Source organism: Faecalibacterium sp. An122 (genome assembly GCF_002160895.1).
Taxonomy (GTDB): Bacteria; Bacillota; Clostridia; order Oscillospirales; family Ruminococcaceae; genus Faecalibacterium.
In genome coordinates this window covers 55654-103732 of record NZ_NFLL01000008.1, presented here as the reverse complement: position 1 = coordinate 103732, position 48079 = coordinate 55654, and the positions used below count along the sequence as shown (strand labels likewise).

Here is a 48079-nt window from a genome sequence, read left to right as displayed (position 1 = left end):
GGGTGGGCGGGTTTGCAAATCATTCCACCGTGACGCTCTTGGCCAGATTCCGGGGTTTATCCACGTCGCAGCCTCGCAGCACGGCCATATAATAGGCAAACAGCTGCAGCGGCACAATCAGCTGAAGGGGCATGAAGATATCCTCGTATTCATCCAGACGGACGATATAGTCGGCAATCCCCTCCGGCACCACCGCATCCTTTGTGGTAAACAGCAGCACCTTGGCGCCGCGGCTCTTGGTCTCCTTGGCGTTGGAGAGGGTCTTTTCGTAGACGTTGTGCTGGGTGGCCAGGGCGATCACCGGTACCCCATCGGTCACCAGGCTGATGGTGCCGTGCTTGAGTTCTCCCGCCGCATAGGCGTCGGAATGAACATAGCTGATTTCCTTCAGCTTGAGGCTGCCCTCCAGGGACAGGGAGTAGTCAAACCCCCGGCCAATGAAAAAGCAGCTCTGAGTATTTACAAACAGGCTAGCCAGATATTTGATATACTCACAGTCATCCAGTCGGGGCTTGACGACTTCCGGCACCCGCTGAAGCTCGGCGGTGTAGCGGCGGGTTTCGGCCTCGTCCAGGGTGCCGCGGGCATAGGCCAGCCGCAGGGCGAACAGGTACAGCACGCACATCTGTACCATATAAGCCTTGGTGGAGGCCACCGCAATTTCCGGCCCCGCATAGGTGTACATAACGTAATCCGCCGCCCGTGCAATGGAGCTGCCCACCACATTGACGATGGCCAGCACCGGCACGCCGCGGCTCTTGGCCAGCTTGAGGGCCGCCAGGGTGTCGCTGGTCTCTCCCGACTGGCTGATGATGACCACCAGGTCCTCGGGGTTGAGGATGGGGTCCCGATAGCGGAACTCGCTGGCGATGTCCACCTCCGCCGGCAGGCGGGCCAGCTTTTCGATGGCGGCCTTGCCCACCATGCCGGCATGCATGGCGGTGCCGCAGGCCACCAGATGAACCCGCCGGATGGCGGCCAGCCGCGCGTCGGTCAGGTCCGGGATGCGCAGGTCCGGCATTCCCTGCTCCACCCGGGGTCCCACGGTTGCAGCAATGGCGGCGGGCTGCTCGTTGATTTCCTTGAGCATAAAGTGGGGGTATCCGCCCTTTTCGGCGGCCTCCACGTCCCAGTCGGCGGTGAGGCGTTCCCGCTGAACCGGCTGCCCCAGCTCGTCATAGAAGGCCACGCCGTCCGCCTTGCAGACCACCATGTCCCCTTCTTCCAGGACGCTGTAGCTGCGGGTGTATTTCAGGATGGCGGGGATATCCGACGCCAGGAAGTTCTCCCCTTCCCCGTAGCCCACAATCAGGGGGCTTTCCCGCCGGACGGCGAACAGGGTATCGGGGAAATCCCGGAACAGCACCGCCAGGGCGTAGCTGCCCCGGACCCGGGCCAGGGCCTCGGTCAGGGCTTTCAGGGGCTCGCCCTGGTAGCAGCTGTCAATCAGTTTGACCAGGACCTCGGTGTCGGTCTCGCTGACAAACGTATAGTTTTTGGCCTCCAGCATCTCTTTCAGGGCGCCATAGTTCTCGATGATGCCGTTGTGGACGATGCTCACATAGGGGGTGGAATGGGGATGGCTGTTGACGTCGCTGGGTTCCCCGTGGGTGGCCCAGCGGGTATGGCCGATGCCGCAGTGGCTCACCGGCAATCCTGCGGCGGTTTCCTGGGCCAGTTTGGCCCGGAGCGCGGTCAAACGTCCCTTGGTCTTGACCACCCGAATGGCGTCGGGGGTTTCCAGAGCCACCCCGGCCGAATCATAGCCGCGGTACTCCAGTTTGGTCAGACCATCCAGCAATACATCCTGGGCGCAGCGGGCGCCCACATAGCCTACAATGCCACACATAAGCAAAACACCTCCATGGCCGGCAGGCCCCCTGTTTTCAGGACCTGCTCAGCCTCCCAGGGGGGCCAGAGGCCGCCCCTACGATTGTATTCACGGTATGGCTTGCTTTGAAGAGATCTGTTGCGGTATTGCTGCCGTTTTTTGCTCTTCTCTCTCGGCTGGTACAGCCATCAGCCGGAAGAACATCCGCCGAATCTTTCGATGATCCTTCCCCTCGTCACCCTCACGGCTGTCACCCGCGTGGCCCGGCGCTTTTTGTCAACTAAAAGTACACATTCCTTCTTTCCATCCTGTTTGTATTTTATCGTTTTCCCAGCATCTTATGAAGCCGGGGCTGCCACACCAGCCGGTACAGCCGCAGCAGATTGGCCAGGGCCCGGTCGAACAGCAAAAAGGCCACGTTTCCGATCAGCAGGGTCACCGCCGCCATCACCAGGGCCGCGGCCTGCAGTTCATCGGCCATCTGCCCCCCGGGGAAAAACACCAGCAGCACCCCGTACAGCACAAGGACCGAACCGTTGCAGAGCAGCAGTTTGGCCCCCACCCGCACCACGGCGGGCCGCAGGCGGTCCAGCCGGGATTTCACCAGCGGGTAATACCCCAGCAGCGCCACAAAGAACAGGGCCGTCTCCTTGTCGGGGACAAAGAACAGCCCCAACAGGCTGGCGGCCCCGTAGGTGGTCCAGGCGTAGCGCGAACCGCATTCCTCGTTCACCACCCCTATGAAAATGCCCCCGGCAGCGGGGGCAATGAACATGGCGACGGGAATGATGGCCCCCAGGAGCATCAGCACCACCGAGAAGGCCACAGCCATCCCGCACAGTGCAATCGACCAGCTCGGATTTTTGCGTTGTTTCATGAAGGAAGCTCCCAATTCAGATCCCAGGAGCCGTGCTCCAGGGGGTCCACGGTATCCCGCAGGCCCAGGACCATGATGTTGTCCAAGAGGGTACGGTTCAGTTTCACGTCCATCAGGGTGTACACCCGGGACAGATCGTTGATGGCGGCAATGGCCTGGCGGCGGGCGTTTTCCTTGGCGGCTTCGCCGCTGAGGCCGTTGGCCAGAAAGACATTGTACCGGTCCTCTTTCTGGTCCAGGTGATGGCGGGCGGCCTTATCCAGCAGATAAAAGGCCTTGCCGATGCAGCTGCCAATGTACCGCATATTTTTGCGCTGGACGGCGTCGTCGGGGGCCAGCACCGAAAACAGGGCCCCGTAGACGTTGCTCATGGGTTCCGAGGCCACTGCATAGTTCTGGCCCCGCAGCTGATGCTGGGCCACCGCCTGGGCCCGCTGCTGATAGAAAATCCGTTCCAGGGCGGGTTCCTCCTGTACAGCCTTGCGGTAGGCCCGGTAGAGGGCCATACGCTGGATCAGCCGCTGCACCTTCAGACGGAGGGGCAGTTCGGCAGGGCGGCGGTCCTGGAGGCGGTGCCAGCTCATCAGCACCTCAATCTGGGCGGCCAGCCGGATGCCCCGGGTCTGGCACATCACCGGCACCCGTTCCAGGCTGCCGGGGAGGCGGATTTCCTGACAGGTGGCCTGGCGGCCCGCCAGGCTGTCGGACAGCAGGGCCAGGGCCGCCCCGGCCCCCTTGCACCGCAGCAGGCTGAACGCAAACAGGCCGTACTCGAGATACAGCTGGTACTTCACGCCGCGCCGATAGCGCAGATAGGTATTATAATCCCGAATGGTAAGCTCCGGCAGATAAGGGTGGAGTCTGCCTGTCATCATGGCCCACTGCCTCCGTTATACTGTGCCCGCAAACGCGGGTTCATCACCAATCCACGCGCAGGGTGCGCCGCCGGTTCCCGCCCCTCGGCCGCGAGGAAGCCGCACCTGCGCAGCGCACCGCTGGATTCAAGAATGGGTCCCGGTTCTGCCTGCCCTGCCCCGGCCCGCGGCGCCCTCCAGGGCGCCTGGGGCCCGGTTTTTGCCGCCTGCAGGGCAGCCCGGGTCGTAACTTTCTATTAGTATAATCGATTTTGTGTCCAGATGCAATTCCTATTTCAAAACTCTTTGCATTTGTCCCGGAAAAGATCCGGTTTCAGCCGTTCCACCCGATGGTTTTTAACCAAAATCCGTTCTTTTTTGCTGTCTCAATTTCTTGATTTATTTTTCCCTGTTTTGAGCAGTCATTTGTCCCGGGATTGCCTTGTTTCAACAGGTTTTTCGGCTCAGCGGCCGCCGTTGGAGCTGTGGGGATGAGCCCGCCGGCCGTCAAACCCTTCCTTGGCCATGGGGCGGGCGGCCTTGGCGCCGGGGGCGCTGTAATACATATAGACCTGACAGGGAATCATGCCGTTGTACATCTTGCGGCGCTTGGTGGCGCGGTGGCCGTAGTGGGCCTCAAACTCCATATCGGCGGTGATGACATAGACGCCGGCGCAGGGATGGGCCTCCATCTGGCGGCCAAAGGTCTGGGCCAGACGGGCAGCCCCCTCGATGGTGCTCATCCGCTCGCCATAGGGAGGGTTGGTCAGGACGATGGCCTCGGACTGGGGCGCAAACGCCGCCACGTCCGCCACCTCAAAGTGGCAGCGCTTGTCCACGCCGGCCAGGCGGGCATTGGCCCGGGCCAGCTCCACGGCGGCGGGGTCCAGGTCATAGCCGAAGCCCTCAAAGGCGGCGTCCTGCTTGATTTCCTCCAGGGCCTTCCGGCGCTGCTCGGCCCACACCGACGCCGGCACAAAGCTGTAGCGCTCGGCGGCGAACCGGCGCTGGAGGCCGGGGGCAATATTCATGGCCTTCTGGGCCGCCTCAATGATGAGGGTGCCGCTGCCGCAGAAGGGATCTTCCACCCGGCTGTCCCGGCGCACCCGGCCCAGGTCTGCAATGGTGGCGGCCAGGGTCTCCCGCAGGGGGGCCTCCATGGCGTTGCGGCGGTAGCCCCGCTTGTGCAGGCCCTCGCCGCTGGTGTCCAGCATGATCTCGCACTGGTCCTTCCGCAGCAGGAACTGTACCCGGTACTCGCTGCCGGTCTCGGGCAGGACGGTGGTCTTGTGGCCCTTCATCAGGCGCTTGACGATGGCCTTTTTGATGATGCTCTGGCAGGCGGGCACACTGGACAGCTTGCTGTTCAGGGAGGAACCCTTCACCGGGAAAGCCGCGTCGGCGGGCAGCAGCTCCTCCCAGGGAATGGCGTAGACCCCGTCGAACAGGTCGTCGAAGGTATCGGCCCGGTAGCTGGCCAGCAGGAGCATCACCCGCTCCACCGTGCGCAGGTTCAGGTTGGCGGCGGCGATCAGGTCCGCGCCGCCCCGGAAGGTCAGACGGCCGTCGGTGACCCGCAGGTCCTCGGCGCCCAGACGCTTGAGCTCAAAGCTGGCGGTGGACTCGCAGCCGAAAAAGCAGGGTGCAATCAGTTCAAACTTTGCAGACATGGAGACTTCCTTTCTTTGCAGCAAAACGGGCCCGCCCCGCAGGGGTGCGCGGCAAAGGTTGCCTTGCACAGTTCCCGCTGGGGGCAGGCCCGGATGGTTCTGGTCTGTGGAACAGATCAGCGGCCGCCGCCCCGGCGTCCCCGGGAGGCATAGCCGCCCCGGCGTCCGCCCGACTCGTGGTCGAGATCTGCCATTTTTTCTTCGCTCTGGCTCTTGAATCGGCTCATCATGTCCTCAAAGGACAGGTTGTCGCTCTTGGCCGGCGGGCGGGGCTGCCACACCCGGGGCCCGTCGTCCCGGGGGGGACGCTTGCCGCCCCGCGGGCCGCCGCGGCCATCCCTCGGGCCGGAGGAACGCGCACCGCCGCGGCCGCCGTCCCGTGCCGGACGCTCCGGCGGGGGCAGCAGCTGCTTGATGGACAGGGCGATCTTGCCCTCCGGCGAGATGCTGATGACCTTCACCTTGACCGTCTCGCCCTCATGGAGCACCGCCGCAATGTCCTGCACATAGGCGTTGGACACCTCCGAGATGTGGACCATGCCCACACGCCCCTCAGGCAGCGCCACAAACGCGCCAAAGGGTTTGATGCCGGTGATCCGGCCTTCAAAAATATTACCAACCTCTATCAAAGCTCTATACCCTTTCTTCAGCCCAGAGAGTTCCCGGGCTGCCCGCAAAAGCAGCCCGCCGCAAACAGACGACTTCAGTTGCCCGAGATGTCCACAATGATCCGCTCATTGGGAGCCGCATAACCATAGGAGTCCCGCGCAATCCACTCGACGATTTCGTCGGGGTTGCCGTCCAGAATCCGCTCCAGCTCCTCGTTTTCCGACTTCTGCTGGGCGATCTGCTCGTTCAGGGCGTCCAGCTCCGCCTGTTTGGAGCTGATGGTCACCTGGTTCGAGACATACGCCGCCAGCATGCTGATGAGCAGCAGCACGAAAAACAGGCGGGTGATGCCCCACCAGAGGGTTTTGGTTTTTTTGCGGTTCCGCGCCATCCTGGCTGCCTCCATCCTATGGATTCTCTGTCCACAACCGAATCGTTATACATTCGAATTATACAACAGATGCTCCTCTTTTGGCAAGCTCTTTTTTTGCTTTTCTGCCGCGGTTTTTGCCGCTTTGGCGGCGCGGCGCGCCTCCCGCCGGGCCCGCAGGGCCGCAAAGGCCGGCTGCAGCGCCCGCCGGCCCACCAGGCGGGCCATGGCCAGTCCCGGCCAGAGGGCCAGACGCCAGACCTGCGCCGTCACCGGGGCCAGCAGCCCATGGGCGGCCAGCGCCCCCAGAAATCCCGATGCCACCATGTACCAACGCAGGTTCCCGGCGTCGCTGTAGCCGGCGGCGTAGCTCTGGAGAAAGAGCAGCAGCATCCCCACCAGGGCCATGTCGGGCAGAAACGCTCCCCGGCCCTTCCGGGGTCCCACCGCCCGCAGCGCCCCCACCAGGGTGCCCAGATACAGGCAGCAGAGCATCTCCCGCCCCGCCTGCCAGGGGGCCAGAACCGGCGCCATCAGCGAATCAGGCGGCGCAGCAGGCCGCCCGGGGTCCTGGCCTCGGTGTATTCCAGCGCGTCCACCCGGCCCGACAGTTTGGCCTCGCCCCGCTCCAGGTCCAGAGCGGTGACGCTCAGCTGAGCCCCCGTCAGGTTGAGGACGCAGTCCGCCGTCTCAATCACCGCGTTGTCCGGGTCGCACCGGACCACCCGGCGCACCCCGGTGACCGTCAGGCGGCTACGCTCCTCCAGGATCAGGTTGTGAGGCACCGTCTCGGCCGGTTTGCCGGTCTGTTTTTCCATTGCATCGCCCCCCGCCGCGCATTTCCTGTGATGCAGTCTATGCAGCAGGGGTCCGGGGTTATTCCTCGATGACCTCGTACATCTCCCGGGCCACGTCCTTGGTGCGGGGCTCGGCGTCCGACAGGACCCTCACCTTCACCGGCCGGTTGCCAAAGGTGATTTCGATGACGTCCCCGGGGTTGACGGCGGCGCTGGCCTTGGCCACCTTGCCGTTGATGAGGATGCGGCCGGCGTCGGCCACCTCGTTGGCCACCGTCCGCCGCTTGATGAGGCGGGAAACCTTCAGATATTTATCCAGGCGCATGGTAATTTTCTCCTTTGTCCAAACATACAAAAAGCTGCCGGCTGTCCGCACGGGGCGGACCCTTCCGGCAGCGGGTTCATCGCAGGAACGCAGAGGTCCCGGCCCGTCTTTTCTTACAGGGAGTCCTTCAGAGCCTTGCCCTGCTTGAAGACGATGCTGCGGGATGCAGCGATGGTGATGGGCTCCTGGGTGCGGGGATTGATGCCCTGGCGCTCGGCGCGCTCGCGCACCTCAAAGGTGCCAAAGCCCGAGATGGTGACCTTCTCGCCGCTGGCCAGAGCGCGGCTCAGGGCCTCAAACACAGCGTTCACAGCCTTGTCGGCGTCCTTCTTGGTCATATCGGTGTTTGCTGCAACCTGTGCAGTCAGATCAGCCTTGGTCATAGTTGTACCTCCAAAATCAATTCAATGTTCGGTTCGATCAGCGCCCTGCCCGCCTTCCAGCGTCCGGCAGAATGCCTTGGATGCAAATGTGAGAGCTTCTTCCGCGTCGAGCCCCGCCAGCCGGATGGAATCCACTGCCGCGAACAGCAGTTCCCCGGCCGCCCGGGCCGCCTGATCGGATGGGACATCCCCCTGTGCAGCCGCGCACCAGCGGTCTGCGGCCTGCCGGAGGGTATCCAGGGCCTGTTCCTCGCCGGCGGGACCGATGCCGTGGCCGGCCGCCCGCTTCTGGAGTTTCTGGGCCCGCATGAGGGCCGGCAGGGTGGCGGGAACGGTGTCCAGCTCATCGGCAAGGGTTTGGCGGCCCTTTTCCTTATTTTTGAGCGCATCCCAGCCGTTTATACCGGCATTCTGCGCCGCCGACGACGCGAAAAGGTGCGGATGGCGAAAGACCAGCTTTTCGCACACCTCCCGGCAGATATCCGAGAAGGTGCTGCGGCCCTGTTCTTCCTCCAGCACCGCATGGAACGCCACCTGCATCAGCACATCGCCCAGCTCTTCCCGCAGCATCTGCGGGTCGTCTGCGTCGATGGCCTCCAGGGCCTCGCAGGTCTCTTCGAGGAAGTTTTTGCGGATCGACTGATGGGTCTGGACCTTGTCCCAGGGGCAGCCCTCCTGCGGGTCCCGCAGGATGCGGATGATCTGGACCAGGTCCTCCGCGGTATAGTGCTCCTTTTCAGGCCAGTCGATCATGCAGCGCTCTCCCTTTCTGCCGGAAATACCGGCACAAATCCTAGTTTATTCTACCCTATACTGCGCCAATTTTCAAGCGTTTCGGCCCATTTATCCTAATTTTTCCACATGCAAAAAGCGCTCCCCGGCGGGGAGCGCCTCTGTAGGACTGGTTTTTACAGCTGTGCGCCGCACTTGGTGCAGAACAGGGCGTCGGGCGCCACTTCTGCACCGCACTGGGGGCAGTACTTCTTGGCGGAGGCATCCGCGGGCGCCGCCTCGGCAGCGGGCTCCTCGGGGGCGGGCTCCTCCTGGACGGGGTCGGCCATGACGTCGGCCAGGTCGGCCTCCACGTCGGCGGCTGCGTGCTCCACCTCGCTGGCCTCAGCGGGGGTCAGCTTGGCTTTCAGCTGACGGTTCTCCTGCTCGATCGAATCAATCATGTCGATGTAGCGGTCCACCAGCGGCTGGTTTTCTTCGTTGCCCTTGGCCAGGCTGTACACCAGGGCGCCCAGCTGACGCTGAGCCTTGCTGATTTTGGCCTGGTTGGACAGGATCTTGGCCTGGGTCTTGCCTTTTTCGGTCAGGTCGTTGGCGACGCTGACACCCAGCTCCACATATTCACGGCTCTTGGCCAGAATGGTATCCTTCCACTTTTCTGCATCCATTTTCAAAGACACCTCGCTTCTCGGTAATCTGCCGGCGGTCCGGGGTGTCGCACCCGGAACGCGGCCTGGTACAGCATCAGTATACCGCACTTTGGACCGGGATGCAACACGTTGCCCGACGCTTTTACAGTTTTGCGGCCTTCCGCCCGCTCACAGAACGCTGGTATAAAATTCCCGCAGCATGGCCCCTTCGGGGATCAGTTCCCGGCTGATGGGGTCCACGTGTTCAAAGCGGCGGGCGGTCTCATCCCACATCTCGGTGTAGCGGCTGTCGGGGGACATCTGGCGCCCCACCTCGGGCAGCAGTCCGGCGATGATAGACAGCTCATAGGTGAAGGCGGTGTCCAGCAAAAAGTCCGCCGTGTTCTTGAAGCCCTTGATATACCGGGTCTCCCCGTCCAGCACCCGGTCCCACATGGCCAGGGTCTTTTCGGGGCTGCGGCCCCGGGCCGCGGCGTCCCGCAGGACCCGGCGGCACAGCCGGATGTCCTGGGTGCTGATGAGCCGCCGGCCCTCCTGGCAGTACTCCTCCCGCAGGCCGGCATAAATCCGGTAGATATGCCCCGAGGGCACCAGGCTGGTAAGGACGGGGTTGAGGGCGTGGATGCCCTCCACAATGCAGACGCCCCCCTGCAGGTCGATGGCCTCGGTCACATCCGAGCGCTGTTCGCGGACAAAGTCGTAGGTGGGCAGGACGGTCTTGTCGGTCTGGCTCAGCTCCTGGAGGCACTGGCGGATCAGGGGCATATCCAGGGTGTCGGGGTGCTCGTAATCCAGGGAGCCGTCCGGCATTTTGGGGTAGTACTCCGACCCGCGGAAGAAATTGTCCAGGCTGATGACCTGGGCGGGGGTGCCCCCGTCCCGCAGGGTGGCGGCCAGTTTGTGGGCGGTGGTGGTTTTGCCGCTGGCGGAGGGGCCGGTGAGCATGATGATCTTGGCCCCCGACTGCCGGATTTTCTTGGCGGCATAGCGCAGGCGGCGGCAGTAGCTGGCCTCGCTGATTTCCACCAGCTGGGCCGGGCTGCGGGCTGCCACGTTGCACAGATCAATCTCCACCAGGCGTTTCGGTACCCAAATCGTAATCATAAAACGCAGACACTCCTTTTTTGCGCTCCAGAACCTCGTCGAAGCGCTGAATGTATTCGTTGGGATACTTGAAGTTGAAGATGCGCTGCATTCGGTGGCCTGCGGTGTCCACCAGTTTGGTGCTGCCGCCGGCCCCCGCCGACAGAATGGTCTGCACTTCCTCCATGATATAGATGTTGTAGTAGCCCTCGCTGCCCGGCTTGCTCCAGCCGACATTTTCGAGGTTCTGGAGGGTGTTTTTCTGGCGGTAGAGGTAATAGGGGCGGTAGCCGGCGGCGGGCAGCAGGCTGCATTTTTCCAGCATGGCGGCCACGTCGGCGTAGGTGTTGTCCTCCTGATCTTCCATCACGATCCGGGAGGCCCGTTTCAGGGTCAGGGTGTGGACGGTGATATTCTCGGGGTCGAGGGCGATGGCGGTTTTCAGGCTGTGCTCAAAGCCCTCCACCGTATCCCCCGGCAAGCCGGCGATCAGGTCCATATTGATATCGGTGTGGCCCGCGGCCCGGGCTGCCGCATAGCAGTCCAGAATATCCTGGGCCGAGTGGCGCCGGCCGATTCGGGCCAGCACCTCATCCGAGAAGGTCTGGGGGTTGATGGAAATGCGGGTGGCGCCGTATTCCTTGATGACCGCCAGCTTTTCGTCGTCGGTGCAGTCGGGGCGGCCCGCCTCCACGGTGTATTCGGCCAGGCCCTCCAGCGGGAACTGGTCCCGCACCGTACCCATCAGCTGGCGCAGCTGGTCCGCCGACAGACTGGTGGGGGTGCCTCCGCCGATGTAGATGCTCTGCAGATGCAGGTCGGCCTTGTCTGCCTCCGCGCGGATGGCCTCCAGCTCCCGGCACAGGCAGTCCACATAGGGCTGGACCAGTTTGCGGTCTCGGTCCAGGTTGCAGCTGACAAAGCTGCAATAGCTGCACCGGGAGGGGCAGAAGGGAATCCCGATGTAGAGGCTGTAGGCTTTGGGCTCCGACCCGCGGCGGAGAATGGGCTCCTGCAGGTCGGCGATGGCCTTGGCCATCCGGTATTTCTCCTCCGAACAGTCGAACCGGCCCAGGAACCACTGGTCGATCTGGGCCTCGGTCCAGCCGGCAGCCCGCTTGTCGTGGATCAGGCGCACCGGGCGGACTCCGGTCATCTTGCCCCAGGGGGGACGCAGGCCGGTCCAGCTGCGGAGCAGGTCATAGGTCAGGCTGGCCAGGGCAAACTCGGGGGTATCCTCCTGGGGCAGCGGGGCGGACGCCCTGCGGCTGGCCCCCTTTTCCCGCACCAGCACCGAGAGGCCCGTGTCGTCCCGGCTGGCCCAGACACAGTCTTCGTCCTCAGCGGGCGGGGTCAGGGTCAGGGGCGCCATGGGGTAAAACAGCCGGACCAGATGTTCCACGTCGTACCCCGACGGCAGGCCGGTAATATAAATCTTCATATTTCAATTCCTTATGAAAGGGCTCCCTTGCAGGCGCTCTTGATATACCAGTTGTTTTTCAGTTCCTGGCCGAAGGTGGACAGTTCCCCGTGGCCCGGCAGGACCTGGGCCTCAGCGGGGATGGGCAGGGCGGCCAGCTTGCGCAGGGAGTCGTTGATCTGGCGGCTGCTGCCGCCGGGCAGGTCGGTGCGGCCGATGCTCCCTGCAAAGAGGGTGTCCCCGGTAAAGAGGTAGTTCTCGCACAGCAGGCAGACGCTGCCGGGGGTATGGCCGGGGGTGTGCCAGACGGTGAAGGACATCTCATCCACCTGGATGACCTCCCCCTCCTCATAGCCGCTGTCCGCCTCCTTCAGGGGGAAGAACTGGCTGTTCTCCACATCGGCGGCCTCGCACCAGAGTTTGGCGCCCCATTTGGCTTTCAGTTCCTCGGCGGCCCCCACATGGTCAAAGTGGCCGTGGGTGCAGAAGATATGGGTCAGGCTGGCGCCCTCTTTCTCCAGAATCTCGTTGTAGTCCGAAGCGGCCGCCGCCGGGTCGATGACCACGCCGTGGCCTGCGTCCGAGATCAGCAGGAAGGTATTGGTGTACATGGGGGCCTGCCCCACTACATGGTATGCCTTCATCTTATTCTCCCTTCTTCCACTCGTCGGTATCCATCACGATGGTGCAGGGGCCCTCGTTCACCAGGGATACCTGCATATCGGCGCCGAATTCCCCGTGCTGGACCTCCTTGAGGCCCTGTTTGCCCATTTCTTCCAGAAACAGCTCATAGGCCTCCACCGACAGGGGCGGCTTGGCGGCCCGGATGAAGCTGGGCCGCATCCCCTTTTTGGTGTCCCCGTACAGGGTGAACTGGGACACCACCAGGGCCGAATATCCATTGTCTTTGGCGCTGCGGTTCAGCTTGCCGTTCTCGTCGTGGAAAATCCGCAGGCCGGCGCACTTTTCCGCAAAGCGGGGCACCATGTCCAGGGTGTCGGCGTCCTTGACCCCGAACAAAATCACCAGCCCGGGGCCGATGGCCCGGGGCTCGCCGCCGTTCACCCGCACGCTGGCGGAGGACACGGCCTGTATCACAGCTCTCATGAACTTTGTTTAACTCCTTGTCACCTTGAGCACGTCCCGGATCTTGGCCAGACGGGCCACCACCCGGTCCAGGTGCTCGGTATTGTTGATGCCGACGGTCAAATTGATGACGCCGCAGTTGTCGGCCTGGCGGGCGTTCATGGTATAGATGGGCACCCGCATATCCGACAGGGCGTTCAGCACGTCTTTCAGCAGGTCGGTGCGGTCCAGGGCCACAATTTCCAGCCCGGCCTTATAGCTCTCCTTGACGCTGTCGGCCCAGTAGGCCTTGACCCAGCGGGGCGCGTTGGAGGGGTCCCGCATGCTGGCCTGGGCGTTGGTGCAGCTGGCCTTGTGGATGGAGACGCCGAAACCACGGGTGATGAAGCCCACAATGGGGTCCCCGGGCAGGGGGCTGCAGCACTTGGCAAATTTGATGGGGGTGTTGTCGAAGCCCTCCACCACCACGCCGTCGGTGGAATGCACCTTGCGCAGGTCCACCTTGGGCAGCTCCATGGGGGGATTTTCCGCCGCCCGCAGCTTCTGGTACTCCTCCTTGAACTTGGGGATGCAGTTGGCGATGGTGATGCCGCCGTAACCGATGGCTGCGTACAGGTCCTCGGCGCTGTTCTGGCGCATCCGGCGGCAGCAGCTGCCCACGAATTCGTCCAGCTTGTCGTCGGGGACCAGAATGCCCTCCCGGCGCAGCTCCTTGGCCAGGGCGTCCCGGCCCTCCGCGATGTTTTCATCCCGGCGCATCTTCTTGAACCAGTTGCGGATTTTGCTCTTGGCCTCACTGGTCTTGACGATCTTGAGCCAGTCGCGGCTGGGGCCCTTGTCGGCGGGTCCCAGAATCACCTCGATGATCTCGCCGGTGACCACCACATGGTCGATGGGGACCATCCGGTTGTTCACCTTGCAGCCGATCATCCGGTTGCCCACCGCCGAATGGATGGCGTAGGCAAAATCAATGCAGGTGGCCCCGGCGGGCAGATTGATGACGTCGCCCTTGGGGGTAAAGGCAAAGACCTCCTCGGGCAGCAGGTCGCTCTTGAGGTCGTGAAGCAGGTTGCCGGAATCCTCCGACACCCGCTGGTTTTCCAGCAGCTGGCGGACCCAGGCCAGACGGTCATCCAGCTTGTTGTGGCCGCCGATGCCCTCCTTGTACTTCCAGTGGGCGGCGACGCCGTACTCAGCCTGTTCGTCCATCTGGCGGGTGCGGATCTGCACCTCAAAGGGAATCCCCTCGTGGCCGATGACGGTGGTGTGCAGGCTCTGGTAGCCGTTGGGCTTGGGGGTGGAGATATAATCCTTGAACCGGTTGGGCAGCGGATGATACATATCGTGGATCAGGCCCAGGGCGCTGTAGCACTCGGTGATGGTATCCAGGATGATGCGGACCGCATACACGTCGTAAATCTCATCGAAGGCCTTGTTCTGGACGAACATCTTGCGGTAGATGCCGTAGATGCTCTTGACCCGGCGCTTCATGGTGGCGCCCTTGATGCCGCTCTCCTCCAGCCGCTTTTCGATGAGGCTGGAGACGTTGGCCAGGAACTCCTCGCCCGAGCGCTCGTTCAGCAGCTTGCTGATCTCCTCGTAGCCGATGGGGTCCAGATAGTGGAGGCTGCGGTCTTCCAGCTCCTCTTTGATGTTCAGGATGCCCAGACGGTTGGCGATGGGGGCATAGACCTCCATGGTCTCCCGGGCCTTGTCCCGGCGCTTCTGCTCGGGCCAGGCGTCGCCGGTGCGCATATTGTGGAGCCGGTCGCACAGCTTGATGATCATGACCCGCACGTCCTGGCTCATGGCCAGCAGCATCTTGCGCAGGTTTTCGGCCTGCTGCTCCTCGATGCTGGAGAACTGGATCTTGGTCAGCTTGGTGACGCCGTCCACCAGCAGGGCCACGTCGGCCCCAAAGGTGGATTTCACCTCGTCCACCGTGGTGGGGGTGTCCTCCACCACGTCGTGGAGCAGGGCCGCCGCAATGCTCTCGCTGTCCATGCCCAGGTCCAGCACCAGCCGGGCCACCGCCAGCGGATGGCAGATATAGGGCTCGCCGCTGCGGCGGCGGACATCCTTGTGGGCGTCGTCGGCCATGCGGTAGGCCTTCTCGATCATCTCCATGTTGTAGGGCCGGCCGCTGGCCTGAATGGCCTCCAGCAGCTTGTCGTAGGTGATGATCTCGGGCCGCGCCTCCGAGGGGACCATATAGTCCACCGCCTCGGCGGGGGACGCGGTGGCCACCACGGTGCCCACCTCTCTCACCTGATGCTGCAGATGGCTCTTGGCGGTATAGGAATCCTGCTCAGGGGCAGGCGCAGCTGTCTTTTTTCCCTCTGGCATATTACTTTTCCTCCAAACACTTCAGGATGGGTGCATCGGCCAGGTTTTTCTTCCCGGACACCCGCACCAGCTCCAGATAGGGCACGCCGTCCCTCTCTGCCTCCTCCACCAGGCCCACCTGTTTCAGGGCAGTCACCGCCACCAGGGTTTTGCCGGTGCTGGCGGTGCCCATCCGGGCGCACAGGGGCTGCAGATCATCGGCGTGCCAACGCCGGGCTTTCAGTTCGCGGTAGACGGCGGCCACTTCCTCGCGGGAGGGGCAGATGAGCTGCCGTTCCTCCGCCGAGAGGCTGGCCCCCCGCCGCAGCGCATCCACCAGCGCCGCCTGCCGGGGTGCGTCGGGCCCCAGGCCCGCCGGGTGCAGATCCAGGATGCGGCCCGAAATCTGGGCGCCCCGGGCTCCCTCATACACCGACAGGCTGAGGGCGGCGTCCACTGCGTCGCCGGTCTGGTAGGGCACCCGCTCGGGGGCCATGCCGAACCAGACGGCGTACAGGCCCGCGCCTCCCTGATGGAGCCGCAGGCGGCTGTGTTTGCCCTCCGACACCGGGTAGATCCCCTCCACCACGGCGTTTTCCAGCAGAAAGACGGGGGCCGGGTTGTCGGCCCCAAAGGGGGCCATCCGCTCCACCGCCCGGATCTCTTCCACCGTCACCCGGGCCAGCCGCAGGGACAGGTCGCACACCAGGGGCGGCGCCTGGATGACAGGACACTCCCGGGCGGCCCACTCGTTCATCCGGCGGCGCAGCTCGGGCAGGTTTTCTTCCCGCACCAGCAGGCCGGCGGCCATGGCGTGGCCGCCAAAGCGGATCAGCAGGTCGGAACAGGCGGTGATGCATCTGTGGAGGTTGAACCCCGGCACGCTACGGCCGCTGCCCTTGGCCTCGCCGTTCTCGGCGATGGACACCACCATCACCGGGCGGCCGTATTTTTCCACCAGGCGGGAGGCCACAATCCCGATAACGCCCTGATGCCAGCCGCTGCCCCACAGGAGCATCACCCGGTCCTCGGTGCGGTCGGGCTCGGCGGCCAGCATTTCTTCCACGGCCCGCTCGATCTTCTGTTCGGTCTCCTGGCGCTGGGCGTTGATTTCGTTCAGATGATGGGCCAGGCAGGACGCCCGGTCCGGGTCCTCACACAGGACCAGCTGCAGGGCGGTGGCGGCGCTGTCCATCCGGCCGGCGGCGTTGAGCCGGGGGGCGATGCCGAAACTGACGTTGTCGGCGGTGACGTTCTTCCCCGCCAGGCCCACTTCTTCCAGCAAAGCCGCCAGACCGGGCCGCTCGGTGTGCTGCAGAATCTGGAGGCCGGCTTTCACGATGGTTCGGTTTTCGCCGTTCAGGGGCATGACGTCGGCCACCGTGCCGATGGCCGCCAGGTCGCTGCAGAATTCCAGCAGCTCCTCGGGCATGCAGTCCTCCAGGGCGGCGCAGAGCTTAAAGGCCACGCCGGCGCCGCACAAGTCCTTGAAGGGGCTGTGGTCGTCCTCCCGCCGGGGGTCCACCACCGCCACCGCCTCGGGCAGGGTGCTGGGGGGCAGATGATGGTCGGTGATGACCAGGTCAATCCCCAGCGAGGCCGCATAGGCCGCCTCCTCCACTGCCGAGATGCCGTTGTCCACCGTGACGATCAGGGTATAGCCCTTTTCGTGGATCCGGTCGATGGCCCGCTTGGACAGGCCATAGCCGTCCCCTTCCCGGCTGGGCAGCATGCATTTTACCACGCCGCCCAAACCCTTGAGCTGTTCGTACAGCAGGGAGGTGGCCGTCACGCCGTCCACGTCGTAGTCGCCGTAGACCACGATGGTCTCCCCCTGCTCCAAGGCCTGCCGGATGCGGGCACAGGCCTTATCCATATCTTTCATCAAAAAGGGGTCGCTGAGGCTGTCCTCCCCCGCCAGGAAAGACAGAGCCTCCTCCGGCTGGGTGAACCCCCGGGCGGCCAGCAGGCCCGCCAGCAGGCTGGCTTCCTTCATCTGCTGGGCAAAGACCGAGGCCTGTTTGGCGTCGTCCCACTCCTCCCCCGCAAAGGCGGCCTCCTGTTCCAGCTGTTCGGTCCGCTCCTCGGCAATGGCCTCCTGCAGGCCGGCCACTGCCTCCCGGTCCAGGGTGCGGAGCTCCCACGGGCGGCCGGTCATCGCAGACCCTCCCCCGTGAGGCCGTCGCTGGCCAGCATCCCCTCCAGGGCTGCAATCTCGCTGGACACGTCCAGCGCTGCGTCGGACAACAGGGTGTCATAGAGATTTTCGTACGCCGTATTCAGTGTATGCAGGATTCCGCCAATGTCCCGGCGGATGGCTTCGGCGTTGTCCCCCTTCTGGCCCTGCACGTCGTTGTAGGTGTGCAGCAGCTTGAGGGTGGTGGGGATATAATATTCCGCAAACCGCCGGGCCTTGGGCGCGCTCTCGGGATGGCTCTCCAGCCAGGCGCAGATGGACTCGGTGGTCTGCTGCATTTTTTCCAGTTCGTCGGCGGCGGTGGGGTCGGTCATCAGCCGGCGCTCCTCGGCCAGCACATGGGCAAACCGCCGTGCGGTGTCCAGGTGAAGGGTCTTGGGGCCCTGGGCCGGCTCCTCCGCCGGCTTTTCGGGTTCGGGCTGCTTTTCCGCCGCCGGGGCGGGCGGAATGTTATGGGCTGCCCGGTAATCGGCGGCGCTCAGATAGAGGCAGTCGTCCTTTTCATCCAGCCAGCCCGCAAGCCAGCCCTTTTCGATCAGCTCCCGCAGCCGCTTGCGGAGCTTGCGCTTTTTCATCTGGAGCAGACCCGCCAGGTCGTCCAGATACACCCCCTGGGACACGTCCATGGCCGCAAAGGCGTCGGCACAGCGGTTCAGCAGCTTGGAAGCTTCCAGGTTCTCGCTGCCCACCACGGTTCCCACGATGGAACCGATGCCGATGCCCATCAGGCCGAAGCCGGTGGCCAGGACCACGGTATATTCCAGGGTCCCCTCCCACAGCATATCGGTGGCCATGAAACAGCCCAGGCTGCCCAGAAAACCCGCAAAAATCAGGACGCCGAAGCAGATGACCATGGCCAGACCAATGCCAAAGCGCTTGCGGGCGTTCCAGCGGATGGTCTTTTCGTAGTCCGGGATGGGGTCGGAGGTCTCCGGGCGGGCATAGCTGTCCCACCGGGTCCGGGCGCGGCCCGGCTGGCCCCCAAAGTCGGCGCTATAATCGTAGGGCTCCGCCTCAAAGGCCGAACCATTCCGGGCCGCTTCCCGACGGCGGCGGCGCTCCTCCCGGTGCTGGCGGCGGGCATTCCCCCGCTCCAGGTTGAAGGCGTCCCGCAGGGCGTCATCCACCTCCCCCACCACGTCGTTCATCAGGTGGGTGAAGCTGCGGCCCACTTCGGCGGCCTGGCGGCCGATCTCATCGCCGTAGTCCTGAAACCCCTGGCGGAATGCGTCCGAAACCGTCACGCCCAGGTCCCGCAGCTGCCGTTCCAGCTCCTGCTGGATGGCATCCTCGTCCTGTTTTCTTTTCCGTTCCTTCTCGTCCATGCGTTCTCCCTCAATCTCCCGCCGGGTGATACCGGCTCACCAGAGCCGAAGCCACCCGCAGGCCATCCACCGCGGCGCTCATAATGCCGCCGGCATATCCTGCGCCCTCGCCGCAGGGGTACAGCCCTGCCAGCTGGGTGCACTCATAGGTTTCGCCCCGTACCAGCCGCACCGGGCTGGAAGTCCGGGTCTCGAGGCCGGTGAGAATGGCCTCGGGGGCGGTATAGCCCGCCAGCTTGCGGTCAAAGGCCCGCAGACCGGCCCGCAATGCCCCGGTCAGCTCCGCCGGCAGCAGGCTGCCCAGATCCGCCGGCACCACGCCACGATTGTAGGTGGGCTGGACCCGGGTGATTTTCAGCTCGCCCCGGCCCTCTAAAAAACTGACCACGTTTTCCGCCGGGGCCGCATAGGGTCCGCCGGCCCGGCCGGCCGCATAGGCCCGGGCCTCCAGCTCCCGCTGGAAGGCGATGGCCCGCCGGGGATCGTCCCCGAAGTCGGCGGGGCCCACCCCCGCCACCACCGCGGCGTTGGCGTTCCGGCCCGCCCGGGCATGGAAGCTCATGCCGTTGGTGACCACACGGCCGCTCTCGCTGGCCGCCGCCACCACCTGGCCACCGGGGCACATACAAAACGTATAAACACCCCGTCCATTTACCTGCTGGGATAGCTGATACTCTCCGCGGGGCAGGGCTGGATGGCCTGCGGCGTCGTGGTAGAGGCTCTTTTCGATTTCGCTCTGCAGGTGCTCGGCCCGGAAGCCCACGCTGAAGGGCTTGCAGGTGAAGGTCAGGCCTCCGTCCATCAGGGCCTCGAAGGTATCCCGGGCGGAATGTCCCACCGCCAGCACCAGCGCCTCACAGGGCAGAGGCCCTACGGTGGTGTCGATGCCGGTCAGGACACCGTTGCGGGTGTGCAGGCCGGTGAGGGCGGTATTGAACCGCACTTCGCCCCCCAGGGCCTCAATCTCCTTGCGGATGGAGGTGATGACGCCCCGCAGCAGGTCGGTGCCCACATGGGGCTTCTGCTGCCAGGCGATTTCCACCGGCGCACCGTGGGCCAGAAAGACCCGGGTGACGTAATCGCACAGGGGGTCCCCGATGCGGGTGGTGAGCTTGCCGTCCGAAAAGGTGCCGGCGCCGCCCTCGCCAAACTGAATGTTGGCGTTTTCGTCCAGCTCACCGGTGGCGGAGAAGTGTTCCACCGCCCGGACCCGGTCTTCCAGAGCGGGGCCCCGCTCCAGGACAATGGGGGCAAACCCCTGCTGGGCCAGGGCCAGGGCTGCAAACAGCCCCGCAGGCCCCAGGCCGCAGACCACCGGCCGGGTTTTCAGGGTCTGGGCGCCGGGAGTCAGCACCAGCTGCGCCTCCTGGCGCAAAGCAACGCAGGGCAAGGCCCCTGCATAGGCAGGTTCCTCACCCTCATCTTTGAGCGTTACTGCAATGGTATAGACGAGCTTGGGCCGGCCGTGGCGGGCGTCCACCGACAGGCGGGCCACCCCCATCTGCCGGACCTTGCTCTGGGGCAGGCGCAGCAGGTGCAGCGCCTGGGCACGGGCCTGCTCCTCTCCGGCGGAGAGGGGCAGGCGGATATCTCGAACCAGGATCATGTGCTTGTGTTTCCGTTTCTCTTATAGTGTTGGACTGTTCAGTTGCTCTGAATCCGGCACTGGACGGTATAGCTGCCCAGGGCAAAGACCCGTCCGTCCGCCGGGACGTAGATGCTGCAGGCGATGTTCTGCTGTCCCAGGGACACCGCGAAGTCGTCGGCGTCGATCTGCGCCACCACCTGGTCGGCGGTGAGGCCTTCCAGCACCGAGGCCGGGCCGCAGAGAGTCACATTCATCAGCCGCTCGGTCTCCACCGTCAGCTGATAGGTGGAGGGCAGGTTGACCACCTCAATGTTGTCGGCCGGGATGTTCAAAGTCTTGGTGGCCATGGCGCTGCAGTTGAAGCTGACGGTGACGGTGTCCACGTTGTCCAGAGAGACAAGGCCCGAGGGCAGGGTGATGGGCATTTCGTAGACCTTGTCCAGCGCAAAGGTGGACAGGTCGATGGTGCCCACTGCCAGCTCGGAGAGGTTCTCCACCGTGTCGGCCGGGCCCGCCACCCGCAGCTCGGTCTGGCTGAGGGAATAAATCAGCACCGAGTCGTCAAAGTTGGGGGGCGTATTCACAAACCGCACATTGATGGGCAGGGTCGCCGTCTTGTACACCGTCAGGGTGACGTCCACCGTCTCATGGTCGGCGGTGACGTAGTTGAACTCCAGCTCGTGGCCGTTCTCGTTGTAGAAACGAAGGTTGGTGTTCACCGTGACGCTGTCGCTGAGGATGTCGCTGTAGCTGACCTCGGCGGTGCAGGATGCCACGTCCGCCAGCTCGCTGGACGGACCGGTCAGGGTCACCGTCTCATTGGAGGCGGCGGTGCTGTAGAGGATGTAGCCATCCTCAATGGTCAGGTAGCGGGTATTCACCTGGATGGGGAGGGTCTTTTCCTCCACCACGTCGAACACCACGTCCACCGTATTGTCGGCGTCGGCGATGGACACCGAAATGTTGCTGGCCACAGCGGTATTGACGCACCGGACCCGCAGCTGGAGGTTCTTGGTGCCGCTGGAGCGGACCGAGGAGTAGTCGGGATAGACCACAAAGTCCTCCTGGGTCAGGTCGCCGATGGTGTAGCCGTCGCCCGAGATGGTCAGGTCCACGGTGCGCTCGGGTGCCTCCACAATGCTGAGGCCCCGGGAGGTATAGACGCTGGACTCATAGGTATAGTCCACCGGCACGCCTTTTTTCACGATGGTGGTGTTGGGCTTGACCACGGTGGTGACGGCCACCCACATGAGGAGCGCCACCAGAAAGGCAATGCCCAGCCGGACCCGGCGGTCCTCCAGAAGGGAACGGTTCTGCCCTCCGTCGGCGCGGAACGGCTTTTTGATCGGATTCATTTCCCCTCTCCCTCCTTCTTTCTCCAGTCCATCAGGGACAGAACCTGTCCCTTGAAGGTATCAAACCCCTTGCTGCGGTCGGCAGCGGCTTCCTTGGGGATCATCTCGTCCACCAGACGGGTGTAGAGGGTCTGGCGGTCAAAGTGGCGGATCAGGACGCCGTTTTTGGCCATCGAGATGATGCCGGTCTCCTCGCTCACCACAATGGCGATGGCGTCGGAGTTTTCGGCAATGCCCAGGCAGGCCCGGTGCCGGGTGCCCATATCCTTGCCCAGATCCAGGTTGTTGGACAGGGGCAGCACGCAGCCCGCCGCCTTGATGCGGCCATCCTCAATGATGGCGGCGCCGTCGTGGAGGGGGGTGCCCTCGTAGAAGATGGTGCCCAGGATCTCGGGGTTGACCTCACAGTCCACCGGGGTGCCGGTGCGCTCGATTTCCGCCAGGTCGGTGCGGCGCTCCAGCACGATCAGGGCGCCGGTCTTGGTCTCGGAAAACCGCTCGGCGGCGTCGCAGATGGCAATGATGGCGCTGCGCCAGCTGCCGCGGGTGGCGGGGTCCATATGGCGGACCCGGAAGAACTTCAAAAACCACTGGTCGGTCTGGCCCATCCGCTCCAGAGCGCGGCGGATCTCAGGCTGAAAGACCACCACCAGGGTCAGCAGACCGACCTGGAGCAGCGAATTCATAATCCAGGTGACGGTGCGCATGTTGGCGGTGGTGGCCACCACATAGATCACGCCCACCACCAGAGCGCCCCGGGCCAGCTGGCCGGCGCGGGTGCGGCTGACGATGCCCAGAATCTGATAGATCACAAAGGTGACGATCAGCACATCCAGCAGGTCGGCCAGATTAAAGGTTTGAAAGTTTGCGATGATGGAACTCCAGTTCATTGGTTATCACTCCTGTCAGCGGGGCTGAATCAAGGCGACGGCGTGGGCGGCAATGCCCAGCCCCTCCCCGGTAAAGCCGAGATGTTCCTCGGTGGTGGCCTTGACGCTCACCGCATCCACCGGCAGGCCAAAGGCTGCCGCCAGATTCTGGCGCATGGCGGGGATATGGGGGGCCAGCTTGGGCCGCTGGCAGAGGATGGTGGCGTCGATGTTGCCCACCTTCCAGCCGGCCTTTTCCACCAGGGCGGCCACCGCCCGTGCCAGCGCCAGGCTGTCGGCCCCGGCATAGGCGGGGTCATTGTCGGGGAAGTGCTGGCCGATGTCCCCCAGCGCCGCCGCGCCCAGCACCGCATCCATGACGGCGTGGGTCAGGACGTCGGCGTCCGAATGGCCCAGCAGGCCCTTTTCAAAGGGCACGTTGACGCCGCCCAGAATCAGGGGGCGGTCCTCCACCAGGCGGTGCACGTCATAACCATGTCCAATACGCATCTTGGTCTCTCCTTGCATCGGGGCGCCGGGCAGGTCCTCCCGGGTTGTAATCTTGTAGTTGGCGTAGTCTCCCTGGGTCAGCCGCACCGGCAGCCCCGACAGCTCAAACAGGCTGGCGTCGTCGGTGACCAGACGGGCTTTCTGGGGGTCCAGCTGTTCGGTGACCCGCAGGTATGTATCCCGGTCAAAGCACTGGGGAGTCTGGATGGCGTACAGGCTGGACCGGTCGGGGGTCAGGCTCACCAGGCACTGGGCCGGGACGGTTCGTCCATCCCCGGGGGTGCCGCACTTGATGGTGTCCTTCACCGGCACTGCGGGCGCCGCGGCGCCCCAGCCTTCGGCGCCGTTCAGGGCCGCCTCGATGACCTGCTGGCTCACAAAGGGCCGGGCCGCGTCATGGATGGCCACCAGCTCCTTCACCGCCGCCAGCACGCCGTTGCGGGCGCTCTCGGCCCGGGTGGACCCGCCCGACACCAGCCGCACCGGCTTGTGACAGCGGGCGGCCTCCTGTTTGGCCAGAGTCGGGTCGGCCCCGGTCACAAGGATGATCTCGCTGATTTGGGGACACGCATCAAACGCCCGGAGGCTGCGGCCCAAAACCGTCTCGCCCCCCAGGTCAAAAGCAAGTTTATCAAAGCCCATCCGGCTGGAGGAGCCTGCTGCCAGTATCACGGCGGAAGCTTTCTTTTTCATTTGTCTGTCCTCATCCTTGTTACTGGCCTGCCAAATGCGCAAAGGTCCAGTATATCCTACAAAAATCCGATTATTATTATAACGCATCGACTTGTAAACTGCAACTGTTTCAGCCCCGCGCACAAAACAAAAGATCCCCGCCGGCCGGGGCGGGGAATTTCCATTTTTTTACACTTTTGCTCCCGGTGCCGAAAAACCCGCTTCCACAGTGGGATAATCCCCCGGCCGGGGCCCTTTTTGCCCCCTGCAGCAAAAACAGCGCACGGACTTTCATCCGTGCGCTGCTTTCAACTTTTGTTCAATGCGGTGGTGCCGTCCAATGTTTTAGGCGAGCAGGGGCTGGAGAGCGGCAGCCAGAGCGTCTTTCTGGGCCTGTGCCTCGGCCAGGTCCTTGCCGAGGGTGGTGAAGTAGGTCTTGATCTTGGGCTCGGTGCCGGAGGGACGCACCACGACGGTGGCGCCGCCTTCCAGAGTGTAGATCAGGACGTTGGCTGCGGGCAGGCCAGTCTCCTCGGGTTTCTCGTAGTCGGTGACCTTGACCACCTTGTGGCCGGCGAACTCAGCGGGGGGATTCTCCCGCAGTTCCTTCATGATGCCGGCCATCTTGTCCATACCGGTCAGGCCGGGGAATTCGTAGCTGTCCACCTTGTTCAGGTAGCGGCCGTACTCCTTGTAGATCTCCTCCAGGCGCTGCTTGATGGAGGAACCGATGCTGCGGTAGTAAGCAGCCATCTCGCAGATCAGCATGGAGCCGATGACGGCGTCCTTGTCGCGGACGTAGGGACCAGCCAGGTAGCCGTAGCTCTCCTCGAAGCCGAAGATGAAGCGGTCCACTTCGCCGGCGGCCTCCAGGTTGGCGATCTGGTCGCCGATCCACTTGAAGCCGGTCAGGACGCTGCGCATCTCGACGCCGTAGTGGGCGGCGATGGCATCGGCCAGCGGGGTGGAGACGATGGACTTGACCGCCACGGGGTTGGCGGGCATGGTGCCCTTCTCGATGCGGCCGGCGCAGATGTAGTCCAGCAGCAGAGCGCCCATCTCGTTGCCGCTCACCAGCTCATAGCTGCCGTCGGGGCACTTCATGGCGATGCCCACGCGGTCGGCGTCGGGGTCGGTGGCCAGCATCAGGTCGGCGCCGGACTTCTCAGCCAGCTCCAGGCCCAGCTTCAGGGCGTCGAAGATCTCAGGGTTGGGGTAGGAGCAGGTGGTGAAGTAGCCGTTGGGGTACTCCTGCTCGGGAACGATGGTGATATCGGTGATACCCATGTCGTTCAGCACGTGGGTGACGGGCACCAGGCCGGAACCGTTCAGGGGGCTGTAGACCAGCTTCAGGCCGGCGGTCTTGCACAGGCCGGGACGGACCTGACGGGCCTCGATGGCCTCGTACAGGGCGTTCTTGCAGTCGTCGCCCACAAAGCGGATCAGGCCCTGCTCGACGCCCTCGGCGAAGGAGATGTACTTGGCGCCGGTGAGCACGTCGGTCTTCTGGATCTCGTCGTAGACGATGGCGGCGGCGTCATCGGTCATCTGGCAGCCGTCGGGGCCGTAGGCCTTGTAGCCGTTGTACTTGGCGGGGTTGTGGGAAGCGGTGACCATGATGCCCGCGTTGCAGTTGTAGTAGCGGGTGGCGAAGCTCAGGGCCGGAACCGGCATCAGAGCGTCGTAAATCCGGACCTTGATGCCGTTGGCAGCCAGAACGCCGGCGGCCGTCTTGGCAAAGATATCGCTCTTGAGGCGGCTGTCGTAGCTGATGGCCACGGTCTGGGTGCCGCCCTGGGTCTTGACCCAGTTGGCCAGGCCCTGGGTAGCCTGACGGACAACGTAGATATTCATCCGGTTGGTGCCGGCGCCCAGCACGCCGCGCAGGCCGGCGGTGCCGAACTTCAGCGCAACAGCAAAGCGGTCCTTGATCTCTGCATCATTTCCCTCGATTTTTGCCAGTTCAGGCTTGAGATCGGCGTCCTCCAGGTCGGCCGCCATCCAGCGCTTGTATTCATCCAGATACATTGTGAACACCTTACCTTTGCTTTTTTTCGCAGGGCATACTGCCCCTATCTTCGTGACTATACTTATAGTTTATGCCACCGGGACAAGTATGTCAATTCTATAATATGCAACAAGATGTATCCCGCAAAACCAGCAAAAGGCACAAAAAATGTGCAGTGCCATCCGGCACTGCACGATAAGATGAAATCCTGTGGTTTTATTCCGTCTCGCTGGCGGCTTCGCTGGAAGCCTCGCCGGAGGCGGCGCTGTCGGCCGAGGGGGCCGGCTCGCCGCTGAGGACCGACTGGAGCAGCGTCTGGGCGCCGGCCACCGATTCCTCGTCGGGCATCATGACATACAGCTTCTGGCCCTGAGCCGAGTAGCAGTGGGTGCTGGAGGAGCTGCTGCCGGTGACGGTATAGCTCTCGATGTCCCACACGGCAAAGTCGGACAGCTGCATCCGCACCAGGGCGGTGATCTGGTTGGAGGACAGGCTGGTGACAAAGTTGTCCGACACCGCCGCCAGCAGGCGGCTGTAGCTGGTGAGGATGGCAGGGCTCTTGATCTTGTTCAGCATGGCCTCGATGACCTTCATCTGGTTAATGCCGCGCTGGATGTCGCCGGTGGGGAATGCGTGGCGCTCCCGGGCAAAGGCCAGGGCGGCGGCGCCGTCCAGATGGTTCCAGCCCTCCACAAAGTCGGTGGGATTGTAATAGCCGGGGCTGCCCACCGAGGTAAAGGTGTAGTCGGAATAGACGTCGATGCCGCCCAGAGCGTCCACCACATCAATGAACCCGGCGAAGTTGATCCGCACATAGTGGTCCACTGGCACCCCGTAGAGGCCGCCCAGGGTCTCCATGGAGGTTTCCACGCCGTAGAGGCCGGCGTGGGTCAGCTTGTCCTTGCTGTCGGTGCCGGCCAGGTCCACGTAGTAGTCCCGGGGGGTGTTCACCAGGGCCACCCGCTTGGTCAGGGGGTTGACCGCCGCCAGAATATTCACGTCGCTGCGGGCGTTATCGGTCAGGTCGCCCCGGGTGTCCACGCCGCTGAGGTAGACCACAAAGGGTTCGGTGGTGATGGCCATGGCCTCATAGTCGGTGATGGTTTCATCCCCGATGGTGACCTTGTCCAGGGCGTCCAGGCCCTGCTGGGCCCAGACGCAGCCCACCGCCATGGCGGCGCTGAGCACCAGGGACAGAGCCCGGGTCAGGAACCCCCGCACCTTGTACCGCTGGCACTTGTAGACCAGCAGCCAGACCAAAACCAGCAAAGCGGCCAGAACCGCCAGGTAATAGACGGGCAGCATCTTGGTGCGGTACAGCTGCACGAGAGCTGCCGCGCTCAGGACTGCCTGCAGGAACAGGATCAGCATAAGTAAGCCTCGGATGGGTGAATGTTCGGACGCTTTGGCGGCCGTGCGGGCGTTGGTGCGGGCCGGACGGGTCCCGCGGCCCGCATGGGCCGTGTGGGCCGCATGGGACGGCGCAGAAGGCGGCGGAGCGGGCGGCTCCTGGCTGGGCTGGAAAAAGTCCCGGCTGTCCACCGTCACCGGATCGGCAGCCGACTTCTCGTCGCTGCGCCGGATCTTCTGCGGCTGATGCCGCGATGTACCGGACGAGCGCTCCTCCGGCTCAAAGTCAAAGTCCATAGGGTTCAAGCTCCTTTGCATCAGCCGGCCGGCACAAGGGTCAGCACGGCGCGGGCGGGCAGGCAGGTGGCGGTCTGATCCTCCAGGGTCAGCCAGCCATACCCCTCGCAGACATGGTCGGGGCAGGGCGAATCCACAAAGCGGGCCGCCCCGTCCTTGATTTCAATGTGGACGGTGAGATAACCGGTATCCACGTCGTATCGCTGGTTTACGTCCAGCGGCAGGTCCAGAACGGTGCTGTCGTCGCCGTAGACCAGCTGGGCTTTCAGCGGGCGTTCGGGGTCCTTGCCGGCGTCCCGCAGCAGAAACAGTGCGGCCGCCGCGGCCAGGATCACCGCCGCAAACAAAAGATTCACAAGCAGTTTTTTGTGCTGCATAGACACTCCTTACTGGATGTTCAGCTCCTCCAGCTGGGCCAGCCAGGCCGCCGCCGAGGCGTCGCTGGGCATCCGCCAGTCGCCGCGGGGAGACAGGGTGACGCTGCCCACCTTGGGGCCGTCGGGCAGGCAGCTGCGCTTGAACTGCTGGGCGAAGAACCGCCAGTAGAAGCTGCGCAGCCACTTGTACAGCACCGCGTCGGGGTACTCGGGCCGGCCCGCAAAGGCGGCCTGTGCCAGACGGAAGATCTTCCGGGGGCCAAAGCCGAACCGCAGGACGTAATACAAACAGAAGTCGTGGAGCTCATAGGGGCCCACCAGCTCCTCGGTGCGCTGGGCGATCTCCCCATCCTTGGCGGGCAGCAGCTCGGGCGAGACGGGGGTGTCCAGAATATCCACCAGCACCCGGCGCAGTTCCTCGCTGGATGCGGTGTCGGCCTCGTACTGGACCAGGTGGCGCACCAGGGTCTTGGGGACGCCGGCGTTGACGCCGTACATGCTCATGTGGTCGCCGTTGTAGGTGGCCCAGCCCAGAGCCAGCTCGGACAGGTCGCCGGTGCCCACCACAAAGCCCCCGTGCAGGTTGGCAATGTCCATCAGTTCCAGGGTGCGGACCCGGGCCTGGCTGTTTTCAAAGGTGACGTCGGGGGTCTGGCCGTCGTGGCCGATGTCCGCAAAGTGGCTGCGGACGGTGTTGGTGATGTTGACCTCCCGGAAGGACACCCCCAGCTCCTGGCAGAGGATTTCGGCGTTGCTGCGGGTCCGCCTGGTGGTGCCGAAACAGGGCATGGTCACCGCCAGCACGTCGGCGGCGGGACGGCCCAGCTGGCGCATGGCACGGGCCGCCACCAGCAGGGCCAGGCAGCTGTCCAGGCCGCCTGAAATGCCGATGACCGCCGTTTTGGCGTGGGTGTGCTCGATCCGCTTGGCCAGGCCGTCGGCCTGCATCCGCAGGATCAGCTCGCACCGCTGGGCGCGGCGGAGGGGATCGCCCGGCACAAAGGGAGCCGGATCAATCCGCCGGGTCAGGACGGTATCGGTGACCTCCAGGTCAAAGGACACGGTCTGATAGCCCTCCTCGGAGGGGACAAAACTGGTGTTGCGGGCCCGCTCGGCCAGCATCCGGGCGCAGTCCAGCTCGGTCTCGGCGCCCCCGCCCCCAAAGGGCTGGGACTCGGCCAGAAGGGCGCCGTTCTCGGCGATCAGATTGTGGCCGGCAAAGACCATGTCCTGAGTGCTCTCGCCGTGGCCGGCGGAGGCGTACAGATAGCCGCACAGCAGCCGGGCCGACTGGTTGCTCACCAGATCCCGGCGATACTCCGCCTTCCCGACGGTTTCGTCGCTGGCGGACAGGTTGGCGATGACGGTGGCGCCCGCCATGGCGTGGAAGGTGGAGGGGGGCAGAACGCTCCACAGATCCTCACACAGCTCCACGCCCAGCACAAACTCGGGCATCTGGCGGCAGGCAAACAGCAGCGAGGTGCCGAACAGGGTCTCCTGGCCGCAGACCGTCACGGTGCGGACGGTCTTGCTGCCGGGGGCAAAGTGGCGCTTTTCGTAGAATTCACCGTAGTTGGGCAGGCAGGTCTTGGGGACGATGCCCAGCAGCCGGCCGCGGCAGACCACGGCGGCGCAGTTATACAGCTTGCCGTTCACCATCAGGGGCAGGCCCACCAGAGCCACCAGGTCCAGCCCTTCGCTGGCCCGGAGGATCTCCTCCAGCCCGGCCAGGGCCGCCTGCTGCAGCGCCTGCTGGAAGAACAAATCCCCGCAGGTATACCCGGTGAGGGCCAGCTCGGGCAGCACCGCCAGCTTGACCCCGCGCCGTGCGCAGTCGTTGAGGGCCGAGACAATCTGCCCGGCGTTATAGGCGCAGTCCGCCACCCGCAGCGCGGGGGAAAGGGCCGCTGCTTTCAGAAAACCATCCTTCATACAAGACACATCCTGTCCAATTTTACACCAGCATTTGACGCTCCAAAGAGCATGGATCGGCTTTAGTATAGCACATTTTCACCAAAACGAAAAGAAACAAACTGTTAAAATCGCAGAAAAAGGAGGCCTGCTGTCCAAAGCAGGCCCCCAAAACGTCTCAGGTGGAAAACGAGATAGACCGTAAGCCGGGTTCTGTATTAAACGACGATCTGTCTAGGCCCGCCATTGCTGACGGGCTCGTGCCGCCTTCAGGACACGCGAGCAGCGCTTGTACGTCCCATATAGGCGTTGCTTCCGGTAGGGTTTACAAAGCCGAATGGTCACCCATCCGCTGGTGAGCTCTTACCTCGCCCTTTCATCCTTACCGCACAAAGGTGCGGCGGTTTCCTTTCTGTTGCACTTTCCCTGGGGTCACCCCCGGCTGCCGTTAGCAGTTACCGTGCTCTGTGAAGCCCGGACTTTCCTCAGAGCGGTCAAGCCGCCCCGCCGCCGTATGTTCCACTCGTTTTCCACGCTACATGATACCATAATCCGGCGTCATTTGCAAGTCTTGGGATTTTTTGTTATACTTATATGACATTTCAGCCCGGAAAGGAGGCCCCAGGCCATGCGGCTGTATTTCCCTGTTCCCCCGCAGGCCGGGCCCGAGGGGGTCCTGCTCCGCAGCTTTCTGCGGGAGTGCCGCCTGTCCACCGATCTGCTGCGGGCGGTGAAGTTCCGTGGCAGCGGCTTTTGGGCCGACGGCAAACCGGTTCTGGCCAACCAGCGGGTCTTTCCGGGTCAGGTGGTGTCCTTCGCCTTTCCCGAGGAGGAGGGCGGCTGTGAGCCCCAGCCGGACATCCCGGTGCGGACGGTTTACGAGGACTTTTTCGCGGTGGTGCTGGACAAGCCCGCCGGCATTGCGGTCCACCCCACCCTCAACTATCCCGGCGGCACCCTGGCCAACGGCTACGCCGCCCTGCGGCAGGCCGCCGGCCGCAGCCCGGTCTTTCGGCCGGTGAACCGAATCGACAAGGACACCAGCGGCCTGGTGCTGGCGGCCCAGACCAGTTACGCCGCTCCCCTGCTGGCCCAAAACGTGGACAAGCTCTATTATGCGGTGGCCGAGGGCGAGCTGCCCCTGGGCCCGGGGGTCATCGACGCCCCCATCGGCCGCCGGGGCGACAGCATCATCGGCCGGTGCGTCACCCCCGACGGCAAGCCCAGCCGCACCGAATATACCATTATAAAGGCGGAAAAGGGCCTCAGCCTGGCGGCCTGCGTCCCGGTCACCGGGCGCACCCATCAGATCCGGGTCCACTTCGCCTCCATCGGCCATCCCCTGGCCGGGGACGACCTGTACGGCGGGCACCGGGACCGGATCGGGCGTCAGGCCCTCCACTGCGGCCGGCAGCGGTTCCTGGTGCCGGAGGGACATCCCATGCCCGACGGCTTTTGGATCGACATGCCCCTGCGGCTCTCCCCCGTCACAGTGGAAAGCCCACTGCCCGCCGACATAATTGCGTTATTTTCGTGAAAAGTCGGTGAAAGCTTCATCCAAATTCTGTGCAAAACCTTGCCTCAGGGCCTGCACGGTGTATAATTTAGTTAAGAACGTACGGTCCGGCAGCCGCTGGTCTGGCCGGGCTGTATTTTTTGCGCGTTCCGCGCCCCGCTGCGGGGCGGGGCCGGACAGGCTTTCTGCCCTGTCCCGATCCCCGCCGCCGCCGGGCTTTTGATGCGATATGCCTTCACTTTTGTATAGATGCATCCAATCCCACCGGAAGGAGAACCACTCTTTTGATTGACGATAAAATCAAGGAGCCGCAGGACGTTCAGCCGAGCGCCCCGCCTCCCCTGACAACAAAAGAAAAACTGCGGGCATTCTGGGCCCGGGTGCAGTGCAGCAGCCTGCTGCGCCGCCACCATTTCCGCGCCCGGACCCGCCGCCGCATGGAGGGCTTCGGCGCCTTCCTCAGCCGTTTCCCGCTGGCCCGGCAGGCCGGCGACTTTCTGTATTCTCTGGGCTTCGCCGGCGAATACAGCATGATCCAGGCCGGGCGGGTCATTGAATCCGCCGCCATCTGGCTGTCCGCCGCCTTTCTGCGGGCGTGGCAGGATGTGGCCGACACCGCTTTCCCCGGCGCCCGGACGGTGCTGCGGGAGCTGTTTGAGCCTCTGTATGTGCTCTGCCGCGGTGTGCGCAACATCTGGGTTCACGGCACCAACGTCCGCCGTGAAAAAGGATTCTGGGCCGGCATTGTGGCCGACCTTCAGTACTTAGGCCGCGGTGCGGTCCGCTATGCAGGCCTGCTGCCCCGGATGGTGGTGTACCTGCTGCCCCTGGGCTCTCTGGCCGTCCTGCTGACGGTGGTCCAGGTCATGGTGGGCAGCCCCTACACCCTGGCCGTGGACGTCAACGGCGTCACGGTGGGCCATGTGGCCAACGAAGATACCTTTGACTCAGCCCGTGAGGACGTGCTCCAGCGCGTCAACTACGCCGGCACCTCCGGCGAAGCCGAGCTGACCATCGAGCCCACCTACCGGCTGGCTATTTCCACCGAGGTGCTGGACGAAAGCCAGATGGCCGACGCCATCCTGTCCGCCGTCAGCGACGAGATCAGCGAGGGCACCGCCCTCTATCTGGACGGGGAACTGACCGCCGTCTGCGCCGAGGGCGACCAGCTGGAGCTGTACCTGGACGGGATGCTCTCGGCCTATCAGGATGACGCAGACCCCACCGCCGTGGTCAGCTTCAACCGGACCGTCACCCTGGAGGACGGGCTGTATTTCACTGACAGTTTCAAGGATTACGCCGATGTGGTGTCCCTGCTGTCGGGCGTGCGCCAGGCCGAGCGGGTCTACACCGTGCAGCAGGGCGATAGCATCAGCCTGATTGCCACCAAGAACAACCTTACCACCGCAGAGCTGTGCGAGCTCAACAACATCACCACCGATACCGCCATCTTCCCCGGCGACGAGCTGATCGTCACCCGGGAGGAGGCCATGCTGGAGGTCCAGATCACCCGGACCGTCACCTGGACTGAGGAGATCCCCTTCTCCACCCAGAAAACCCAGTCCAGCGAATACGCCTTCGGCACCACCCACACAGTACAGGAGGGTGAAAACGGCATCCGCACCATCACCGCCGAGAACGTCTACGACACCGAGGGCAACCTGCTGGAACAGACCATCGTCAGCAGCGAGGTCACCAAGGAGCCGGTCAACCGGGAGATCGTGGTGGGCACCAAGCTGCCCAGCGGCAGCGTCGCCCAGGTGGGCAACGGCACCTTCATCTGGCCGGTGCCCCAGTACACCTATTGTTCCCGCTGGTATTCCAGCAGCCACAAGGGCGTGGACATCTGCGCCCCCGCCGGCACTCCCATCTACGCTTCCGCCAGCGGCGTCATCAGCAAGGCCGGCTACGAGCGGAACGGCGCCGGCAGCGGCTACGGCTACTCCATCATCATCAACCACGGCAACGGCTACAGCACCGTTTACGCCCACTGCCTGTCCCTGACCGTCAGCGCCGGCCAGGCGGTCAGCCAGGGCCAGCTGATTGGTTACGTCGGCTCGACCGGCCGTTCCAGCGGCAACCACTGCCACTTTGAGATCCGTTACAACGGCCGTTACCTGCCGCCTCAGAATTACTTCAACAAATAAAGGAGGTTTGTCCCTATGTCCACTCCGCACATTGCCGCAGAACCGGGCGATTTCGCCAAAACCGTCCTGATGCCGGGCGACCCGCTGCGGGCCCAGTTCATCGCCGAGACCTTCCTGCAGGATGTCCGCCAGGTCACCGCTGTCCGCGGGATGCTGGGCTTCACCGGCACCTATGAGGGCCGCCCCATCAGCGTGATGGGCAGCGGCATGGGTATGCCGTCCATCGGCATCTACTCCTATGAGCTGTTCAAGTTCTACGGCGTCGAGAACATCATCCGCATCGGCTCCGCCGGCAGCTACACCGACAAGGCCAAGCTGTTCGACGTGGTGCTGGCCTCCGGCGCAGTCAGTGAGTCCAGCTACGCCAAGACCCAGAGCGGCTTTGAGGGCCACATCACCTTCCCCAGCCGTTCCCTGAACGAAAAGCTCAAGGCCTCCGCCGCCAAGCAGGGCATCCCCCTCATCGAGGGCAACATCCATTCCTCCGACGTGTTCTATCGCCAGCCCTCGGACGAAAAGCCCACCTACTGGGAAAAGCTGCGGGACGAGCAGGGCTGCGTCTGCGTGGAAATGGAGAGCTTCGCCCTCTTTGCCAACGCCCAGATCCTGGGCAAGAACGCCGCCTGCCTGCTGACCATCTCGGACAGCTTTGTCTCCCCCGAGATCACCACCGCCGAGCAGCGCCAGAAGAGCTTCACCGACATGATGAAGGTGGCCCTGGGCGCAGAGTATTGAGGAGAACGCCATGTCTGAACTGACCCGTGAGGAAAAACAGGAGCTGATCCGCCTGGCGCTGGACGCCCGCACCCGGGCTGTAGCCCCCTACAGCCGCTTCACGGTGGGAGCCGCCCTCCGCAGCACCGACGGTCAGATTTTCACCGGCTGCAACATTGAGAACGCCGCCTTTACCCCCACCAGCTGCGCCGAGCGCACCGCTCTGTTCAAGGCGGTCAGCGAAGGGGTCACCCATTTCACCGACATTGCGGTGGTGGGCGCCCGGATGGGCGAGGTCAACGAGCTGGTCACGGGGCCCTGCGGGGTCTGCCGCCAGGCTCTGTATGAGTTCTGCGGGCCCAGCCTCAATGTCATCATGGCCAAAACCCCCGACGACTTCATCGAGCGCACCCTGGGCGAACTGCTTCCCTTCGGTTTCGGCCCGGCCAACATCTGACGCAAATTACCTAAAATTCCAAAGCAAAACACCCGTGATTGTGTTGGTTTTCGCTATTTTTCGGCCAATATTGTAAAGATTTTGTAATGAAAAACCGCTTGAACCTCACACATTTTGTAGCTATACTGAAATATAGAGAATGCGGCGTTATGCCCCCGCATTCCGCATCATGTTTCTGTCCGTAAATGGTTGCAGACAACTGTTAAAAAGGAGATAATTCTTATGAATATGATTTCGCGTCGTAAGTTTATGGCCGTGGCTGGCGCAGCCGCTGCTGTTTCTGTTCTGACCGCCTGCGGCAGCTCCTCCAGCACCGCTTCCAGCACTGCTGCTTCTTCCAGCACCGCTTCCAGCGCTGCCTCCGGCGAGGCCGCTGAGGGCACCGCTGTTTCCTACGTGGCTCTGTGCTGCGACACCGGCACCATCGATGACGAGAGCTTCAACCAGGCTTGCTGGACCGCTGTCCAGAACTACATGGGCGACAACTGCCAGTACTACATCCCCGAGGCTGACGCTTCCGATGAGGACCGCGAGACCATGATCCGTCAGGCTGTCAACGACGGCGCTGACACCGTTGTCTGCGTCGGCTACCTGTACGGCGCTTCCCTGGCCTGGGCTGCTGAGCAGTACCCCGACACCCGCTTCATCGCCATTGACGTGACCCAGGCCGACATCGGCACCGACACCATCCCCGCCAACTGCTACTGCATCACCTTCAAGGAGGAGCAGGCAGGCTACCTGGCAGGTTACGCCATCGCCAAGGACGGCTTCACCAAGCTGGGCTTCCTGGGCGGCATGGCTGTTCCCGCTGTTATCCGCTACGGCTACGGCTACATCCAGGGCATCGACGCTGCTGCTCAGGAGACCGGCAACGCCGTTGAGGTGAACTACTACTACGGCGGCCAGTTCTACGGCGACGCCAACATCACCTCCCGTATGGAGGGCTGGTACACCAGCGGCACCGAGGTTGTCTTCGCCTGCGGCGGCGGCATCTACACCTCCGCTCTGGAAGCTGCCATCAAGTCCAACGGCTACGTCATCGGCGTGGACGTTGACCAGAACTACATCGGCGCCAACGGCGTGGCTGACGGCACCTACAGCTACAACCCCTTCATCACTTCCGCTATGAAGCAGCTGACCGTCGCTGTTGAGTCCGCTCTGGGCGACATCGACGACGGCGAGTGGACCACCATCGCTGCTACCAACGGCAACTTCGGCCTGGAGGAGGGCGACTACGTCGGCCTGCCCACCGCTGAGGACAGCTGGAACTTCCGCACCTTCACCGTCGAGGAGTACGAGGCTGTCAAGGCCAAGATCGCTTCCGGCGAGATCGTTGTGGACAACTCCAGCGAGGACAGCGTGAAGCCCACCACCAGCGATCTGGTCAAGGTCACTTACGTTCAGTAAGCTGGTCCTGTAACCAGGCTGGACAAGCTTCGGTTTCCATCGAGCGGGGCACCCCCACGGGTGCCCCGCTTTTTTGTCCCGTTTCTCCGGCCTCCCCTGCCTTCAACCCCTCAAAAAGCCGGATTTTCAGGGATTTTGCGCCGCAAAAAAGCGCATAAAGCTGTGCTTTTTTATCTTAATTTTTTTGCGGATTTTTCGGCAGGTTCCACAAGTAAAGTCATACTTTTTTGTCGAACTCACCGGTTTCAGTAGTATCCCACCGTTTCCGGCACAAAATCTCTGTCTTTTTTGCAAAATGCCAGATTTTGAGACATATTTTCCTTGCAAAGTAGCATTAGAATACGTTATAATGGATAAAGTGATAACAAAGCGTTACCATCATGTGAAAGGAGAGTGAGCAGATTGGCCGAGGATTATGTGATCGAGATGCTCCACATTACCAAGGAATTCCCTGGAATCAAGGCGAACGATGATATTACCCTCCAGCTGCGCAAAGGTGAAGTTCACGCTCTGTTGGGCGAAAACGGCGCCGGCAAGAGCACCCTGATGAGCGTGCTGTTTGGTCTGTACCAGCCCGAACAGGGCAAGATTCTCAAGAGTGGCAAGGAGGTCCAGATCCGCAACCCCAACGACGCCAACGCGCTGGGCATCGGCATGGTCCACCAGCACTTCAAACTGGTGGAATGCTTTACCGTTCTGGACAACATCATCTTGGGCGTGGAGCCCAACAAGCTGGGCTTTCTGCAGAAAGCCGAAGCCCGCAAGAAGGTCATGGCTCTGAGCGAGAAATATGGCCTGCGGGTGGACCCGGACGCGCTGGTCAGCGACATTTCGGTGGGCATGCAGCAGCGCGTCGAGATTCTGAAGATGCTCTACCGGGACAATGAGATCCTGATTTTTGACGAGCCCACCGCCGTTCTGACCCCCCAGGAGATCGACGAGCTGATGGAGATCATGCGGGGCTTCAAGAAAGAGGGCAAGAGCATCCTGTTCATCACCCACAAGCTCAACGAGATCATGGCGGTGGCCGACCGGTGCACCGTCCTGCGCAAGGGCAAGTATGTGGGCGTCACCGACATTGCCAACACCAACCAGGAAGAGCTGTCCCGCATGATGGTGGGCCGCGACGTTCAGCTGCAGGTGGACAAGGCCCCCGCCCATCCCGGCGAGGTGATCCTGGATGTCCAGGGCGTGAACGTGCCCAGCTCCACCCACAAGAAGAGCGCCGTCCGGGACGTGTCGTTCCAGGTGCGGGCGGGCGAGATCGTCTGCCTGGCCGGCATCGAGGGCAACGGACAGACCGAGTTTGTCTACGGCCTCACCGGCCTGGAAAAGGTCACCAAGGGCACCATCACCTTCTGCGGCAAGGACATCACCCATGCTTCCATCCGGGAGCGCTCCAAGTCGGGCATGAGCCATATCCCCGAGGACCGTCACAAGCACGGTCTGGTGCTGGACTACAGCCTGGAGAACAACATGGTGCTGCAGCGCTACTGGCAGCCCGAGTTCCAGAGCCATGGCTTCATCCGCAAGGACAAGGTGCGGGAGTATTCCGACCGTCTGATTGAGCAGTACGACGTCCGCAGCGGCCAGGGCAGTGTCACCATTGCCCGCAGCATGTCGGGCGGCAACCAGCAGAAGGCCATCATCGCCCGCGAAATCGACCGCGACCCCAAGCTGCTGGTGGCTGTGCAGCCCACCCGCGGCCTGGACGTGGGCGCCATCGAGTATATCCATCGCCAGATCGTGGCCCAGCGGGACGCCGGCAAGGCGGTTCTGCTGGTGAGCCTGGAGCTGGACGAGGTCATGAACCTGTCCGACCGCATCCTCGTCATGTACGAGGGCGAGGTCGTGGGCGAGTTTGACCCCAAGACCACCACCGTCCAGGAGCTGGGCCTGTATATGGCCGGCGCCCGCAAGCAGGGGAAAGGAGAATAAGCGCTTTATGGATACCAAGAAAAAGATGCTTTCCCGCGGGGGCAACAGCCGGTCGGCCTTTGTCAGCGTGCTGGCAGCTCTGCTGTGCATCCTGATCGGCCTGGTGTTCGGCTATCTGGTGCTGCTGGCCATCAACGCCGAGCACGCCTGGACCGACGGCTTTGTCCGCATCCTGAAGGGCGGCTTCTATGACGCCCCCTACGGCGTGGGCCGCACCCTGGCCAACGCCGCCCCCCTCATCATGACCGGTCTTTCGGTGGCCTTCGCCTTCAAAACCGGCCTGTTCAACATCGGCGCCGCCGGCCAGTACACCCTGGGCGCCTACGGCGCTCTGTACTGCGCCATCGTCCTTCACCTGCCCTGGTATGTGGGCCTGCTGGCCTCCGCCATCCTGGGCGGCCTGTGGGGCGCCATCCCCGGCCTGTTCAAGGCCTATCTGAACATCAACGAGGTTATCACCTCCATCATGTTCAACTGGATCGGCCTGTATCTGGTCAATGAGATTGTGTACGGCAACGGCACCGGCGTGATGTACGACTCCCGCAACACCCGCACCTGGAACCTCCGCCGCCTGGAAGGCGCCGAGGGCTCCATCATCCCCGACTTCGGCCTGAACAACATGTTCCAGACCAACAGCACCACCATCGCCATCTTCCTGGCCATCGTGGTGGCCATCGTGATCTGGATTGTGCTGGACAAGACCACCTTCGGCTATGAGCTGAAGGCCGTGGGCCTCAACAAGAACGCCGCCCGCTACGCCGGCATCAACGAGAAGAAAAACCTGGTGCTGTCCATGGTCATCGCCGGCGCTCTGGCCGGCTTTGGCGCGGGCCTGTACTACCTGTCCGGTGTGTCCGAGTGGAACCCCCTGAACTCCACCACCCTGCCGGCCATGGGCTTCAACGGCATTTCGGTGGCCCTGCTGGCCAGCTCCAACCCCATCGGCACCATCTTCTCGGCCCTGTTCATCTCCCACATCACGGTGGGCGGCTCGTTCCTGTCCACCCGCTACTACCCCACCGAGGTGGCCGACCTCATCAGCGGCATCATCATCTATCTGTGCGCCTTCTCGATGCTGTTCCGCGGCAAGATCGCCAAGCTCCTGTCCGGCGGCAAACGGGCAGATAAGACCGGCAAAAAGGAGGACTAAGCTATGCTGTTGCTCATCAAATATACCCTGCTGTACGGCATCGTCCTGATGCTGGTAGCCCTGGGCGGCATGTTCAGCGAGCACTCCGGCATCATCAACATTGCCCTGGAGGGCATCATGGTCATCGGCGGCGTCGCCGGCGTCCTGGCCCTGACCCTTCTGCCCGCCACCATGCCCGCATGGCTGATCGTGGTTCTGTCCATTGTGGCGGCGGCCCTGGCCGGCATGGTCTATTCCCTGCTGCTGGCCTTCGCCTCCATCAACCTGAAAGCCGACCAGACCATCGGCGGCACCGCTCTGAACCTGCTGGCCACCGCGGTAGCGGTGGTTCTGGCCAAGTATTTCAGCGAGAGCGGCAGCGCCAAGCTGAACTACACCAACCGTCCCTTCCTGTTCTCGGTGGGCGGGCTGGAGCTCAGCGTCTTTGTCCCTCTGGGCATTGTCCTGCTGGTCATCAGCTATATCGTCATGTACAAGACCCGCTTTGGCCTGCGTCTGCGGGCCTGCGGCGAACATCCCCAGGCCGCCGACTCGGTGGGCATCAACGTCTACAAGATGCGCTACGCCGGCGTCCTGATCTCGGGCGCCCTGGGCGCCATCGGCGGCATGGCCTATATCGTTCCCCCCGTTCAGACCTGGAACTTTGAGGTGGGCGTGGCCGGCGCCGGCTTCCTGGCCCTGGCGGTCATGATCTTCGGCCAGTGGAAACCCTTCCACATCTTTGGCGCGGCCATGTTCTTCGCCGTGTTCAAGAGCCTGGCCAACATCGCCGACTCCACCTTCCTGGCCAACCTGGGCTGGTCCAGCAACATCTACAACATGATGCCCTTCATCGCATCCATGATTATCCTGGCGTTCACTTCCAAGAACAGCATGGCCCCCAAGGCCGAGGGTATCCCCTACGACAAGGGCTCCCGTTAATCCCACACGGCATCAGCGGCGGCAGGCGGCAACAGCTTGCCGCCGTTTTGCTCTCTGAAAGGAAGGTGTTTCCCATGCAGAAAGTTTTGGTCATCGGCTGTCCCGGGGCGGGCAAGAGCACCTTCGCCCGGGCCCTGCGGGACCGGACCGGCCTGCCCCTCCACTATCTGGACTGCCTGTGGCACCGGGCCGACGGCACCCACACCACCCCTGAGGCCTTTGACGCCGCTCTGGCCGCCGTCATGGACGGGCCCGCCTGGATCATTGACGGCAACTATCTGCGCACCATGGAGCCGCGGCTGGCCGCCTGCGACACCGTCTTTTTCCTGGACTTCCCCCTGGAAGTCTGCCTGGCGGGGGTGGAAAACCGCCGGGGCGCGCAGCGCCCGGACATGCCCTGGGTGGAGGAGGAGCTGGACGCAGAGTTCCTGCAATACATCCTCGACTTCGGCCAGGCGCAGCTCCCCGCGATCCGCGCCATGCTGGAGCCATACCGGGGGCGCCGGCAGGTCTTTGCCTTCCACAGCCGGGCCGAGGCGGACGCCTGGCTGAACGCCCTGGCGGTGACCCTCCGCCCCTACCGCCCCGAGGACTGCCCCGCGCTGGCGGCCCTCTTTTACGAGACGGTCCACACCGTCTGTACCGCCCACTACACCCCCGCCCAGCTGGACGCCTGGGCCCCCGCAGAGGGCCCCGACCTGGCGGCCTGGGATGATGGTTTCCGGGCCCACGTCACCCTGGTGGCGGAGCTGGACGGGCAGCTGGTGGGCTTTGGGGATCTGGACCCCGCCGCCGGTTATCTGGACCGGCTGTATGTGAGCCGCGCCTTTCAGCGGCGCGGGGTGGCCTCGGCCCTCTGCGACGCCCTGGAAGGGGCTGCCCGGAGCCGTCCCATCATCACCCATGCCTCCCGCACCGCCCGGCCCTTTTTTGAAAGGCGGGGCTACCGGGTGATCCGGGCCCAGCAGGTGGAACGCCGCGGGGTGCAGCTGGAGAATTTCGTCATGGAAAAAGGGTGAATTTTTGTTGAACCCTCAGGAATCCCCTTGCCTTTAAGGAAAAGTCATACTATACTGGATTTACCACACAACACGTCGGGACAGGAGTGATTACCATGCGTATCTACGATCTGATTGCAAAGAAGCGGGACGGCGGGACCCATACCCGCGCCGAGCTGGAAACCCTCATCAACGGCTATGTGGCGGGCGACGTGCCCGATTACCAGATGGCTGCCTGGATGATGGCGGTCTACCTGCGGGGGATGACCGACGAAGAGACCGCCATTTTGACCGACATCATGGCCCGCAGCGGCGAGATGGTGGACCTGTCCCCCATTGCCGGCATCAAGGTGGACAAGCATTCCACCGGCGGCGTGGGCGACAAGACCACCCTGGTGATTGCGCCCATTGCGGCGGCCTGCGGGGTCAAGATTGCCAAGATGAGCGGCCGGGGCCTGGGTCATACCGGCGGCACCATCGACAAGATGGAGAGCGTGCCCGGCACCCGCACCGCCCTGACCCAGGAGGAATTTTTCGCCCAGGTGAACCGGATCGGCATTTCGGTCATCGGCCAGAGCGAGAACATCGCTGCAGCGGACAAAAAGATGTACGCCCTGCGGGACGTCACCGCCACCGTCAGCTGCATTCCCCTGATTGCCTCCAGCATCATGTCCAAGAAGCTGGCTTCCGGCTCGGACGCCATCCTGCTGGACGTCACCACCGGCACTGGCGCCTTCATGAAGACGGTGGAGGATAGCGTCCAGCTGGCCAAGCTGATGGTATCCATTGGCGGCCACCACGGCCGCAAGGTGGCCGCCATGATCACCGACATGGACACGCCTCTGGGCCACAACATCGGCAACAGCCTGGAAGTGATGGAGAGCATGGAAGTGCTCAAGGGCCGCGGCCCCGCCGACCTGACCGAAGTCTGTCTGCAGCTGGCGTCCTATATGCTGGTGCTGGCGGGCAAAGGAACCCCGGAAGAATGCCGTGCCATGGCCCAGCAGGTGATTGCAAACGGCAGCGCCTTTGCCAAGTGCAAAGAGATGTTTGCGGCCCAGGGCGGCGACGTGCGGGTTCTGGAGGATTACAGCCTGTTTGACCAGCCGGCGGCCAAGTACGAGGTACTGGCCGAGGCCGACGGGTACATTACGGCCAACGACGCCGAGAAGATCGGCATCGCCAGCGTCCTGCTGGGAGCCGGACGGGAGAAGAAGGGCGATCCCCTGGACTACGCCGCCGGCATCATCCTGCACAAGAAGCGGGGCGACTACGTACGCCGGGGCGAGAGTCTGGCCACCTTCTGCGGCGCGCCCGAGCGCTTTGCAGCCGCCGAGGCGGTCTACCGTTCCGCTTTCACCTTCGGCCCCGAGAAACCCTCGGAGCTCCCCCTCATCTACGCCATCGTCACCGACACCGGCGTCTCTTACTTTTTTGAAAAAAAGTAAGCAAAAAACTTTTTACTGGGTACCATAAAGTTTCCGGGTCTCCGACAGTTCCGCGGGACCTTTACGCTCCGGCTCGCTCGTTACGTTTGGGCCTGCGGCCCGGTACGATGCAAGGCAGCGGCGGCGACCGCATCCAGTGGATGAAACAGGGAGCCGCCGCTGACGCAGCGCTCCAATTTTCACAAGGACATTCATGTCCGCCGGGAAAATTGGCTAAGCGCAAGAGGCACGAACGGCGACCGCGTCCGGTGGACGAAACAGGGAGCCGTGAGTGGCGCAGCGGTCTAAATTTTCGGCTCATCCAATGCGCCGAAAATTTAGGGAACCGCAAGAGGACAGCCGTCCCGCTCGCTCGTTACGTTTGGGCCTGCGGCCCGGTACGATGCGAAGTCTTATGATCTAAAAAGCACAAAATCCCCGCTCCTTCCATGGGAGCGGGGGTTTTTATTTCAGTAACTCATTTCCTGTTTTCTACTTCAAGGATTTTCCGCAAAAAGGACATCGTTCCAGCTTACTCCATTGAATGGAAAAATGCTTGCCGCAAAAGGGGCACCGCCGGAAAGCGAAATCAAATACAAACAAAAGGCTCAGAAGGACCGCGCCGCTGATAAAACGTTCAAAGGCCCAAAGAGCACATACCACCAGCACACCCACTACAAAAACCGCTTTGAACAGAGCCATCTGAAACGGTATCTTCATATGTGTTCACCTCAGACCTTAGCTTTTGGGCAGCAACGCAGGATTTTTCAGTTGGCAGATCAAGGTCTATGCGGGTTTTTGCGGATTACTGTGCAGCCTTCTCGGAAGCATCTACCACATGGGCGGCCAGCACCGAGGTGGTCATGGCGCCCACGCCTCCCGGCACCGGGGTGATGGCACTGGCCACCGGCTCGGCCTCCGCAAAGCGGACGTCACCGCACAGCTTGCCGTCCTCATCGGTGTGGATACCCACATCCACCACCACCTGGCCCGGGGCGATGCAGTCCCCGCCGATGGCGCCGCGCTTGCCCATGGCCACCACCAGGATGTCCGCCTGGCGGCAGAGCTGGGGCAGGTCTTTGGTGCGGGAATTGCACATGGTCACGGTGGCGTTTTTGCGGTCCAGCAGCATGGTGGCCGGTTTGCCCACCACCAGGCTGCGGCCCACCACAGTGACCCGTTTGCCTTCCAGGGGGATGCCGTAATGGTCCAGAATATCCACACAGGCCTGGGCCGTACAGGGGGCATAGCCCACCCCGCTGCCGGTAAACACTCCCGCCAGAGAGGCGTCGGTGATACCGTCCACATCCTTTTCGGGGGCCAGGGCAGCCCGGACCGCCTTGTCGTCGATCTGGGCGGGCAGCGGCCGGAAAATCAGGCAGCCGTGGACGCCGGCGTCCACGTTGATTTCCTCCAGCACCGCCATCAGCGCCGCCTGCGGGGCGTCCGCCGCCAGCAGATAGGGCTTCACCGCGATGCCCAGCTTGGCGCAGCGGTTCATCACGCCCCGTTCATAGGACAGATCGTCCTCCCGCTCGCCCATCCGCACCACCGCCAGGGTGGGCACAATCCCTTTTTCCGCCAGGGCCGCCACACGGGCCGCCGTCTTTTCGTTCAGGGCGGCAGCGGCCTGCGCGCCTTTCAAAAGCGTTGCCATGGTCAATTTCCTCCCAGTCGTGCGCAAACCTTGGCGTAAACCGCCTCGGCCCGCGGTACATATTCCTTCAGCAGGGCCGCCACACGGGCGTCCAGCTCTTCCGCCCGGGCCCGGTCGGCCATCAGGCGGGTGTTGACGCTGACGTTCAGCCCGGCGCCTTCCAGCGCCGCCCGGCAGAACACCGCCCCGCATCCTGCATCCGACACCGCCAGCACGCTGCCCTTGGCCTCGTATTCTTCCAGCAGGGCGATGGCCTCACAGCAGCACTCCATGATTTCCAGGGGCACAGCGGCGGCCTTTTCCAGGGCGGCCGCCATGATTTCGGCCCGGGCGGGGTCCTCTTTGGGGATGGAATAGGCCTTGGCCAGGGGCGCAAAGGCCTCGGCGTCCGCCTCCACCAGCCCTTCCAGCCGGGCCCGCAGGGCGGCGGCCTTCTCATTCAGGGCCAGGATGTCCGGCTCCACGGCGGCATATTTCTTTTTGCCCACCGTCAGGCAGCCCACCATGTTCCCCAGGGCCGTGCCCACGGCGCCCACCAGGGCCGACCCGCCGCCGCCCCCCGGTACCGCCGCTTTGGAGGCCAGTTCCTCCAAAAACTGCTCACAGCTTTTGTGCATCATTTCCATCTGTAAATCCCCCTCTCGGTGATGACGCCATCCAGACGGATGTCCAGCGGCCCCGCGGCGGCCGCCTCCACTTTTTGTACCTCATAGGCCACCCCGTACACCGCCGCGCCGGTGCACCGGGGAAGATACCGGTCATAGTAGCCTTTGCCCATGCCCACCCGCCGGCAGGCCTCATCAAAGGCGGTACAGGGCACCAGAACCAGGTCCAGGGTCTCGGGCGGGAAGATCTCCGCCCGTTCCAGCACCGGCGCACGGATGCCATATGCCCCCGTCTCCCAGCCCTTTTCCGGGTGGGGCCGGGCGGCGGTCATGGTGCAGTCCGGGCCGCACACCGGCCAGGCTGCCCCGTGCAGGCGGCCTTCCGGGCCCTCCAGCAGGGCCGACAGGTCCGGCTCCCCGCCGAAAGCGGCATACCCCAGCACCCGTTTTGCGGCCTGCCAGGCCGGCAGGGACGCGATGCGGGCACAGATGGCCGCATCGGCGGCTTGCCGCGTTGAGGGGTCCAGCGCCCGCCGCGCCGCAATCCCCTGCTGGCGCTGGGCTTTCTTGGCCTCGTCTAGGGTCATTGGCTCCGCCTCCTCTTTGCCGTTTCGGGCCTCAGTCCTCGAAATAAAACAGCTCCTCAAACTTTTTGTCCAGCGCGATGCACAGAATCAGCGCCAGCTTGGCGGTGGGGTTAAACTGCCCCGTCTCAATCGAGCTGATGGTGTTGCGTGAGACGCCCACCATCGCCGCCAGCTGCGCCTGGGACAGCCCCGCCGCCGCCCGCGCCTCTTTGAGCCGGTTTTTCAAAACCAGTTCCGAATTCATACGCCGCCTCCCTCACAGGTGCAGCCAAAACTGCACCGAAAAGATCACAAACGCCAGCAGGCAGCACAGCCCGCTCACCAGGTTGACCCGCTGGTCCAGCCGCTTGTACATCCAAAGATGGACAAAGGCCGCATATCCCGTGGCAATGGCCGGATAGTCCCACACCTGGGCCAGCGCCTCGCCTGCAGCCCAGGCGCGGCCCGCCCGCACCAGCCAGAAGGCCGCGCACAGCCCCACCACAACCAGGGCGCTGCGGGTCATGATCTGGCCCTGGATTCGCTCCTCGTATTCGCCGTCGCCCTCCTGCCGGGCTCTGCGCAGGATTTCTTCCTTTTTCATGGAACCGCCTCCCTCGGGTTTGACAAGTTTTATTTGCATTTTCAGTATAACACAGACAAGTGTACTTGTCAACACGCCGGGCGGGATACAAAACAGCCCCGCCTATCACAGCGGGGCCGTAAAAACATTATGCGCCGAAGCCTGCCAGCACCGTCAGCACCGCCGACGCCACGCACTGGACGATCACCCAACGGATGACCACCTGTTCGTCGCTCCAGCCCAGCCGCTTGCGGGCGTGGTCGTGAAGGGGGGTCAGGGTGTTTTTCAGCACGCTGATGTGCAGGAAACGCTTGAGGCTGATTTTAATGATGCCCAGGCTGCCGTCCAGGATAAACACCATCGCCGCCAGCAGGAAGGCAAAGGGATGTCCCGACTTGAGGGCCAGAACCGCCAGGAAAAAGCCCATGGCGCGGCTGCCCGCGTCGCCCATCAGGACGGTGGAGGGCTTGGCGTTGGACCACAGATAGGCCAGCAGAGCGCCCACAAACGCCACCGTGGCGGTGACGTAGCTGCCCAGATACTCGCCGTACAGCATGGCAAAGGTGCCCATGCTCACCACCGCCAGGCTGGCGGACAGGCCGTCCACGCCGTCGGTGCAGTTCACCACATTGATGCTGGCCCAGATCAGGATAATGATCAGCAGCAGGTACACCGGGTACGGCAGCACAAAATACCAGCTCAAAAACCGGACTCCGCAGCCGTTGAAGTTGAGATAGGTGACGCCGGCCACCGCCGCAATCACAAAATCAATCAGGCCTTTTTTGTACTCGTTCCACGCGGTGTCCGAGGCATCGTCCAGATACCCCGACAGCATCGATGCAATGAGCAGGACCATATAAATGACCGTCTCCAGGTGGAACGGCATAAACGCCAGGGCCACCAGCACGATGCACAGCACAAAAATCAATCCCGCGCCCCGGGCCTTGCCCTTGGACAGCGCGCCATCCACCGCAAACGCGCGGCCATGGTCCTGGGGCAGCCGGCTGCGGAACAGACTGGTCAGCAGGGCCGTCAGGACAAACGCCAGCACAAACGCCAGCGCATCCACACCCCGCTGGCCAATGGTGGACAACAATATTGTAACCATGATAGCTTCCTCATTTCTGTTTTTGCATTCCTTGTACTCTCTACAGAGGAAGTGTACCATGTCCGGCCCGAAAAATCAATCACAAGCTGGCAGCCGGCCTCCCCTGCAAACCAAAAAGGGGGCGGGCCTTGCGGCCCGCCCCCGGAAAACTGGGTCTGCACACCCAGCTGGTTCTTTTTTGGTGCGGCAAACTACAAATAATTTGTAATAAACCTTTGGTGCTATACGAAGCGCTTCGTATATTGTGCGGTTATGCGGTCACCTCGTAGAAAGGTACGACAGCTGCACGCGCCCCGCACGGACTGTATCATACGATAATCAGTGTGTAAACGAGTTACGATAGCCTAGCTAGTTATAAAATTACTTCTCGACAGGAGCAGAAGTCTTGCAAGTGACAACTGCGGTGACGAGGTAGACAGGCATATCATTATCCTCGGCAGTAACCATAGCAACTTCACCAGTATAGGTGTAGGTGTACTTCAGGTTGCCAACCTCTTCCTCAGTCTCCAGACCCTTAACCAGATCAGCAATAGCCTGAGCCATTTCCTTCTTCACTGCTTCGGCAGTCTTACCAGTAGCATTGACCTGAGTCTTCACAGCAACCTTAGTGCCAACGACCGGGCTGCCAGCCTTGCTACCCAGAGACCCAAAGACCTCACGGCTGTACTCCTGATAGGTAACGATGTCCTTGCTGATATCGTCGCCCTGAGTAGTGCTCTTCAGGCCACCATTAACGCGCAGAACCTGCTCAACAGCATCCTGCAGATCGGTGCTATACTGGAAAGAAACAGCATCAATCTTCTCATCCTTCAGCTCATCGTTCAGAATGCCAGCAATAGAAGTGTCAGCAACAGGAACCTGCTCGTCCTTGTTGTCGTCCTTGTTGCCGTTGGTCGAGCAGCCAGCCAGCATGCTGACAGCCATAACGCCGGACAGAGCCAGAGCCAGAACCTTATTCAGTTTCATTTGGAAATTTCCTCCTTGTTGTTGTTTGTAACTCGCACCAAAACATTTGGGGAACAGGTCACCATCCCCGTTCCTTGAGCATAGTTTAACACAACAGAGTTTCCTTTGTCAAGGCAGAACTGGCAAAAGGTGAGAAAAACGGGAAATTTAGCATTTATCCAACGTAAATACGTTGATAAATTTTGGTCTTTCACCCAGAATCTTCCATCGTTTCGCATTTTTGGGACGCAAAATAAGTGCGATGGATCAAAAACAAAAATCCACCGCACAGGGTATTCCCATGCAGTGGATTTTTGTTTAGGCTATGAAACAAAAGAGACTTTCTCTGTCTCTTTGACACTAAAAAGCCCCCAACGTCGCACCGTCAGGGGCTTTCTCCTCACGAAAAGGAAATAGGGTCATTGAGGATCAACGATTAAGATTTCACAGCTTTCGCATCACGGTCAAT

45 protein-coding genes and 1 other RNA gene (1 of these 46 cut by a window edge) are annotated in these 48079 nt (G+C 62.9%); 10 read left to right on the top strand and 36 right to left on the bottom strand.

All coding sequences use genetic code 11. The features are described from left to right. Nucleotides 1–19: 19 nt before the first annotated feature. From glmS to rnpB, 28 genes are all read right to left on the bottom strand, one after another. Nucleotides 20–1849 carry a glutamine--fructose-6-phosphate transaminase (isomerizing) gene (glmS, locus tag B5E67_RS07520; RefSeq protein WP_087384454.1) on the bottom strand — a complete coding sequence of 610 codons (1830 nt, stop codon included), beginning with the start codon at nucleotides 1847–1849 and terminating at the stop codon, nucleotides 20–22. 301 nt (nucleotides 1850–2150) lie between these two features. Next, nucleotides 2151–2708 (bottom strand): hypothetical protein, encoded by a 558-nt coding sequence (locus B5E67_RS07515; RefSeq protein WP_087246264.1) that lies wholly within the window; start codon nucleotides 2706–2708, stop codon nucleotides 2151–2153. After that, on the bottom strand, nucleotides 2705–3583 hold the full coding sequence (locus B5E67_RS07510; RefSeq protein WP_242956863.1) for a DUF5685 family protein: 879 nt from the start codon (nucleotides 3581–3583) through the stop codon (nucleotides 2705–2707). The genes B5E67_RS07515 and B5E67_RS07510 overlap by 4 nt, the downstream gene beginning before the upstream one ends. A 443-nt stretch (nucleotides 3584–4026) precedes the next feature. Continuing rightward, nucleotides 4027–5232 (bottom strand): class I SAM-dependent RNA methyltransferase, encoded by a 1206-nt coding sequence (locus B5E67_RS07505; protein WP_087246263.1) that lies wholly within the window; start codon nucleotides 5230–5232, stop codon nucleotides 4027–4029. 116 nt (nucleotides 5233–5348) lie between these two features. Further along, nucleotides 5349–5861, bottom strand: coding sequence for a S1 RNA-binding domain-containing protein (locus tag B5E67_RS07500; protein WP_087246262.1), 513 nt, complete (start codon nucleotides 5859–5861; stop codon nucleotides 5349–5351). A gap of 74 nt (nucleotides 5862–5935) precedes the next feature. Beyond that, nucleotides 5936–6232, bottom strand: a complete 297-nt coding sequence (locus B5E67_RS07495) for a septum formation initiator family protein (protein WP_087246261.1) — start codon at nucleotides 6230–6232, stop codon at nucleotides 5936–5938. Between the two features lie 45 nt (nucleotides 6233–6277). Then, nucleotides 6278–6706, bottom strand: a complete 429-nt coding sequence (locus tag B5E67_RS07490; RefSeq protein ID WP_087384452.1) for a hypothetical protein — start codon at nucleotides 6704–6706, stop codon at nucleotides 6278–6280. Between the two features lie 38 nt (nucleotides 6707–6744). After that, complete coding sequence (locus tag B5E67_RS07485) at nucleotides 6745–7029, bottom strand: YabP/YqfC family sporulation protein (protein ID WP_087246259.1); 285 nt, start codon at nucleotides 7027–7029, stop codon at nucleotides 6745–6747. A gap of 58 nt (nucleotides 7030–7087) precedes the next feature. After that, complete coding sequence (locus B5E67_RS07480; RefSeq protein ID WP_087365699.1) at nucleotides 7088–7333, bottom strand: RNA-binding S4 domain-containing protein; 246 nt, start codon at nucleotides 7331–7333, stop codon at nucleotides 7088–7090. Nucleotides 7334–7446: 113 nt separating this feature from the next. Beyond that, nucleotides 7447–7716: an HU family DNA-binding protein gene (locus tag B5E67_RS07475; RefSeq protein ID WP_087246257.1), complete on the bottom strand. Its 270-nt coding sequence runs from the start codon at nucleotides 7714–7716 to the stop codon at nucleotides 7447–7449. Between the two features lie 21 nt (nucleotides 7717–7737). Then, the gene (locus B5E67_RS07470) at nucleotides 7738–8469 is read right to left on the bottom strand and encodes a MazG family protein (RefSeq protein ID WP_087384450.1); all 732 of its coding nucleotides are present in this window, start codon (nucleotides 8467–8469) and stop codon (nucleotides 7738–7740) included. A 155-nt stretch (nucleotides 8470–8624) separates the two neighbouring features. After that, a complete protein-coding gene (locus B5E67_RS07465) occupies nucleotides 8625–9116 on the bottom strand; it encodes a zinc ribbon domain-containing protein (RefSeq protein WP_087384464.1) in 492 nt (163 codons plus the stop codon). 150 nt (nucleotides 9117–9266) lie between these two features. Next, a complete protein-coding gene (locus tag B5E67_RS07460; RefSeq protein WP_087246255.1) occupies nucleotides 9267–10202 on the bottom strand; it encodes a nucleoside kinase in 936 nt (311 codons plus the stop codon). Next, nucleotides 10162–11622 (bottom strand): coproporphyrinogen dehydrogenase HemZ, encoded by a 1461-nt coding sequence (gene hemZ / locus B5E67_RS07455; RefSeq protein WP_087384447.1) that lies wholly within the window; start codon nucleotides 11620–11622, stop codon nucleotides 10162–10164. The genes B5E67_RS07460 and hemZ overlap by 41 nt, the downstream gene beginning before the upstream one ends. An 11-nt stretch (nucleotides 11623–11633) precedes the next feature. Beyond that, nucleotides 11634–12245 carry an MBL fold metallo-hydrolase gene (locus tag B5E67_RS07450; protein ID WP_087384445.1) on the bottom strand — a complete coding sequence of 204 codons (612 nt, stop codon included), beginning with the start codon at nucleotides 12243–12245 and terminating at the stop codon, nucleotides 11634–11636. Nucleotide 12246: 1 nt separating this feature from the next. Then, the gene (dtd, locus tag B5E67_RS07445) at nucleotides 12247–12708 is read right to left on the bottom strand and encodes a D-aminoacyl-tRNA deacylase (RefSeq protein ID WP_087384442.1); all 462 of its coding nucleotides are present in this window, start codon (nucleotides 12706–12708) and stop codon (nucleotides 12247–12249) included. 9 nt (nucleotides 12709–12717) lie between these two features. Continuing rightward, nucleotides 12718–15033 carry a bifunctional (p)ppGpp synthetase/guanosine-3',5'-bis(diphosphate) 3'-pyrophosphohydrolase gene (locus B5E67_RS07440; RefSeq protein WP_087384439.1) on the bottom strand — a complete coding sequence of 772 codons (2316 nt, stop codon included), beginning with the start codon at nucleotides 15031–15033 and terminating at the stop codon, nucleotides 12718–12720. Nucleotide 15034: 1 nt separating this feature from the next. Next, a complete protein-coding gene (gene recJ / locus B5E67_RS07435) occupies nucleotides 15035–17170 on the bottom strand; it encodes a single-stranded-DNA-specific exonuclease RecJ (RefSeq protein WP_087384436.1) in 2136 nt (711 codons plus the stop codon). After that, nucleotides 17167–18534 (bottom strand): 5-bromo-4-chloroindolyl phosphate hydrolysis family protein, encoded by a 1368-nt coding sequence (locus B5E67_RS07430; protein WP_087384433.1) that lies wholly within the window; start codon nucleotides 18532–18534, stop codon nucleotides 17167–17169. Before B5E67_RS07430 ends, recJ begins: the two co-directional genes overlap by 4 nt. A 10-nt stretch (nucleotides 18535–18544) precedes the next feature. Next, nucleotides 18545–20140: an FAD-dependent protein gene (locus B5E67_RS07425; RefSeq protein WP_087384430.1), complete on the bottom strand. Its 1596-nt coding sequence runs from the start codon at nucleotides 20138–20140 to the stop codon at nucleotides 18545–18547. 38 nt (nucleotides 20141–20178) lie between these two features. Continuing rightward, the gene (locus B5E67_RS07420) at nucleotides 20179–21477 is read right to left on the bottom strand and encodes a CdaR family protein (protein ID WP_087246247.1); all 1299 of its coding nucleotides are present in this window, start codon (nucleotides 21475–21477) and stop codon (nucleotides 20179–20181) included. Beyond that, nucleotides 21474–22367, bottom strand: a complete 894-nt coding sequence (gene cdaA, locus B5E67_RS07415) for a diadenylate cyclase CdaA (protein ID WP_087384427.1) — start codon at nucleotides 22365–22367, stop codon at nucleotides 21474–21476. Before cdaA ends, B5E67_RS07420 begins: the two co-directional genes overlap by 4 nt. 15 nt (nucleotides 22368–22382) lie before the next feature. Then, nucleotides 22383–23549, bottom strand: coding sequence for a 2-C-methyl-D-erythritol 2,4-cyclodiphosphate synthase (ispF, locus tag B5E67_RS07410; RefSeq protein WP_087384424.1), 1167 nt, complete (start codon nucleotides 23547–23549; stop codon nucleotides 22383–22385). A gap of 324 nt (nucleotides 23550–23873) precedes the next feature. Further along, complete coding sequence (locus B5E67_RS07405) at nucleotides 23874–25556, bottom strand: phospho-sugar mutase (protein ID WP_087246244.1); 1683 nt, start codon at nucleotides 25554–25556, stop codon at nucleotides 23874–23876. Nucleotides 25557–25752: 196 nt separating this feature from the next. Next, entirely contained in the window at nucleotides 25753–27183 is a 1431-nt protein-coding gene (locus B5E67_RS07400) for an LCP family protein (protein ID WP_087384420.1), read from the bottom strand. A gap of 20 nt (nucleotides 27184–27203) precedes the next feature. Further along, a complete protein-coding gene (locus B5E67_RS07395; protein ID WP_087246242.1) occupies nucleotides 27204–27560 on the bottom strand; it encodes a NusG domain II-containing protein in 357 nt (118 codons plus the stop codon). A 9-nt stretch (nucleotides 27561–27569) separates the two neighbouring features. Then, nucleotides 27570–29492 (bottom strand): NAD(+) synthase, encoded by a 1923-nt coding sequence (locus B5E67_RS07390; RefSeq protein WP_087384417.1) that lies wholly within the window; start codon nucleotides 29490–29492, stop codon nucleotides 27570–27572. Between the two features lie 165 nt (nucleotides 29493–29657). Beyond that, nucleotides 29658–29997: RNase P RNA component class A (gene rnpB / locus B5E67_RS07385), an RNA gene on the bottom strand. Nucleotides 29998–30099: 102 nt separating this feature from the next. Here rnpB and B5E67_RS07380 point away from each other — a divergent pair. The 10 genes from B5E67_RS07380 to B5E67_RS07335 all read left to right on the top strand — a co-directional run bounded on the left by B5E67_RS07380 (nucleotide 30100) and on the right by B5E67_RS07335 (nucleotide 42167). Then, the gene (locus B5E67_RS07380; RefSeq protein ID WP_087384413.1) at nucleotides 30100–31008 is read left to right on the top strand and encodes an RluA family pseudouridine synthase; all 909 of its coding nucleotides are present in this window, start codon (nucleotides 30100–30102) and stop codon (nucleotides 31006–31008) included. Between the two features lie 263 nt (nucleotides 31009–31271). After that, entirely contained in the window at nucleotides 31272–33134 is a 1863-nt protein-coding gene (locus tag B5E67_RS07375; RefSeq protein WP_087384410.1) for a peptidoglycan DD-metalloendopeptidase family protein, read from the top strand. A gap of 15 nt (nucleotides 33135–33149) precedes the next feature. Then, nucleotides 33150–33869 (top strand): purine-nucleoside phosphorylase, encoded by a 720-nt coding sequence (gene deoD, locus B5E67_RS07370; RefSeq protein WP_087365738.1) that lies wholly within the window; start codon nucleotides 33150–33152, stop codon nucleotides 33867–33869. A gap of 10 nt (nucleotides 33870–33879) precedes the next feature. Beyond that, nucleotides 33880–34305 (top strand): cytidine deaminase, encoded by a 426-nt coding sequence (locus B5E67_RS07365; RefSeq protein ID WP_087246237.1) that lies wholly within the window; start codon nucleotides 33880–33882, stop codon nucleotides 34303–34305. A gap of 222 nt (nucleotides 34306–34527) precedes the next feature. After that, on the top strand, nucleotides 34528–35712 hold the full coding sequence (locus B5E67_RS07360; RefSeq protein WP_242956861.1) for a BMP family ABC transporter substrate-binding protein: 1185 nt from the start codon (nucleotides 34528–34530) through the stop codon (nucleotides 35710–35712). A gap of 426 nt (nucleotides 35713–36138) precedes the next feature. Further along, nucleotides 36139–37650: an ABC transporter ATP-binding protein gene (locus B5E67_RS07355; RefSeq protein ID WP_087384462.1), complete on the top strand. Its 1512-nt coding sequence runs from the start codon at nucleotides 36139–36141 to the stop codon at nucleotides 37648–37650. A gap of 7 nt (nucleotides 37651–37657) precedes the next feature. Continuing rightward, complete coding sequence (locus B5E67_RS07350; protein WP_087246236.1) at nucleotides 37658–38800, top strand: ABC transporter permease; 1143 nt, start codon at nucleotides 37658–37660, stop codon at nucleotides 38798–38800. A gap of 3 nt (nucleotides 38801–38803) precedes the next feature. Next, nucleotides 38804–39721: an ABC transporter permease gene (locus B5E67_RS07345; RefSeq protein ID WP_087246235.1), complete on the top strand. Its 918-nt coding sequence runs from the start codon at nucleotides 38804–38806 to the stop codon at nucleotides 39719–39721. 74 nt (nucleotides 39722–39795) lie between these two features. Next, on the top strand, nucleotides 39796–40740 hold the full coding sequence (locus tag B5E67_RS16095) for a GNAT family N-acetyltransferase (RefSeq protein ID WP_343286518.1): 945 nt from the start codon (nucleotides 39796–39798) through the stop codon (nucleotides 40738–40740). A 95-nt stretch (nucleotides 40741–40835) separates the two neighbouring features. Then, on the top strand, nucleotides 40836–42167 hold the full coding sequence (locus B5E67_RS07335; RefSeq protein WP_087384407.1) for a thymidine phosphorylase: 1332 nt from the start codon (nucleotides 40836–40838) through the stop codon (nucleotides 42165–42167). Between the two features lie 784 nt (nucleotides 42168–42951). Here the strand turns inward: B5E67_RS07335 and B5E67_RS07330 are convergent. The 8 genes from B5E67_RS07330 to B5E67_RS07295 form a co-directional block, all read right to left on the bottom strand. Beyond that, nucleotides 42952–43803: a tetrahydrofolate dehydrogenase/cyclohydrolase catalytic domain-containing protein gene (locus B5E67_RS07330; RefSeq protein WP_087384404.1), complete on the bottom strand. Its 852-nt coding sequence runs from the start codon at nucleotides 43801–43803 to the stop codon at nucleotides 42952–42954. 2 nt (nucleotides 43804–43805) lie between these two features. After that, a complete protein-coding gene (locus tag B5E67_RS07325; RefSeq protein ID WP_087365752.1) occupies nucleotides 43806–44429 on the bottom strand; it encodes a cyclodeaminase/cyclohydrolase family protein in 624 nt (207 codons plus the stop codon). After that, nucleotides 44420–44995 carry a 5-formyltetrahydrofolate cyclo-ligase gene (locus tag B5E67_RS07320; protein ID WP_087384401.1) on the bottom strand — a complete coding sequence of 192 codons (576 nt, stop codon included), beginning with the start codon at nucleotides 44993–44995 and terminating at the stop codon, nucleotides 44420–44422. The genes B5E67_RS07325 and B5E67_RS07320 overlap by 10 nt, the downstream gene beginning before the upstream one ends. 31 nt (nucleotides 44996–45026) lie before the next feature. Further along, nucleotides 45027–45239: a helix-turn-helix transcriptional regulator gene (locus tag B5E67_RS07315; RefSeq protein WP_087246229.1), complete on the bottom strand. Its 213-nt coding sequence runs from the start codon at nucleotides 45237–45239 to the stop codon at nucleotides 45027–45029. A gap of 12 nt (nucleotides 45240–45251) precedes the next feature. Continuing rightward, nucleotides 45252–45578: a DUF6442 family protein gene (locus B5E67_RS07310; RefSeq protein ID WP_087246228.1), complete on the bottom strand. Its 327-nt coding sequence runs from the start codon at nucleotides 45576–45578 to the stop codon at nucleotides 45252–45254. A 127-nt stretch (nucleotides 45579–45705) separates the two neighbouring features. Continuing rightward, complete coding sequence (locus B5E67_RS07305) at nucleotides 45706–46665, bottom strand: phospho-N-acetylmuramoyl-pentapeptide-transferase (RefSeq protein ID WP_087384398.1); 960 nt, start codon at nucleotides 46663–46665, stop codon at nucleotides 45706–45708. Nucleotides 46666–47025: 360 nt separating this feature from the next. Next, entirely contained in the window at nucleotides 47026–47631 is a 606-nt protein-coding gene (locus B5E67_RS07300; protein WP_087384396.1) for a hypothetical protein, read from the bottom strand. Nucleotides 47632–48046: 415 nt separating this feature from the next. Beyond that, nucleotides 48047–48079: the 3' portion of a hypothetical protein gene (locus B5E67_RS07295; protein ID WP_087384393.1), read on the bottom strand. The gene runs 582 nt beyond the window's last position; only the last 33 of its 615 coding nucleotides appear in the window; the start codon falls outside the window, past its right edge; the stop codon is at nucleotides 48047–48049.

Bases quoted from the DNA above. Each gene is read 5' to 3' on its own strand.
- glmS (WP_087384454.1), bottom strand. From the start codon at position 1,849: ATGTGTGGCATTGTAGGCTATGTGGGCGCCCGCTGCGCCCAGGATGTA.
- B5E67_RS07515 (WP_087246264.1), bottom strand. From the start codon at position 2,708: ATGAAACAACGCAAAAATCCGAGCTGGTCGATTGCACTGTGCGGGATG.
- B5E67_RS07510 (WP_242956863.1), bottom strand. From the start codon at position 3,583: ATGATGACAGGCAGACTCCACCCTTATCTGCCGGAGCTTACCATTCGG.
- B5E67_RS07505 (WP_087246263.1), bottom strand. From the start codon at position 5,232: ATGTCTGCAAAGTTTGAACTGATTGCACCCTGCTTTTTCGGCTGCGAG.
- B5E67_RS07495 (WP_087246261.1), bottom strand. From the start codon at position 6,232: ATGGCGCGGAACCGCAAAAAAACCAAAACCCTCTGGTGGGGCATCACC.
- B5E67_RS07490 (WP_087384452.1), bottom strand. From the start codon at position 6,706: ATGCTCTGCTGCCTGTATCTGGGCACCCTGGTGGGGGCGCTGCGGGCG.
- B5E67_RS07485 (WP_087246259.1), bottom strand. From the start codon at position 7,029: ATGGAAAAACAGACCGGCAAACCGGCCGAGACGGTGCCTCACAACCTG.
- B5E67_RS07480 (WP_087365699.1), bottom strand. From the start codon at position 7,333: ATGCGCCTGGATAAATATCTGAAGGTTTCCCGCCTCATCAAGCGGCGG.
- B5E67_RS07475 (WP_087246257.1), bottom strand. From the start codon at position 7,716: ATGACCAAGGCTGATCTGACTGCACAGGTTGCAGCAAACACCGATATG.
- B5E67_RS07470 (WP_087384450.1), bottom strand. From the start codon at position 8,469: ATGATCGACTGGCCTGAAAAGGAGCACTATACCGCGGAGGACCTGGTC.
- B5E67_RS07465 (WP_087384464.1), bottom strand. From the start codon at position 9,116: ATGGATGCAGAAAAGTGGAAGGATACCATTCTGGCCAAGAGCCGTGAA.
- B5E67_RS07460 (WP_087246255.1), bottom strand. From the start codon at position 10,202: ATGATTACGATTTGGGTACCGAAACGCCTGGTGGAGATTGATCTGTGC.
- hemZ (WP_087384447.1), bottom strand. From the start codon at position 11,622: ATGAAGATTTATATTACCGGCCTGCCGTCGGGGTACGACGTGGAACAT.
- B5E67_RS07450 (WP_087384445.1), bottom strand. From the start codon at position 12,245: ATGAAGGCATACCATGTAGTGGGGCAGGCCCCCATGTACACCAATACC.
- dtd (WP_087384442.1), bottom strand. From the start codon at position 12,708: ATGAGAGCTGTGATACAGGCCGTGTCCTCCGCCAGCGTGCGGGTGAAC.
- B5E67_RS07440 (WP_087384439.1), bottom strand. From the start codon at position 15,033: ATGCCAGAGGGAAAAAAGACAGCTGCGCCTGCCCCTGAGCAGGATTCC.
- recJ (WP_087384436.1), bottom strand. From the start codon at position 17,170: ATGACCGGCCGCCCGTGGGAGCTCCGCACCCTGGACCGGGAGGCAGTG.
- B5E67_RS07430 (WP_087384433.1), bottom strand. From the start codon at position 18,534: ATGGACGAGAAGGAACGGAAAAGAAAACAGGACGAGGATGCCATCCAG.
- B5E67_RS07425 (WP_087384430.1), bottom strand. From the start codon at position 20,140: ATGATCCTGGTTCGAGATATCCGCCTGCCCCTCTCCGCCGGAGAGGAG.
- B5E67_RS07420 (WP_087246247.1), bottom strand. From the start codon at position 21,477: ATGAATCCGATCAAAAAGCCGTTCCGCGCCGACGGAGGGCAGAACCGT.
- cdaA (WP_087384427.1), bottom strand. From the start codon at position 22,367: ATGAACTGGAGTTCCATCATCGCAAACTTTCAAACCTTTAATCTGGCC.
- ispF (WP_087384424.1), bottom strand. From the start codon at position 23,549: ATGAAAAAGAAAGCTTCCGCCGTGATACTGGCAGCAGGCTCCTCCAGC.
- B5E67_RS07405 (WP_087246244.1), bottom strand. From the start codon at position 25,556: ATGTATCTGGATGAATACAAGCGCTGGATGGCGGCCGACCTGGAGGAC.
- B5E67_RS07400 (WP_087384420.1), bottom strand. From the start codon at position 27,183: ATGGACTTTGACTTTGAGCCGGAGGAGCGCTCGTCCGGTACATCGCGG.
- B5E67_RS07395 (WP_087246242.1), bottom strand. From the start codon at position 27,560: ATGCAGCACAAAAAACTGCTTGTGAATCTTTTGTTTGCGGCGGTGATC.
- B5E67_RS07390 (WP_087384417.1), bottom strand. From the start codon at position 29,492: ATGAAGGATGGTTTTCTGAAAGCAGCGGCCCTTTCCCCCGCGCTGCGG.
- B5E67_RS07380 (WP_087384413.1), top strand. From the start codon at position 30,100: ATGCGGCTGTATTTCCCTGTTCCCCCGCAGGCCGGGCCCGAGGGGGTC.
- deoD (WP_087365738.1), top strand. From the start codon at position 33,150: ATGTCCACTCCGCACATTGCCGCAGAACCGGGCGATTTCGCCAAAACC.
- B5E67_RS07365 (WP_087246237.1), top strand. From the start codon at position 33,880: ATGTCTGAACTGACCCGTGAGGAAAAACAGGAGCTGATCCGCCTGGCG.
- B5E67_RS07360 (WP_242956861.1), top strand. From the start codon at position 34,528: ATGAATATGATTTCGCGTCGTAAGTTTATGGCCGTGGCTGGCGCAGCC.
- B5E67_RS07355 (WP_087384462.1), top strand. From the start codon at position 36,139: ATGCTCCACATTACCAAGGAATTCCCTGGAATCAAGGCGAACGATGAT.
- B5E67_RS07350 (WP_087246236.1), top strand. From the start codon at position 37,658: ATGGATACCAAGAAAAAGATGCTTTCCCGCGGGGGCAACAGCCGGTCG.
- B5E67_RS07345 (WP_087246235.1), top strand. From the start codon at position 38,804: ATGCTGTTGCTCATCAAATATACCCTGCTGTACGGCATCGTCCTGATG.
- B5E67_RS16095 (WP_343286518.1), top strand. From the start codon at position 39,796: ATGCAGAAAGTTTTGGTCATCGGCTGTCCCGGGGCGGGCAAGAGCACC.
- B5E67_RS07335 (WP_087384407.1), top strand. From the start codon at position 40,836: ATGCGTATCTACGATCTGATTGCAAAGAAGCGGGACGGCGGGACCCAT.
- B5E67_RS07330 (WP_087384404.1), bottom strand. From the start codon at position 43,803: ATGGCAACGCTTTTGAAAGGCGCGCAGGCCGCTGCCGCCCTGAACGAA.
- B5E67_RS07325 (WP_087365752.1), bottom strand. From the start codon at position 44,429: ATGGAAATGATGCACAAAAGCTGTGAGCAGTTTTTGGAGGAACTGGCC.
- B5E67_RS07320 (WP_087384401.1), bottom strand. From the start codon at position 44,995: ATGACCCTAGACGAGGCCAAGAAAGCCCAGCGCCAGCAGGGGATTGCG.
- B5E67_RS07315 (WP_087246229.1), bottom strand. From the start codon at position 45,239: ATGAATTCGGAACTGGTTTTGAAAAACCGGCTCAAAGAGGCGCGGGCG.
- B5E67_RS07310 (WP_087246228.1), bottom strand. From the start codon at position 45,578: ATGAAAAAGGAAGAAATCCTGCGCAGAGCCCGGCAGGAGGGCGACGGC.
- B5E67_RS07305 (WP_087384398.1), bottom strand. From the start codon at position 46,665: ATGGTTACAATATTGTTGTCCACCATTGGCCAGCGGGGTGTGGATGCG.
- B5E67_RS07300 (WP_087384396.1), bottom strand. From the start codon at position 47,631: ATGAAACTGAATAAGGTTCTGGCTCTGGCTCTGTCCGGCGTTATGGCT.